General features: G+C 71.5%; 47 protein-coding genes and 5 tRNA genes (2 of these 52 cut by a window edge). 35 read left to right on the top strand and 17 right to left on the bottom strand.

Annotated features, from left to right (window positions below; translation table 11 throughout):
• The 4 genes in view from ACIGZJ_RS11140 to ACIGZJ_RS11125 are tightly spaced (at most 32 nt apart) and all read right to left on the bottom strand, a layout consistent with a single transcriptional unit that may run on beyond the window.
• Positions 1-299, bottom strand: partial view of a hypothetical protein gene (locus ACIGZJ_RS11140; protein WP_396456930.1) — the 5' end (the start) only. 379 nt of this gene lie to the left of the window's left edge; 299 of the gene's 678 nt are visible here — the first part of the coding sequence; its start codon is at positions 297-299; its stop codon lies off the left edge, out of view.
• Between the two features lie 32 nt (positions 300-331).
• Positions 332-2,161: a hypothetical protein gene (locus tag ACIGZJ_RS11135; RefSeq protein ID WP_396456929.1), complete on the bottom strand. Its 1,830-nt coding sequence runs from the start codon at positions 2,159-2,161 to the stop codon at positions 332-334.
• Between the two features lie 29 nt (positions 2,162-2,190).
• On the bottom strand, positions 2,191-4,452 hold the full coding sequence (locus tag ACIGZJ_RS11130; RefSeq protein ID WP_396456928.1) for a hypothetical protein: 2,262 nt from the start codon (positions 4,450-4,452) through the stop codon (positions 2,191-2,193).
• A complete protein-coding gene (locus ACIGZJ_RS11125) occupies positions 4,449-5,348 on the bottom strand; it encodes a hypothetical protein (protein WP_396456927.1) in 900 nt (299 codons plus the stop codon). The genes ACIGZJ_RS11130 and ACIGZJ_RS11125 overlap by 4 nt, the downstream gene beginning before the upstream one ends.
• Before the next feature lie 544 nt (positions 5,349-5,892).
• On the opposite strand from ACIGZJ_RS11125, the gene ACIGZJ_RS11120 reads away from it, so the two are divergent.
• Complete coding sequence (locus tag ACIGZJ_RS11120) at positions 5,893-6,294, top strand: YccF domain-containing protein (RefSeq protein WP_396456926.1); 402 nt, start codon at positions 5,893-5,895, stop codon at positions 6,292-6,294.
• Positions 6,295-6,348: 54 nt separating this feature from the next.
• Here the strand turns inward: ACIGZJ_RS11120 and ACIGZJ_RS11115 are convergent, their stop codons facing one another.
• The 8 genes from ACIGZJ_RS11115 to ACIGZJ_RS11080 form a co-directional block, all read right to left on the bottom strand.
• Entirely contained in the window at positions 6,349-8,454 is a 2,106-nt protein-coding gene (locus tag ACIGZJ_RS11115; RefSeq protein ID WP_396456925.1) for a DUF262 domain-containing protein, read from the bottom strand.
• A 214-nt stretch (positions 8,455-8,668) separates the two neighbouring features.
• Positions 8,669-9,259 carry a G/U mismatch-specific DNA glycosylase gene (mug, locus tag ACIGZJ_RS11110; protein ID WP_396456924.1) on the bottom strand — a complete coding sequence of 197 codons (591 nt, stop codon included), beginning with the start codon at positions 9,257-9,259 and terminating at the stop codon, positions 8,669-8,671.
• A 33-nt stretch (positions 9,260-9,292) separates the two neighbouring features.
• Positions 9,293-10,333: a phosphatase PAP2 family protein gene (locus ACIGZJ_RS11105; protein ID WP_396456923.1), complete on the bottom strand. Its 1,041-nt coding sequence runs from the start codon at positions 10,331-10,333 to the stop codon at positions 9,293-9,295.
• Positions 10,334-10,457: 124 nt separating this feature from the next.
• On the bottom strand, positions 10,458-11,576 hold the full coding sequence (locus tag ACIGZJ_RS11100; RefSeq protein ID WP_392937580.1) for a M24 family metallopeptidase: 1,119 nt from the start codon (positions 11,574-11,576) through the stop codon (positions 10,458-10,460).
• Positions 11,577-11,617: 41 nt separating this feature from the next.
• Complete coding sequence (locus tag ACIGZJ_RS11095; protein WP_396456922.1) at positions 11,618-12,970, bottom strand: dipeptidase; 1,353 nt, start codon at positions 12,968-12,970, stop codon at positions 11,618-11,620.
• Positions 12,971-13,030: 60 nt separating this feature from the next.
• Positions 13,031-13,465, bottom strand: a complete 435-nt coding sequence (locus ACIGZJ_RS11090) for a hypothetical protein (protein ID WP_396456921.1) — start codon at positions 13,463-13,465, stop codon at positions 13,031-13,033.
• Complete coding sequence (locus ACIGZJ_RS11085; protein WP_396456920.1) at positions 13,462-15,012, bottom strand: APC family permease; 1,551 nt, start codon at positions 15,010-15,012, stop codon at positions 13,462-13,464. Before ACIGZJ_RS11085 ends, ACIGZJ_RS11090 begins: the two co-directional genes overlap by 4 nt.
• Positions 15,013-15,302: 290 nt before the next feature.
• A complete protein-coding gene (locus ACIGZJ_RS11080; RefSeq protein ID WP_396456919.1) occupies positions 15,303-16,574 on the bottom strand; it encodes an MFS transporter in 1,272 nt (423 codons plus the stop codon).
• 140 nt (positions 16,575-16,714) lie between these two features.
• Here ACIGZJ_RS11080 and ACIGZJ_RS11075 point away from each other — a divergent pair, with 140 nt between their 5' ends.
• From ACIGZJ_RS11075 to ACIGZJ_RS11065, 3 genes are all read left to right on the top strand, one after another.
• A complete protein-coding gene (locus ACIGZJ_RS11075) occupies positions 16,715-17,503 on the top strand; it encodes a winged helix-turn-helix domain-containing protein (protein ID WP_396456918.1) in 789 nt (262 codons plus the stop codon).
• Positions 17,504-17,544: 41 nt separating this feature from the next.
• Positions 17,545-18,036 (top strand): hypothetical protein, encoded by a 492-nt coding sequence (locus ACIGZJ_RS11070; protein ID WP_396456917.1) that lies wholly within the window; start codon positions 17,545-17,547, stop codon positions 18,034-18,036.
• Between the two features lie 161 nt (positions 18,037-18,197).
• Positions 18,198-18,902 (top strand): hypothetical protein, encoded by a 705-nt coding sequence (locus ACIGZJ_RS11065; protein WP_396456916.1) that lies wholly within the window; start codon positions 18,198-18,200, stop codon positions 18,900-18,902.
• 144 nt (positions 18,903-19,046) lie between these two features.
• Here the strand turns inward: ACIGZJ_RS11065 and ACIGZJ_RS11060 are convergent, their stop codons facing one another.
• On the bottom strand, positions 19,047-19,535 hold the full coding sequence (locus ACIGZJ_RS11060) for a YajQ family cyclic di-GMP-binding protein (RefSeq protein WP_392937596.1): 489 nt from the start codon (positions 19,533-19,535) through the stop codon (positions 19,047-19,049).
• Positions 19,536-19,750: 215 nt separating this feature from the next.
• Here ACIGZJ_RS11060 and ACIGZJ_RS11055 point away from each other — a divergent pair.
• Positions 19,751-19,831, top strand: a tRNA-Tyr gene (locus ACIGZJ_RS11055).
• A 64-nt stretch (positions 19,832-19,895) separates the two neighbouring features.
• On the opposite strand, the gene ACIGZJ_RS11050 is transcribed toward ACIGZJ_RS11055, so the two are convergent.
• A complete protein-coding gene (locus ACIGZJ_RS11050; RefSeq protein WP_396456915.1) occupies positions 19,896-20,561 on the bottom strand; it encodes an HAD family hydrolase in 666 nt (221 codons plus the stop codon).
• A gap of 521 nt (positions 20,562-21,082) precedes the next feature.
• Between ACIGZJ_RS11050 and ACIGZJ_RS11045 the strand changes: the two genes are divergently transcribed.
• From ACIGZJ_RS11045 to ACIGZJ_RS11020, 6 genes are all read left to right on the top strand, one after another.
• On the top strand, positions 21,083-23,125 hold the full coding sequence (locus tag ACIGZJ_RS11045; protein ID WP_396456914.1) for an APC family permease: 2,043 nt from the start codon (positions 21,083-21,085) through the stop codon (positions 23,123-23,125).
• A 364-nt stretch (positions 23,126-23,489) separates the two neighbouring features.
• The gene (kdpF, locus tag ACIGZJ_RS11040; protein WP_097237446.1) at positions 23,490-23,579 is read left to right on the top strand and encodes a K(+)-transporting ATPase subunit F; all 90 of its coding nucleotides are present in this window, start codon (positions 23,490-23,492) and stop codon (positions 23,577-23,579) included.
• A 1-nt stretch (position 23,580) separates the two neighbouring features.
• On the top strand, positions 23,581-25,242 hold the full coding sequence (gene kdpA, locus ACIGZJ_RS11035; RefSeq protein WP_396456913.1) for a potassium-transporting ATPase subunit KdpA: 1,662 nt from the start codon (positions 23,581-23,583) through the stop codon (positions 25,240-25,242).
• On the top strand, positions 25,242-27,368 hold the full coding sequence (gene kdpB / locus ACIGZJ_RS11030; RefSeq protein WP_396456912.1) for a potassium-transporting ATPase subunit KdpB: 2,127 nt from the start codon (positions 25,242-25,244) through the stop codon (positions 27,366-27,368). The genes kdpA and kdpB overlap by 1 nt, the downstream gene beginning before the upstream one ends.
• A 17-nt stretch (positions 27,369-27,385) precedes the next feature.
• A complete protein-coding gene (gene kdpC / locus ACIGZJ_RS11025) occupies positions 27,386-28,021 on the top strand; it encodes a K(+)-transporting ATPase subunit C (RefSeq protein ID WP_396456911.1) in 636 nt (211 codons plus the stop codon).
• 129 nt (positions 28,022-28,150) lie between these two features.
• Positions 28,151-30,685 carry an ATP-binding protein gene (locus ACIGZJ_RS11020; RefSeq protein ID WP_396456910.1) on the top strand — a complete coding sequence of 845 codons (2,535 nt, stop codon included), beginning with the start codon at positions 28,151-28,153 and terminating at the stop codon, positions 30,683-30,685.
• A gap of 30 nt (positions 30,686-30,715) precedes the next feature.
• On the opposite strand, the gene ACIGZJ_RS11015 is transcribed toward ACIGZJ_RS11020, so the two are convergent.
• Positions 30,716-31,987: a hydrolase gene (locus ACIGZJ_RS11015; RefSeq protein ID WP_396456909.1), complete on the bottom strand. Its 1,272-nt coding sequence runs from the start codon at positions 31,985-31,987 to the stop codon at positions 30,716-30,718.
• Positions 31,988-32,286: 299 nt separating this feature from the next.
• Between ACIGZJ_RS11015 and ACIGZJ_RS11010 the strand changes: the two genes are divergently transcribed.
• The 6 genes from ACIGZJ_RS11010 (at position 32,287) to ACIGZJ_RS10985 (ending at position 34,844) form a co-directional block, all read left to right on the top strand.
• Positions 32,287-32,359, top strand: a tRNA-Thr gene (locus ACIGZJ_RS11010).
• A gap of 43 nt (positions 32,360-32,402) precedes the next feature.
• Positions 32,403-32,475 (top strand) — tRNA-Met (locus tag ACIGZJ_RS11005).
• A gap of 83 nt (positions 32,476-32,558) precedes the next feature.
• Positions 32,559-32,723 (top strand): 50S ribosomal protein L33, encoded by a 165-nt coding sequence (gene rpmG / locus ACIGZJ_RS11000; RefSeq protein WP_006604855.1) that lies wholly within the window; start codon positions 32,559-32,561, stop codon positions 32,721-32,723.
• A gap of 129 nt (positions 32,724-32,852) precedes the next feature.
• A complete protein-coding gene (locus ACIGZJ_RS10995; protein WP_396456908.1) occupies positions 32,853-33,311 on the top strand; it encodes a MaoC family dehydratase N-terminal domain-containing protein in 459 nt (152 codons plus the stop codon).
• Positions 33,312-33,315: 4 nt separating this feature from the next.
• Positions 33,316-33,738 carry a MaoC family dehydratase gene (locus ACIGZJ_RS10990; protein ID WP_396456907.1) on the top strand — a complete coding sequence of 141 codons (423 nt, stop codon included), beginning with the start codon at positions 33,316-33,318 and terminating at the stop codon, positions 33,736-33,738.
• 59 nt (positions 33,739-33,797) lie between these two features.
• On the top strand, positions 33,798-34,844 hold the full coding sequence (locus ACIGZJ_RS10985) for a UDP-N-acetylmuramate dehydrogenase (protein ID WP_396457111.1): 1,047 nt from the start codon (positions 33,798-33,800) through the stop codon (positions 34,842-34,844).
• Positions 34,845-34,857: 13 nt separating this feature from the next.
• Here the strand turns inward: ACIGZJ_RS10985 and ACIGZJ_RS10980 are convergent, their stop codons facing one another.
• Together ACIGZJ_RS10980 and ACIGZJ_RS10975 are read right to left on the bottom strand one after the other, a co-directional pair.
• Positions 34,858-35,898, bottom strand: coding sequence for an adenosine deaminase (locus ACIGZJ_RS10980; RefSeq protein WP_396456906.1), 1,041 nt, complete (start codon positions 35,896-35,898; stop codon positions 34,858-34,860).
• A gap of 111 nt (positions 35,899-36,009) precedes the next feature.
• On the bottom strand, positions 36,010-37,257 hold the full coding sequence (locus tag ACIGZJ_RS10975; RefSeq protein WP_396456905.1) for a pyridoxal phosphate-dependent aminotransferase: 1,248 nt from the start codon (positions 37,255-37,257) through the stop codon (positions 36,010-36,012).
• A gap of 226 nt (positions 37,258-37,483) precedes the next feature.
• Between ACIGZJ_RS10975 and ACIGZJ_RS10970 the strand changes: the two genes are divergently transcribed.
• The 18 genes from ACIGZJ_RS10970 to ACIGZJ_RS10885 form a co-directional block, all read left to right on the top strand.
• Positions 37,484-37,556 (top strand) — tRNA-Trp (locus ACIGZJ_RS10970).
• A gap of 149 nt (positions 37,557-37,705) precedes the next feature.
• Complete coding sequence (gene secE, locus ACIGZJ_RS10965; RefSeq protein ID WP_387949063.1) at positions 37,706-38,059, top strand: preprotein translocase subunit SecE; 354 nt, start codon at positions 37,706-37,708, stop codon at positions 38,057-38,059.
• 212 nt (positions 38,060-38,271) lie between these two features.
• Positions 38,272-39,174 (top strand): transcription termination/antitermination protein NusG, encoded by a 903-nt coding sequence (nusG, locus tag ACIGZJ_RS10960; protein WP_392941199.1) that lies wholly within the window; start codon positions 38,272-38,274, stop codon positions 39,172-39,174.
• 161 nt (positions 39,175-39,335) lie between these two features.
• Positions 39,336-39,770: a 50S ribosomal protein L11 gene (rplK, locus tag ACIGZJ_RS10955; protein WP_392941198.1), complete on the top strand. Its 435-nt coding sequence runs from the start codon at positions 39,336-39,338 to the stop codon at positions 39,768-39,770.
• Between the two features lie 90 nt (positions 39,771-39,860).
• On the top strand, positions 39,861-40,583 hold the full coding sequence (gene rplA, locus ACIGZJ_RS10950; RefSeq protein WP_392941197.1) for a 50S ribosomal protein L1: 723 nt from the start codon (positions 39,861-39,863) through the stop codon (positions 40,581-40,583).
• Between the two features lie 204 nt (positions 40,584-40,787).
• Positions 40,788-41,573, top strand: a complete 786-nt coding sequence (locus tag ACIGZJ_RS10945; RefSeq protein ID WP_396456904.1) for a hypothetical protein — start codon at positions 40,788-40,790, stop codon at positions 41,571-41,573.
• A 95-nt stretch (positions 41,574-41,668) separates the two neighbouring features.
• Positions 41,669-42,508, top strand: coding sequence for a hypothetical protein (locus tag ACIGZJ_RS10940; protein ID WP_396456903.1), 840 nt, complete (start codon positions 41,669-41,671; stop codon positions 42,506-42,508).
• Between the two features lie 133 nt (positions 42,509-42,641).
• Positions 42,642-43,502, top strand: coding sequence for a hypothetical protein (locus ACIGZJ_RS10935; protein WP_396456902.1), 861 nt, complete (start codon positions 42,642-42,644; stop codon positions 43,500-43,502).
• A 354-nt stretch (positions 43,503-43,856) separates the two neighbouring features.
• Positions 43,857-44,420 (top strand): 50S ribosomal protein L10, encoded by a 564-nt coding sequence (rplJ, locus tag ACIGZJ_RS10930; protein ID WP_387949070.1) that lies wholly within the window; start codon positions 43,857-43,859, stop codon positions 44,418-44,420.
• Between the two features lie 89 nt (positions 44,421-44,509).
• Entirely contained in the window at positions 44,510-44,893 is a 384-nt protein-coding gene (rplL, locus tag ACIGZJ_RS10925) for a 50S ribosomal protein L7/L12 (protein ID WP_387949071.1), read from the top strand.
• Between the two features lie 659 nt (positions 44,894-45,552).
• Positions 45,553-49,029 carry a DNA-directed RNA polymerase subunit beta gene (gene rpoB / locus ACIGZJ_RS10920; RefSeq protein ID WP_387949072.1) on the top strand — a complete coding sequence of 1,159 codons (3,477 nt, stop codon included), beginning with the start codon at positions 45,553-45,555 and terminating at the stop codon, positions 49,027-49,029.
• A gap of 101 nt (positions 49,030-49,130) precedes the next feature.
• Positions 49,131-53,024, top strand: a complete 3,894-nt coding sequence (locus tag ACIGZJ_RS10915) for a DNA-directed RNA polymerase subunit beta' (RefSeq protein ID WP_392941189.1) — start codon at positions 49,131-49,133, stop codon at positions 53,022-53,024.
• Positions 53,025-53,205: 181 nt separating this feature from the next.
• Positions 53,206-53,279: transfer RNA gene (locus ACIGZJ_RS10910), tRNA-Met, on the top strand.
• A gap of 194 nt (positions 53,280-53,473) precedes the next feature.
• Positions 53,474-54,142 carry a hypothetical protein gene (locus ACIGZJ_RS10905; RefSeq protein WP_396456901.1) on the top strand — a complete coding sequence of 223 codons (669 nt, stop codon included), beginning with the start codon at positions 53,474-53,476 and terminating at the stop codon, positions 54,140-54,142.
• 130 nt (positions 54,143-54,272) lie between these two features.
• A complete protein-coding gene (locus tag ACIGZJ_RS10900; RefSeq protein ID WP_396456900.1) occupies positions 54,273-55,421 on the top strand; it encodes a sensor histidine kinase in 1,149 nt (382 codons plus the stop codon).
• A complete protein-coding gene (locus ACIGZJ_RS10895; RefSeq protein WP_396456899.1) occupies positions 55,418-56,107 on the top strand; it encodes a response regulator in 690 nt (229 codons plus the stop codon). Before ACIGZJ_RS10900 ends, ACIGZJ_RS10895 begins: the two co-directional genes overlap by 4 nt.
• Before the next feature lie 151 nt (positions 56,108-56,258).
• The gene (locus tag ACIGZJ_RS10890; protein ID WP_396456898.1) at positions 56,259-56,867 is read left to right on the top strand and encodes a hypothetical protein; all 609 of its coding nucleotides are present in this window, start codon (positions 56,259-56,261) and stop codon (positions 56,865-56,867) included.
• Between the two features lie 108 nt (positions 56,868-56,975).
• Positions 56,976-57,671, top strand: partial view of an SIR2 family NAD-dependent protein deacylase gene (locus ACIGZJ_RS10885; protein ID WP_396456897.1) — the 5' portion only. Its footprint extends 45 nt past the window's final position; 696 of the gene's 741 nt are visible here — the first part of the coding sequence; its start codon is at positions 56,976-56,978; its stop codon lies beyond the right edge, outside the window.

Genomic DNA, 57,671 nt, shown 5'->3' with positions numbered 1-57,671 from the left:
TCGTTCGGGATCCGCGCGATGAGGTCCTCGAAGGCCTTGGCGTAGCTGGTCATGCCCCGGGTGCGCAGCCGGGGGAACTCGTTGGCGCCGCGCAGGTCGACCATGCCGACCCGCTCCACCACGTCGTCCGAGAAGCCCAGGACCGAGAAGCGGACCTTGGCCGCCGCCATCGGCTCTCCGAGCAGCGCCTGGTGCAGTGACCTCAGCCCGTCGTTGAGTTCGTCGATGTGGCTGCTCATCGAGCCCGACTCGTCGGCGAGTACGTAGATGGGGAGCAGGTGGCCCCGGTTGCCGTCCATGGTGTGGCGATCCCTTCTCGGTGTCCGTGCGCTCAGAGGGTGTCGGCCGCCGGACGGAAGCCGTCCGGGCCGACGACGTCGAACTCGGTGGATCCCGCGGCCAGCCGCCGTCCGTAGCCGACGACCGCGTCCCGCAGGAAGGCCGCGCAGCTGTGCGCCGCCGAGCCGGCGTCCGTGTTCGGTGCGGCCATGTGGCCGAACTCCGGCCTGGTGGCGATCCGTTGGACGGCGCGCGGGTCGGCGGCGGCCAGGCCGCAGGCCACGATGTGCGGGGCCGACGGGTGCCGGGACCGGTCCACGAGCTCGTCGTGGGCGTCCTGCCAGTCGGCGCCCTCGCCGGGCGTGCCGCCGCTGACGAAGAACACCATCGGCCGCAGTACGGCCGTCTGCTCCGCCTTCACCAGCGCCACGTCCTGCGGCAGCAGGGTGCGCAGGGTGCGGAAGGCCTCCCGGTAGGAGAGCCCCGGGCGGCGCATCAGGATCGGTGTCCGGGTGCCCGGGCCGACGGCCTCCAGCGGGAGGCGCAGCTCGGCCCCGGCGGCCATGCCGAGCACGCAGATCCGCAGCCGGGCGGCCACCTCGGGGCTTGCGGACAGGGCGTCGTGCAGGTTGCGCAGCCCGCGGTTGAGCTCGTCCAGGCCGCCCGAGTCGAGCGACTCGTCCAGGACGAGGTAGATCAGGGCCGCGCCGGGGAACGCGGCGGGGGCGTGCGGGGTCGCGGCGGAGTTCACCACGGTCGGCTCGTACAGGCCGGCCGTGGGGGCGCCGCCCGGTCGCGGCGGGGCGGGCGCGTAGGGGGCGGCCTCGTACGGGGTGGACCGCCCTGCGGGGTCGGTAGCGGGTGCGGTGCGGCCGGCCGGGCCCGCCGGGGTGGCGCCGAGCGCCAGCGGGGCGTCCCAGGACACCGCGGGCGGGTACGGCGCGACCGGTCCGACGCCGGTGGCCCGCTGGACCTGGCCGACCAGCCGGTGGCGCATGTCGTTGAGGTCGCCGGGAAGGACCAGCCCCTTGTCCGCCATCAGCTGGAACAGCGCCAGCGACCGGGCGTCCTGCAGGTCCTCCCGGGCCGACCGGGCCTCCTCCAGCTGCCGCATCATCTCGACCGCCCCGGCGGCGTCCTGCGGGTGGGTGACCAGGTACTGCCGGATGAGGTTCTCGCTGGTCATCAGCATCCCGTTGAGCGCCTCGGACTGCCGCCGGGTGGCGGCGATCTCGGCCTCCTGCTGGATGCGCCTCAGCTCGATCTCGCGGTGCGTCCCGCCCCGGCCGGACACGTGCCGGGCGGCACCGGTGCGCTCCTCGCGGGCGGCCTCCACCAGCCCCTCCAGGAACTCCCGGGACTTGGCGTCGGGCCGGACGTTCACCCGGCAGCCGTGCACCAGCAGGCCGGCGCCGACCGCCGTCGGCGGGCCGCAGAGCCGGTTCAGGTGCTGCTGGAGGCCGAAGGAGTCCTCGATGTCGAAGCCCTGGCCGGCGCCGTGGAACAGGTGGTTGATGTGGTCGTACACCACGGGCAGGGCGTCCGGGAGCCCGCCGCGCACCCAGTCCTTGGCGCCGTCCCACCCGTCGACCCGGAAGGCCAGGGTGACGACGACCTCGAAGGCGTGCACCTGGTCGCGGGAGACCAGCGGGCTGCGGCCGATGGTCACCGTCCGCTGGTGGTCCCGCATGTCCACCTCGAAGCGGGTGCGGTACTTGGAGAAGGCCTGCTGGGAGTAGGTCATCGGGCGACCCTCGAAACAGTCCACCTCACCGCGCGGGGTGACGTAGACGACCGCCACGTGCGGGCTGGCGCCCTTGGCGGGGCCCAGGGCGAGCGCGGACATCGGGGCCTTGCTGATGATCAGTGACACCGGTTCCATGGCCGGGGCGTCTCCTTGTGGGGGTCGGTTCAGGGGGCCAGGACGGCGCGCAGCAGGGCTGCCGACCGGCGCAGCGGTCGCAGCTCGTCGTAGGCGTCCCAGCGGGAGGCGTAGCGCAGCAGGATGTCCCGGTTGCGGGCGGTCCGCTGGGCGAGGTCGCGGAGCATGCGGAGCAGGTCGTCGAGCAGGTGCGGATCGGCCTCGGCCTGGCTTGCCCACATCCGCAGCACGCCGGCGGCCTCCGCGCCGAACAGCTCCCCGCCGATCACCTCGGACCAGAGGTGGGCGAGCTGTTCGCGCAGGTCGTCCTGCTGCGAGACGAGGTGCAGCAGCGTGGGCCGGCTGCGCGGGGCGGCGCCGGCCGCGGGCGGCGGGATCTCGGTGACCAGGGCGTCGGCGAGGATCAGGAAGGCGAGGTGGCCGGTGGCCCGGCTCTCGTGCCGCTGCATCATGCCGACCAGCGCGGTCAGCACCACGGGGGTGGTGCCCTCGACGTCCTCCTCGATCAGGTCGGCGAAGCTGTCCCCGATGGCGATGGCGACCCGGATGTCGTCCACCGTGCCCATCCGGGCCAGTGCCTCCACGGCGGTGGCGAGGTCGGCGCCGCCCAGGCAGAGCCCGTAGGCGCGGGCCGCCGCGGCCTGGGCCTGCCAGGTGCCGGAGAGGTACCAGCCGTCCACCATGGCCCGTACGCCGGCCCGCAGCGCAGGGTCCTCGACGCAGACCCGCAGGGCGTACGCGACGGCCTCGCGGCGCAGGGTGCCGGTGTCCTCGTCGCGGATCCACCCGGGGAAGACCCAGGTGCTCAGGTGGTCGAAGGCGCCGGTGGCGACCACGCCGAGCGCCGTCCCGGCGAAGCTGCGCACCTGCTCGGAGGCCGAGTCGACCAACTCGCCGAGCCAGTCGAGCAGTTCGGCCTGGATGTCGTACTCGGACCAGACGTGCCGGATGACCCGGGGGGCGTGGCCGCCGTCCCGGTACTCGGTGATGGTGCAGGGCAGCCAGCCGTACTGGCCGCGGGTCACCGTCGCCACCGTCCTGGCCCGCAGCTGTTCCAGCACCGCGCGGCGCGGATTCGCGAACGGGTCGCGGATGAGCGGGGGTTGGCCGCCGGGCGGGACGGTGACCAGCGTCCGGTCGGTGCGGAACCGGGCCAGCAGGGCGGCGCCGCCCGCCGCCACGTCCTCCTGGGGGAGGCCGTTGAGGACCGCCAACGCGACCGCCTGAGCGCGTAGTTCGGGCTTGGCCAGGCCGTCGAACCAGTCGTCGACGGACTGGCCGTCGCCCTGGTCCAGCAGGGTGCGGACCCGGTCCGGGTCCAGCACGCCCCCGGCGTGTTCGTCGGCGAGCACCTCGGCCAGCCGGGCGGCGGTCCGGCAGGACCCGTCCGCTCCCAGCAGTTCGGCCACCAGGTCTTTCAGGTCGCCGCTGTCGAGGGTGTCGTCGGCCGCGGACTCGCCGATCCGCCGGGCGAGATGGGCGCGGACCACGGCGTCGAGGACGGGCGGCCGGTCGAGCCGCTGGACGTACTCGCCGACGCCCCGGTTCAGCAGTACGTCCGTACCGACGGTCAGCACCAGATGCGCGCCGGAGCGCTCCAGTTCGTGCTCCAGCGACTCCAGCAGCGGGCCGCGCAGCTCGGCGGCGTCGGCCGGGCAGTTGAGCAGCAGCCCGGCGCCCTGGCCGAGTTGCTCGACCGCGGTGAGCCGGGTGAGCTGGGCGACCGAGTCCAGCAGGTACCAGGAGCGGGACTGCGCGGTGAGCAGCAGCCGGACGGCGGCCGCGGTCTTCCCGGCGCCGGCCGGGCCGCGCAGCACCACCGAGCGGCGGCGCCAGGCGTTGGTGCGGATCTCGTCCCAGCGGGGCGGCTCCTGGAAGGAGTGCCGGACGGCCTCGACGACGGCGGGGGACAACGAGCGCAGGGTGAGCCGGTGCTCCTCGCCGGCCATGATGACGATCTTGTCGCCGCCGACGGCGTCGCCCTCGACGCGCAGCCGCGCCTGTCGCAGCAGGTCCTTGCGCTTGCTGCTCTGGCCGGTCCGGGCGGTGGCCTCGGCGGCGCTCTCGCCCGCCCCGACGCTGTGGCTGGGGGCGGAGGGCGCCGCCGGATCGCCGGCCGGGGCTCCGTCGCCGCCGGGGCCCGGGGCGCCGCCCGGCTCGGGGGCCGGGGACGGGCCGTCGGACGGCGGTGCGGGCGGGGATCCGGCCCCGGCGGCGGGCGGTGGGGCCGGCGCGGGTGCGGGCGCCGCGGCCGGAGCGGGTGTCGGGGTCGGGGCGGGGGGAGTGCTCACGGCCGGACCGGACCGGTCGGGTGGATGGTGACGTGCTTGTCGCCCTCGACGTAGTCACCCTTGACCTTGATCTGCCGGGAGGCGGGCGCGGGGGTTGCGGTGGGTGCGGTGGGTGCGGTGGTCGTTGCTGGTGCGGTGGGTGCCGGTGGCGCCTCGGCGGGCGCGGCCGCGGGCGTCGCCGGCCGGTGCGGAACGGGCGGAGCCGGGTCCCCCGTCCCGGCTCCGCCGTCCGGCCCCCCGGCGAGACCGCCGCTCCCGGGTCCCCCGACCCCGGTCGGCAGCTCCCCCGACGCCGGGGGGAGTCCTGGAGGAGCCGGGTACCCGGGGACGGTCACCCATCCCCGGCGCGGCTCCCCGTGCTTGGTGACGAAGTCGGCCGGGAGGTACGCGGCCGCGTCGATGCCCGGGTACCGGCCGAGCACCACGGAGCGGTGGAGCTCCTCCGGGACCACCACCACCAGGTGCGCCCGCTCGGCCGCCGCGAGCGCCCGTTTGACCGGTCCGGCGTCCACCAGCCGGGCCAGGTCGTTGATCGCGGTGCCGGCCCAGCGCTCGTCGTGCTGGATCACCAGCCCCTGGTTCAGCCCGACCCGCAGCCGCATCCGGTGGTCGTCGCGGTACTTGGCGTGGTGCTCGGCCAGCGCGTCCTGCAGTCCGCGCAGCAGCTCGCGGAGCAGTACGGCCGGGCTGGTCGAGGCGGGGAGCAGGATCAGCATGCCGTCCCCGCGGTCCTGCACCTGGCAGGCGGACCGCTCCAGCCGGGCCCGCCCGAAGGCGAACCAGACCACCTCGTACAACTCCTCGTGGAGGGTGGCCTGCACGGTCTCGGGGCGCAGGCTGAAGTCCTCGATGTCCACGAGTGCGATCCAGTGGCTCTGCGGATCCGGTGACACCATGCGCGTTCCCTCCCGAACCTGGACGGGGCATGAGGGCAGCCCCGTCATCTCCTTGGATAGACCCTGCGGCTGTTCGCGTCTGCGTCACGTGGCGCACAACGGGATCGATCGTGATCCCGCCGGAGGTGTCCGCCAGGACCGGCAGGTCTTCCGGCGCCGCCCGGGTTGCGTCAGCGACGGTAGCGATCTGATCCACGAAGCACCACTGAAATGACAAGAACTGACGCTGCTTCACCTGACGATTCGCCACATTCGGGTCGGCGAAGGGTGCGTGTCGGCCGGGAGTGGTCGTGCGGTGGGTGGGGCTGGAGGGCGGCCTGCGGGCGCAGGTGCGGCCCTCGTCCGCCGCGCGCCCCGATGAGCCCCCTACCGGCTCCGCTGCCGGCCCCCGCCCGTGGAGGCGGCGGACCCCGGGCAGGTCCGGGCGGGGCCCGCCGGTCCGGGCGGGCCCCCAAAAATCCCGTAGCACCGTGTAGCCCCATGTAGGGCGCGCCCCGGGCGGGTATACCAGTCTGGAAGCACCACCCATGGGAGGCTGAGCAACATGAAGGTGATCGGATTCGTCCTCAACGTGCTCTGGCTGATCTTCTGCGGCATCTGGATGGCCATCGGGTACGCCATCGCGGGCATCATCTGCTGCATCCTGATCATCACCATTCCGTTCGGCATCGCCGCCTTTCGGATCGCCGGCTACGTGATCTGGCCCTTCGGGCGGACGACGGTCGAGAAGCCGGACGCCGGGGCGCCGTCCTGCGTCGGCAACGTGATCTGGCTGGTCTTCGCGGGCTGGTGGCTGGCGATCGGCCACCTGATCACGAGCATCCCGCTGTTCCTGTCGATCATCGGCATCCCGTTCGGCTGGGCGAACCTCAAGATGATCCCGATCTCGCTGATGCCCCTGGGCCGCGAGGTCGTCCCCACCGACGAGAAGTTCGGCGCCCGCTGAGGAGGCGATGACCCTGACCCCGCCCGACCTCGGCCGGGCGGCGGTCGGGCACGGTCACCAGAGCGTCTCGGCGGTGTACTCGGACCGCAGCTTGTCGAGCGGCACCGGACCCTGCGGGGTGACGACGGACCAGAACTCCCATCCGTTGGTGTGGATGCCGCTGGCCTTGGCGGCGCCCGACGGCGTGTCGTACGCCTCGCCGTCGACTTCGATGAGGCCGCGCTCATTGACGCTTGCCGTCACCGAGTGTCCGGCCCAGGATGGCTTGAGGATGGCCCCCGGCTCCAGCAGGCCGGCGTGGATCAGCTTGTGCAGGGGAAGCCGGGATCCCCCCTGGCGCATCGTCGGGTTGGCGAGGATGTCGGGGGCGGGGTAGCAGGGGTGGTAGTCGCTGCTGCCCAGCTGGACGAACGCGTCCCGGACCACGGCGGCCATGAGCTGCCTGCGGGCGCCGAGGAAGTCCTCGTACTCCATGGACTCCCAGCCCTCAGGTAGCGCGTGCCAGTACTGCTGCTGGGCCAGGCGCGCAGGGTCCAGCTGCCTGGCGGCGGTCTGCTGCGGCCAGTAGACGGCCGGCGCCTGGTCTGAGATGTCGATGTTCTTGTGCCACTCGACCAGGGTCATGTTGGCGATCTGGTTGATCTTCTGGCTCTCCCGGATCCCGAGAGTGCGCACCAGGTGGGCCTTCGGGAAGAGGTGGTGCCGCTCGATCCCCCGCTTGGTGGTGACCGCCGGGTCGAGGCGGCTGCGGACCTTGCCCCGGGAAAGCAGCGCGTCGGCGTCGAGGATGTTCAGAGCCGCGATGTAGGACAGCAGGGCCGGTGTCTTGGAGGCCGAGGCGTTCAGTTCGTTGGGAAGCGTGATAGTCCAGTAGTCCGAGGTCAGAGTATCGGAAATGATCTTGTCGAGGACGGCGATGAAGGCGTCGGGGTCGCCGTCGGGGATCTCGCGGAAGCGGCTCAGGTCCTGTTCCACCTGGCTCTCCAGTGACCCCGAGTAGCGCGCGGTCCCGTGTGCCATGAAGAACCAGCGGGCGATCGCCTCCCGGAGGCGGTCGAGCGGCACCTTGTAGTGAATCCTGCCGATGAGCCACATGGCGTAGCTGTACAGGATGGCGTTGTTGCTGGAGATCATCTTCGAGCCCCGGAAGCCCGCCCGCTCCAGGCACTGGAAGAACTCGTGCCAGTTCGTCAGATCCAGAACGCTCTGCTGGGCCTCCTGCAGCTTCGCGAACTGCTTGTCCCTGAGGGTCGCCGATGCCTTTCCGGTGTCCGGGTCGCGGCCGCTGAGCACGATGTAGACCTGCTTGAGCACGGCCCGGCGCAGGGCCAGCGCGGTCGTCACCCGCAGCAGGTCGGACGGCTGGGGCTCCAGGAACCAGTTGAACGGTGATGCGCCGGAGCGGGAGGGGAGCTGGCTGTCCCGGCAGAACTGCTCGAGCTCGCGGCGGCCTTCGTCCCAGGACACCGACATCAGCGTGAGGATGAAGTCGGACTGCTTCAGCTTCACGCCTTTGCTGTTGATGCGTACGAAGATCTCGGAAACCTCCTCAAGGCTGATGTCCGCCGAGAGCTCGACGATCTGGAAGCTGTACATGCTGAGCCCGTGGACATGGCAGATCGCGGACTCCAGGCGGTCGCGCTCGTCCTCGTCCAACTCGCGCTTCTCGGCGAGCCTTCCGAGGAATGCCCGGACAGTCCTCTTGAGTACGTTCGCGTCGGACTGCCAGAGCACGCTGATATCCGGCAGGTACTCCGCGTCCTTCTCGATCGGGGCGCCGGAGACGGCGAAGGTCTCGTCGGAAGGGCGGAAGGCCAGCCGCACCCGGCCGGTCGAGTAGTCCTCGTGTGTCACCTCTGCACCGGTCATGACTGCGAAGAGTGAGGTCAGACGCTGCTGGCCGTCGATGATGATCTGTCGGGGCACGCGTTCCTTGGACCCCGCGCCGATCTGTTTGGTGCCCGGTTCGGCATCGGTCCCCCAGAACAGCAGGTATCCGACCGGGAATCCCTTGTACATCGAGTCGAAGAGATCCCGGGCCCCGGTGGCGGACCAGACGTACGGTCGCTGCAAGTCCGGTAGGCCGATTTCGCCACGCTCGATGTCCTGCACCAGTCGGGAGACGGGGGAGGAAGTGGTGGAGTACAGCTGGGTGGCCATTCGGGACTGTCCTCACTTGCTTGCCAGGTAGGTCTATGGGCTGAAGCAAGTCTATCGACGGGATCTGACAACTGGTCAGGTCGGATGGTGCGAGGGCTTGTTGATCGGGGCGGCAGGTTGCGTACTCATCCGCTCTTGCCCGAGGGCCGGGCCTTCCTGCCTGCACAGGAAGTCGACGGGTCCGACTTCCTGTGCAGGACGGCCCGCGACGCGGCTACCCCGCCTCCGGGGCCTCCACGGCCTCGCGCAGCCGGCGGAACTCGTCGGCGAGGGTTGCCGGGGTGTAGTGGGCGTTCAGACCGCTCGGGTTGGGCAGGACCCAGACCTCGGTGGCGCCGAGGCCCTCCTCCTGCCGCCCGATCGAGGCGCCGCGCCGCCCGAAGGCCGTCCGGTAGGCGCCGATGCCCAGGACGGCCAGTACCTGCGGGCGCAGCCGCAGGACGCGTTCGGTGAGCGCGGCCCCGCCCGCCCGCAGCTCGTCGGCGGTGAGCTCGTCGGCCTTGGCGGTGGCGCGCGGGGCGACGTTGGTGATGCCGAGGCCGAGGTCGAGCAGTTCGCCCTGCTCGTCCGGGCGCAGTTGGCGCGGGGTGAAGCCGGAGCGGTGCAGCGCGGGCCAGAAGCGGTTGCCGGGGCGGGCGAAGTGGTGGCCGGTGGCGCCGGACCACAGACCGGGGTTGATGCCGCAGAACAGCACCCGCAGGCCGGGCGCGACGACATCGGGGATCGTGGTGTCACGGGCCGCGAGCAGCTGCTCGGCCGTGGGCTTCAGGGGAGACGGAGTGGGCACCGGCCCAGTCTGGGCCATCGCGCGCCGAAGGCGCCCACCGAACTCCGCAGGTCAGCCGCCGAGCGACACCCCGGAGGCCTCCCTGGCCCGCGCCTCCCGGGCCCGGACCTCCCGCGCCCGCAGCCGCCGGGCCCGCACCCGGCGGACCCCGTACACCGTGGCCGCCGCGTAGGCCCAGCCCGCGAACACGTCGACGATGAAGTGCTCGGCGCCGTACACCAGGGTGAACGCCATCGCGAGCGGGTAGGCGACCAGCAGGACCCGCAGCCACCGGCCGGCCGTCGGCCAGAAGAACAGGGTCAGCATCATCGGGTAGGCCGAGTGCAGCGAGGGCATCGCGGCGACGTCGTTGGCGAACCGGCTGCCGTTCTCGAACACCGAGCCGGCCCGGGGCAGTCCGCTCTCGGCCAGGACTTCGGAGACCACCCGGGTGAGCTGCGGCAGGTGGCCCTCCTGGGCGACCAGCCACGGCGGGTCGGCCGGGAAGAACACATAGGTCGCGAACCCGGCGTAGGTCAGCACCAGGTAACAGACGAGCAGTTGCCGGAACCGGTCGTGCCGCCGCCGCCAGAGCACCGCGAGGATCAGGAACACCGCGAAGAAGTGCGACATGTAGACGGTGACGGCCGCGTAGTCGTACCAGTGCGGCGAGCCCGGCGTGTACAGCGCGTGCTGCAGCCGGACCGTCCAGGTCTCGCCGAAGCCGAGCACCCGGTCGGCGACCAGCTGCGGGCGCCAGTGCGGGGCCCACGGGGTGTGCGCGCCGTAGCCGCGCAGCAGCGAGTACGTCCAGACGGCGGCCATCACCGGCACCCAGTCGCGCAGCACGAGCAGGAAGCGGCGCAGCCCGTGCCCGGCGTGCACGGCGGCCGCGAGCAGGGCGCCGATCAGCCAGCAGAACACCACGTCGTTGGCGTACGGCACGCCGTTGATGCGCACGTACTGCACCAGGGCGAGGAGGTAGAGCGGCCACGCCAGGAGCCGCAGCCGGCCCAGTGCGGTCGCGCGCGCACTGGGCAGGGGCCGGGACACCGGACGCAGCCGCCCGGCGCGCGGGGGTGGGGTCGGCGCCGGGCGGAGCAGCTTTGTCATGTCGGTCGAAGCTAGCAAGCCATTCTTGGAGAACTCTTCACGCGAACCGCCGGTCGTCCAGAAAAAACTCAGACAGCGGAATGCCCCGGCCGTGAGCAGCCGTTACGCCGGGCGGCCAGGCGCGTCACGAGACGATGCCCAACTCGTGCGGGGTGTTGTTGAACCGCCGCCCGCCGTGCTCGGTCACCGTGACGATGTCCTCGATCCGCACCCCGAACCGGCCCGGCAGGTAGACGCCCGGCTCGATCGAGAAGCACATGCCGGGCACGAGCGGCCGCTCCTCGCCCTCGACCAGGTACGGCGGTTCGTGCGTGGTGATGCCGATGCCGTGGCCGGTGCGGTGGATGAAGTACTCGCCGTACCCGGCCTCGGTGATCACCCGGCGGGCGATCCGGTCGATCTCCTGGCAGCTCACCCCGGGCCGGACGGCCTCGAAGGCGGTCTGCTGCGCCTGCCGGACGACGTCGTGCACCTTCTGCACCTCGGTCGGGACGTCGCCGCCGACGTGCACGGTACGGGTGGTGTCGGAGCCGTAGCCGTCCTTGAGGCCGCCGAAGTCCAGGACGACGGTGTCGCCGGGCTGGATCACCCGGTCGCCGGCCTCGTGGTGCGGGTTGGCGCCGTTGGGGCCGGAGCCGACCACGGTGAAGTCGACCTGGCTGTGCCCGTACTGGATGAGCAGCGCGCTGAGGTCGGCGGCGACGTCGGTCTCCCGGCGCCCGGCGAACTCGACCTCCAGGATGCCCCGGTAGGCGGCGTCGGCGGCCCCGCCGGCGGCGGCGAGGCGGTCCAGCTCGTCGGAGTCCTTGACGGCGCGCAGCATCGGCAGGGTGTCGGTGAGCGAGGTGTAGCCGGTGCCGGGGAGGGCGGCCTGCAGGCCGAGCAGGTGCATGGCCCAGGCGTTGTCCGAGACGCCGTACCGTCCAGCCGGGTCGATCAGCGGGACGGCGGTGGCGTACGGGTCCTCGCCGTCGGTCCAGTCGAGCAGCCGCACGGCGGGGGAGCCGGGGGCCTTCTCGGCATCGGGCCGCTCCAACTTGGGGACGATCAGGGCGGGTTCGCGGCCGGCGGTGAGGACGAGGGCGGTCAGCCGCTCGGTGATCGCGGTGGGCTGGTAGCCGCACAGGTAGACCAGGTCGGGCCCGGGGGCGACGACCAGGCCCGCCAGCCCGGCGGCGGTCGCGTCGGCGGTGGCCCGGGCCATCCGGGCGCTGTAGTCCTCGGTGGTGAACGGTCGTGGCATGGGGTTCCTCCTCGGATCTGTCCCTGGTAAACCGAACTCCATCACGTGCCCGCCGAGTTGGCGTAGTGTCGGAGGAACAGCGCCTCGACGTTGGCCATGTGCTCGATCTCGCCGGGGTCGACGCTCTCGTTGGGTGCGTGGATCAGGCAGCGCGGCTCCTCCACGCCCATCAGGATGATCTCCGCCTCGGGGTAGGTCTGCGCGAACACGTTGCACAGCGGGATCGAGCCGCCCTGGCCGAGGAAGGCCATCGGCTTGCCGTAGACCTCCTGCATGGCCTTGTCGAGAGCGCTGTAGGCGCGCCCGCCGGTGGCGGCGCGGAACGGCGAGCCGGTGCTCTCCGGCTGCACCTCCACCCGGACGCCCCACGGCGCGGCCGCCTTCAGGTGCGCGATCAGCGCCTCCTGGGCGGTGCGCGGGTCGGTGCCGGGCGGGATCCGCAGGCTGACCCGGGCTCGGGCGGTGGCCGGGATGGCGGCGGCCGAGCCGACCACCGGCGGGCAGTCGATGCCGAGCACGGTGACGGCCGGCCGGGCCCAGAGCCGGTCGGCGACGCTGCCGGAGCCGGTCAGCCCGACGCCGTCCAGCACCCCGGCGTCCTGCCGGAACTGCTGTTCGTCGTACCCGACGCCGCTCCAGGACCCGTCGCAGTCGAGCCCGTCGATCCGGGTGCCGCCGTCGGGGCCGCGCAGCGAGTCGAGCACCCGGATCAGCGCCGCCAGCGCGTCCGGGGCCGGGCCGCCGAACATGCCGGAGTGCATGTCGCCGTGCAGGGCGGAGGCGGTGACCACCACGTTGGCGAGCCCGCGCAGCGAGGTGGTGGCGGTGGGCCTGCCGACCGCGGCGTTGCCGGTGTCGCAGACCAGCAGCGCGTCGGCGTGCAACTCGCCCGCGTGCGGGGGCACATAGGCTTCGAGCCCGCCGGTGCCCTGCTCCTCCGAGCCCTCGGAGACGAACTTGAGGCCGACCGGGATGTCGTCGCCGAGCGCCCGCAGCGCGGTGAGGTGCATGACGATGTTGCCCTTGCAGTCGGCGGTGCCCCGCCCGTACCAGCGCCCGTCGCGCTCGGTGAGTTCGAACGGCGGGGAGGTCCAGGCGGCGTCGTCGAGCGGCGGCTGGACGTCGTAGTGGCAGTACAGCAGGACGGTCGGTGCGCCGGGCGGCGGCGGGCGGTGGCCGATCACGGCGTGGCTGCCGTCCGGGGTCTCCTCCAGGTGGACGTCGTGCAGTCCGGCGTCGGAGAAGGCGGCGGCGACCCACTCGGCGGCGTCGCGGCACTTCTCCGGCGGGTACTGGCGGGGGTCGGCGACGGAGGGGATGGCGACCAGCTCGGCCAGGTCGGCCTTGGCCCGGGGCATCAGGGCGGCGATCCGGCGGGCGAGTTCGTCGGTCATGGGCGGGCTCCCGAGGCGTTCGTGGTGGGGCGTTCGCAGTAGGAAGTGACTGGCTGGGCGTCAGTTTCGAATGGTGTCGCGGAGCTTGAGGTCGTCGATCTTCTCCTTGATGGCGGCGAGCTGGTCCGGGCAGTACACCGAGAGCACCAGCGACTCGGCGTACACGACCTCGCGGTCGGAGAGCACCGGCCGCTGCCCAGGTCCGCCCGCGCCGTTGGACATGCCGTACTTCCACTGCGCCTGGGTCAGCGCGTGCGCCGGGTTCTCGCAGACGGCGCCGCCGTCCTCGCCCAGGGTGTGCACGATCTGGCTCTGGCTGGGCACCGGATAGCCGGCCGCGGTGAGCGCGGCGGTCAGCTGCTTGGCCTTGTCGTTGGCCTGGTTGGTGGCGTGCAGCTGGGAGTACGTCAGCAGGCCGGTGATCAGCATCCCGATCAGCAGGACGATCGCGCCCAGGTAGATCCAGCGGTGGCGGGAGGCCATCATGGTGCTCATGCCGTACCTCCGTCGGCGTTGCGCCGCTCCTCGGCCTCCTGCTCGGCCAGTTCGGCCTGGGCCTCGGGGGAGCGCCAGGAGGGCTTGCTCAGCTTGAGGAAGAGGAGGGGGATCACCAGGCCGAGCAGCAGCAGGCCGCCGCCGACGATCGCCACGTAGGACCAGACGCTGCCGCTGCCGAACTGCGAGGACGGCACGAACCCGATCACCATCGCGGCCGCCGAGGACAGCAGGCCGGTCACGCACACCAGGACCAGCGCCGGGGCGCGGTAGCCGCGCGGGTGGTCCGGCTGGGTGCGGCGCAGCCGGATCGCGGCGGCGAACATCAGCAGGTAGACGATCAGATAGACCTGCGTGGTGATCACCGAGAAGATCCAGTAGGCGCTGGAGACGTTCGGGATCAGCGCGTAGGCGAGGGCGATGATGGTGGTCACCACGCCCTGGGTGACCAGCAGGTTCTGCTGGATGCCCTCCTTGTTGAGCCGCTGCAGGAACGGCGGCAGGTAGCCCTCCTGCCGGGAGATCATCAGCAGGCCCTTGGACGGCCCGGCCAGCCAGGTGAGCATGCCGCCGAGTGAGGCGGCCACCAGCGCCACCGCGATCACCGGGGTGAGCCAGCCGATGTGGAAGTACTGGAAGAAGGAGTCGAAGGCCTGCATCACGCCGGCCGTCAGGCTCAGTTCGGCGGACGGCACCACCCAGCTGATCGCCAGCGCGGGGAGGATGAAGATCAGCAGCACCATCCCGGAGGCGGTGAACATCGAGCGGGGGAACTCCTTGGCCGGGTTCTTCAGCGAGGAGACGTGGACCGCGTTCATCTCCATGCCGGAGTAGCTGAGGAAGTTGTTGACGATCAGCACCAGGCTGGCCAGACCGGTCCACTGCGGGAAGAGGTGCGAGGCGTTCATCGGCGCGGCGGAGGGGTTGCCCTGGCCGAGGAAGACGAGGCCGAGCACCACCAGCAGCGTGCCGGGGATCAGGGTGCCGATCACCAGGCCCCAGGAGGAGAGGCCGGCCACGGCCTTCGTCCCGCGCGAGGAGACCCAGACGCCGGACCAGTACAGCACCATGATCACGATGGCGGTGTAGGGGCCGTTGCTGGCCAGGCTCGGGTTGACCACGTAGGCGATGGTCGAGGCCACGTAGGCGAGCAGCGACGGGTAGTAGAAGATCGTCATCGCGAACTGGCACCAGACCGCGAGGAAGCCGAGCGGCTTCGACAGGCCCTCCGACACCCAGCGGTAGACGCCGCCCTCCCAGCCGGAGGCCAGCTCGGCGGAGACCAGGGCCGTCGGCAGCAGGAAGACGATGGCGGGGACGAGGTAGAGGAAGACGCAGGCCAGGCCGTAGACCGCCATGGTCGGCGCGGCGCGCAGGCTGGCCACCGAGGCGGTCGTCATCAGGGCGAGCGTCAGCCAGGACATGCGCGGCGCACTGGCCATCCGGGCCGCCACCGCCCCGCCCCCGGTGCCCGTCCCGGTGCCGGGCCGGTCATGGGCGGCCGGGCTTCCCCGGCCGCCCGGCGAGGGCGCGTCCATGGAACTCATGAGTCCTCCTCCGGGTACGGCCCGGGTCTGCGCGTCCGTGGGAGCCGTTCGTCCGCTGCGCCGGGAGGGCCCCGGTGGCGGGCCGTACCCGGCCAGTTCACCCGGTTGCCGGGCACGCCGCATGCCGCGTGCACCCGCACGGGTGATCGACTGTCAGGGGCGTGCGGAGGAGGTTTGGGCCCGGCCACCCGGTCGGGGTCGTCTGCCCGGCTCCCGCTGGCCGGTGTCGTCCGCCTGGCGATTTCCGCCCGGTGCCGCCTGCCCGGTGCCGCCTGCCCGGTGCCGCAGGCTCAGGCGGTCGGCGCCGGCCAGACCGCGCGGCGCAGGGTCCGGGAGGAGGTCGCGGGCAGCAGGGCGGCGGCGAGCAGGCCGGCGATCACCGACAGCGCGGTACCGGGGGAGAGGTGGTCGAGCAGCAGGCCGCTGCCGAGCATCCCGGCGGGCATGCCGACGGTCAGCAGCGTCATGGTTGCCGCGATCACCCTCCCGCGGAGCTCGTCCGCGGTCTGCCGGAACACCAGGACGTCGATCATCACCCGGAGCGCGGGCGTCCCCAGGCCCATGGTGAACAGCGCCGCGAAGACGGCGACCGGGCCGCCGGGCAGCAGCGGCACCAGCAGGACGGGCACGCCGAGCCAGGCCACCGCGAGCAGCAGCACGCCGGGGCCGAACCGCCGGTGCAGCCTGGTGACCAGCAGCGCCCCCGCCAGCGCGCCCACCGCCTCACCGGCCAGCGCCAGGCCGATCCCGCCGCTGGAGGTGCCGTGGCCGCGCAGCAGGACGATCACCGGCAGCAGCATCGCGGTACCCGTCAGATTGGTCACCAGGATCACGGCGAGGGCGGGGCGCAGCACCCGGTCGGCGGCCAGAAAGCGGAAACCGGCCAGGACGCCGCCCTGCGGGGTCCGCGAGGAGGCCTCCGGGCGGCCGGGGAACCGGACCAGCAGGGCGGAGGCGATCGAGAGTGCGGCGGTGACCACCGTGCCGAGGAACGGCACCGCCCGGCCCAGGCCGAACAGGTACCCCGCCAGCGGCGGCCCGATCAGCCCGGCCCCGCTCATCCGCGCCTCGTCCTGGGCGAGCGCCTGGGAGAGCTGCGCGGGCGGCACCACCGAGCGCACCGCGATCAGCCGGATCGGCCCGGTGTAGCCGATCGTCGCGCCGATGACGAGGGCGACCAACAGGGTGTGCGGCACGGTGAGCCGGTCCAGCGCCAGGGCGAGCGGGACGCTGGCGGCGGCGGCCAGCCGGACGGTGTCCGCGACGATCAGCACCCGCCGCCGGTCGTACCGGTCGGCGACCGAGCCGCCGTGGAGGCCGAACACCACCGAGGCGCAGATCTGCAGAGCCCCGAACGCCCCCGCGAGGGTGGACGACCCGGTCATGGCGAGCAGGAGCAGCGGGTACGCGGTGTCGGCGAGGTGCAGGCCGAGGGTCGAGGCGGCCTGGCCGGCCCAGAGCGTCTGGAACCGCAGGTTGCGCCGGAGCGGGACGAGCGGCGGCTCCCCGACCGCCGTGTCCGGATGCCCCTGCTGGTCGGCTTGCGCCGTGGTGGTGCCCATCCCTGCCCCCCTGTGGTGTTCGTGTCTGCGCGATGTTCGTGCCTGCGTCATCATTCACGCTGCCGTAAATGATTACTCTGCCGTGATTGGTTGCGCAAGGGTGATTGCGTCGGCGTCCGGGGATCTGGGAGGGTGGTCCCATGGTCGAGAGCACTGTCGAGGAGGGCGCCGAGGGGGGCGCCGCGGTCGCGGGGGGTTCCGGGGGCGCGGGGGCGGCTGCCGAGGAGGCCGGGCAGGCCGCCGACGGGCGGGTCGGGGAGCGCCAGGTCGGGGACGTCGAGACGCTGAAGGCGCTCGCCGACCCGCTCCGGCTGGGCATCCTCCGGGCGCTGATGGAGGTCGCGGGCGAGGGGCTGACCGCCAAGGAGATCGCGGCCTTCCTCGGCGAGTCGCAGACGAAGCTCTACCGCCACCTCAAGCAGCTGGAGAAGGCCGACCTGATCGTCGTGGCCGGCACCCGACTGGTCTCCGGGATCGTCGAGAGCCGCTACGCGGCCGCGCAGGAGTCGGTCCGACTCTCCCCGGAGCTCTTCGCGACCGGCTCCCCGACCCGCACCGAGGCGTACGGCGCCGTCCTCGCCGCAGTCGACCGGGTCCGCGACGACTTCCACGCCCAGGCGCGGTCCGGGCGGCTGGACTTCAGCGCCCCCAAGGACGGATCGGCCGGGCCGCCCAGTCTGTTCTCGCACATAGTGCTCCGGGTGGAGCCCGCCAGGCTGGTCCGACTGCGCGCACAACTCGCCGCTGTCATCGACGAGTTCATGGCCGACGGAAACAGCGATGCCGACGGTTCCGTCGACATCACCCTGCTCGGCCTGCTCTACGGCGTGCCGTCCGATCAGGCTGCTCGGGGCTCCGGTGCACCGTCGGATCCGGCTGCGTGGGGCTCCGGCATACCGTCCGGTTCCGCTCCGGGCACGGAATCGTAAATCCCGGGCGAACTGTCAGTGGCATAGGCCAGGATGACTGAATGCCATACGAACTTCAGGCGTTGATAGGCCCGGTGGAGCTGATCACGGTGGCGGCCGCCGAAGTCCCGGCCGCGCGCATCGCCCCGCTGGGCCAGGGGCTGGCGCTGCTGCCGGCCACCCCCGTCTTCCTGGCCGCCCTCCAACTGGGCGGCGAGGAGGGGGCGCACGGCGGCGAGGGCGGCTTCGAGTGGTTCCCGGGCGGCTTCGAGCGCCGGCTCGCCGCCTGGTCCAAGGCCGGTCCGATCGCCTGCGTCGAGGCCGACTACTTCGGCGGCACCGGCACCCAGCGCGCCGCGGTCTGGGCCGACGGCCGACTCGACCTCGGCCCGCTCACCAGCGCCGAGTCCGAGCCCTTCCCGCCCGAGGGCAGCCCGATCTCCCGCGTGCTGCGCCGGATCGGGGCCCGGGTGGAGGACGGCCACCTGGACGAGTTCGACGCGGTCGGCCTGCCCGCGCACCGCAGCACCAGCGGCTGGGCGGCGGCCGGCTGAGTGGTGGGCCGTCGGCCTCCGGCCCCGCTTCGCCCCGGCCGAGCCGCCCGGTTGACGGGTGGCGAACCGTTCGGCGTACGAGCGGTGGCTGGGCCAACTGGCGTGCCCCAACGTGTGAATCAGGCATTTCGCCTGTTTCGCATCGAAAGGAAGCACCACCCATGCGTTCCACCTGGATGGCCGCCGCGCTGACCGCAGCCGTTGTGCTGACCCCGGTCGCCACGGCGTCCGCCACCACCGCCGGCCCGGGTACTGCCACTGGCTCCGACGCCGCGGTCCCGCACCTCGTGGCCGTGCCCCGCGCCGACGTTCCTCTCCCGGTCGGGGCTCCGCCTGTCGGGGTTCCCCCCGTTGCCGCGCCGCCCGTTGCCGCGCCGCCCGTCGGGGTTCCCCCCGTCGCGACCCCGCCGACCGTCACCCCGCCCGCTGCTGCGGCGGCGGACCCGACCGCGACCCTCGGGGCGCTCGGCGGCCTCGGCGACATCCTCAAGCTGGTCGACGGCCTGCTGACCGCCGCGACCCCGCCGACCGGGGCGCCGGACCTCGGCGTCCTGCAACAGCTGCTCGCCACGCTCGAGTCCGCGGCGACGGCCCTGCTCGGCCAACTGCCCGCGGCCCCGGTGGCACCGCCCGTCCCCGTACCCGCGCCGCTGCCGGTGGATCAGCAGCCCCGCACGGCGGCGCCGCTGCCCGCCCTCCCCATCGAGGAGCAGCTCACCGCCCTCAAGGCGAAGGCCTCGGCCCTGGTCGACGCCGCCACCGCGGTCAAGCCCGACCCGGACGCTGTCCAGCAGGCCGTCACCGGCCTGGCCCCCGACGTCCTCGGCACCGCCACCGCCACGGTCACCCGCCTCACCGGCCTCTAGCAACCCGTCCGGCCCCACCGGCGCGCCCCGGCCCCGACCCACGGGCCCGGGGCGTGCCCCTGCCCGGACCGCCGTCCGACCCCGGACAACAGCAAGGCCCCGCGACGGCCGACCGTCGCGGGGCCTCCCCGGCCAGGGCTCCGCTCAGCGGTAGTTGACGAACTGGATCGCGAAGTCCAGGTCCTTGCCCTTGAGCAGGGTCTGCACGGTCTGCAGGTCGTCGCGGCTCTTCGAGGTGACGCGCAGCTCGTCACCCTGGACCTGGGCCTTCACGCCCTTCGGGCCCTCGTCGCGGATGATCTTCGCGACCTTCTTGGCATCGTCCTGGGTGATGCCCTCCTTCACGTCCGCGAAGATCTTGTACTCCTTGCCGGACAGCTGCGGGTCCTTGGCGTCCAGCGCCTTCAGCGACAGGCCGCGCTTGATGAACTTGCTCTGCAGCACGTCCAGCACGGCCTTCACCCGCTCCTCGCCGCTGGCCTTCATCTCGATCGTCTCGCCGGATCGGCTGATCTCGGCGCCGACGTTCTTGAAGTCGAAGCGGGTGGCGAGCTCACGGGAGGTCTGGTTGATCGCGTTGTCGACCTCCTGCCACTCGACCTTCGAGACGATGTCGAAACTGGAGTCGGCCATGGGTGTTGGTCTCCTTGATGCTCTGGCTTCACTGACACGGCCCGCCCCACCGGGCGTCCGCCGCCCCAGCCTATCCAGCACCACCCCGCCGCCGCCCCCGACAGCCACGCCGTACCCCTTGATCATCGTGTGACCAATCGAGTGGCGAACCACCCCCCGGCATCGGGTATTGTTTACGGAGTCGAACGGGGCAAGCCCCGTGAGACACCAATCCTGGCTGGTTGCCCGAGCGGCCAAAGGGAGCAGACTGTAAATCTGCCGCGTAAGCTACGCAGGTTCGAACCCTGCACCAGCCACTGGATTACCAGACCGGCCCCGAACAGCGGAAACGTTGTTCGGGGCCGGTTCTGTTTTGGGGCGTCAGGCGGGGGCGGAGAGCAGCAGGGTGGCGGCGGCGGGGGTGTCGGGGGCGGTGTAGGTCGGGGCGGGGTGCTGCGGGGGGAGCGGCGGCGCGGGGGTCGGGGTGATCCAGATGGAGCGCAGCCCGGTGGCGTGGGCGCCCTGGAGGTCGGTGGCGGGGTTGTTGCCGACCATCCAGTCGGCGGGGGTGAGGGTGCGGCCGAGGCGCTCGGCGGCGAGGTGGAAGATCTCGGGCGCCGGTTTGCGGGCGCCGGCCTCCTCGGAGACGCAGACGGTGTCGACGGCGGGGAGCAGGCCGGTGCGGGCGAGTTTGGCGCGCTGGATGTCGGTGGAGCCGTTGGTGACGACGCCGATGGTCCAGCCGGCCTCGCGCAGGGCGGCGAGGGCTGCGGGGACGCCGGGGATCAGGAGGGTGCGGGCGGCCTCCTGGGCGACGTGGGCGTCCCAGAGCGCGGCGCCGGAGTGGCGCAGCCCGTACCGGTCGGCGATCCGGGTGAAGCCGGCGGGGGAGCGGTCGGCGCGGAGGATCTCGAAGACGGCGGGGGCGTCCGCGGCGGGGATGCCGTGCTCGGCGCAGAAGGCTGCGGTCCAGGCGTCGGGGCCGCCGACGCGTTCGACCAGGGTGTGGTCGAGGTCGATGAGCAGGAGGGGGCTGGAGCGGGTCACATGCGGAGAGTAGTCGAGTGGATGCGCAGCGTGCGATCGGCTCGGCGGGCGTGTTATTGCGTATCGCTTGCAATTACATCCTCTAGGCAGCAAAGTGGCTGTCCAGGGGTGGGTCGGGCCGTTCAGCCTCACCGCCGAGTGGTCCCGGGTGTACCGAGGTGCGCGCCGGGAGTCCTCCGTCCGAGCTGATCGTCTTCCCAACCGGCGCCCGCCGGGACACCGGCCCGACCACCCCCGGCTACTCCGGACCACCCGCGACCACCCCCGGCCGCGGCTCCGCCCGGCCGATCGGCGAGGCGGATTGTCGCCCTGTGGGCGTAATGACCGATTTTCTCGGCATATCTTGACGATGTCTTAACGGGGGGGCTTAACGCCCTCGATATGCCCCGTGTGCACTTGGCGCACCGCGCTCATAGCGCCTCCGACCTGCGGGAACATTCATCCCAAAGGGCGCGCCGGACCTCTCCGTTACTCCGGGAGGGCCCATTGCCCTGCCGATCCGGGCCCTTACGCTCGCCCATGTGTTCAACGTGCCCCAGGCGCTCAAGCGCCTAGTGATCGGCAAGGCCATGCGCAGCGAGGAGCTGGGCGAGACGCTGCTCCCCAAGCGGCTGGCGCTGCCGATCTTCGCTTCCGACCCGCTCTCCTCGGTCGCCTACGCGACTCAGGAGATCCTGCTGGTGCTCACCGTCGGTGGCACCGCCTTCCTCTACCTGACCCCGTGGGTCGCGGCCGGTGTGGTCGCCCTGATGGCCGTCGTGGTGCTGTCGTACCGCCAGGTCGTGCACGCCTACCCGAGCGGCGGCGGATCCTACGAGGTGGTGTCCCGCAACCTCGGCGCCAACTCCGGTCTGGTGGTGGCCGCCTCGCTGATGGTCGACTACGTGATGACGGTCGCGGTGTCGGTCGCCTCGGGCGTGGACAACATCATCTCGGCGCTGCCCTCGCTCGCGGACTACCGGGTCGAGCTGGCGGTCGCCTTCGTGGTGCTGCTCGCGGCGATGAACCTGCGCGGCGTCCGGGAGTCCGGCAAGGCCTTCGCGGCGCCCACGTACCTGTTCATCGGCGGCATGCTGCTGATGATCGTCACCGGCCTGGTGAAGGCCGCGTTCGGGGACACCCCGGTGGCGGCCAGCGCCTCGTACGGGGTGCTGCCGGTGGACGGCAAGGACACCCTGGCCGGGCTCGGACTGCTGATGCTGGGCCTGCGGGCGTTCGCGTCCGGCTGTACGGCGCTGACGGGTGTGGAGGCGATATCCAACGGCGTGCCGGCCTTCCGGGCGCCCAAGTCGAAGAACGCCGCCACCACGATGGCCGTGATGGGCACCACGGCGGTGGTCATGTTCGTCGGCATCACCGCGCTGGCCCTGATGTCCAAGGTGCACATCACCGACGACGCCTGTCAGCTGACCGGGTTCGCCGGGGACTGCCACACCGCGCCGCAGCAGACCGTGATCGCCCAGCTGGCGGCCGCGATCTTCGGCGGCGACCAGAGCGTCCTCTTCTACTTCATCCAGGCCGTCACCGCGCTGGTGCTGATCCTGGCGGCCAACACCGCCTTCAACGGGTTCCCGCTGCTGGCCTCGATCCTGGCCGAGCACCGCTACCTGCCCCGGCAGATGCACACCCGCGGCGACCGGCTCGCCTTCTCCAACGGCATCATCGCCCTCGCGGTGGTGGCCGGCGGGCTGCTGTGGCTGTACGACGCGGACGTCACCAGCCTGATCCACCTCTACATCCTGGGCGTCTTCACCTCCTTCACGCTGTCGCAGATCGGCATGGTGAAGCACTGGAACGGCGTGCTGCGCGGTGCGACCGACCCGGCCGTGCGCGGCCCGGCCCAGCGCTCGCGGGTGATCAACGCGTTCGGCGCCGTCACCACGGCGCTGGTGCTGGTGATCGTGCTGCTGACCAAGTTCACCCAGGGCGCCTGGCTGGCCGTGGTCGCCGCGATCGTGCTCTGGGTGATGATGCGCGGCATCCGCCGGCACTACGACAGCGTCGCCGACGAGCTGGCGGTGGACGACCCGGACGCGGACTCGGTTCGGCCGTCCCAGGTGCACGGCATCGTGCTGGTCTCCAAGCTGCACAAGCCGACCCTGCGAGCGCTTGGCTACGCCCAGGCGTTCCGGCCGGACTCGCTGGAGGCGCTGACCGTCGCGGTGGAGCGCGAGGCCACCACCGAGCTGGAGCAGCAGTGGGGCGTGCTGGACATCCAGGTGCCGCTGAAGGTGCTGGACTCGCCGTACCGGGAGATCACCAAGCCGGTGGTGGCGTACGTCCGCGAGTACCGGCGGACCAGTCCGCGGGACGCCGTGGCGGTGTTCATCCCCGAGTACGTGGTCGGCCACTGGTGGGAACACCTGCTGCACAACCAGTCGGCGCTCTGGCTGAAGAGCCGGCTGCTGTTCACCCCCGGCGTGATGGTGATCAGCGTGCCCTGGCAGCTGTCCTCCTCCGGCCGGGCGGACCAGCCCGCCCGCCGGGCCCCGGGATCGGTCCGGCGCGGCGAGCCGACGGTGCGCTCGGAGCGCGAGAGGCTCCCGGCGCCCGAGAACGCCTGACGACCGGCCACCAGGGGCCCCGGACAGCACCCGCCGTCCGGGGCTCCCGCCGTTGCCGCGGCCGGCTCCCCATACGGGCCGGCCGGAGCCCCTCGCCCCACAGACCCGCCGCCGACCAGCCCGTATGGACCCCGTCAACAACCGAACGGGCGCCGTATGGAGGGCGTCAAGAACGACGGCAGGCACCCGAACAGGCGATTTGCTGGGCACGCCGGCCCGCCGCCGGTGCCGCGTCCGGTCCGTTCAGGAGCGCGTGGCCACCCCGAACCACTGTGGTGGAGCCCATGTCCGATCTCATCTACGTCGGTGTCACGGTCGTCGTGTTCGCCGTCATCGCCCTGATCGCGCGGGGGGTGGAGAAGCTGTGAGCGCGGAGAACATCGCCGGTCTCATTGTCGCTGTCGCGCTCGTCGGCTACCTCGTCGTGGCGCTGATCTACCCGGAGAAGTTCTGACATGGGCTCCACTCTCGCGGGCTGGTTGCAGGCCCTCGCCCTGGTGGGCGCGCTGGCCCTGTGCTACCGGCCGCTGGGCGACTACATCGCCCACCTCCTGACCTCCAAGAAGCACCTGAGAGCCGAGCGCGGCCTGTACAAGGTGATCGGCGTGGACGGCGACGCCGACCAGCGCTGGCCGGTGTACCTGCGCTCGGTGCTGGCGTTCTCGGCCGTCTCGGTCCTCTTCCTGTACGGCCTGATCCGGGTGCAGCAGTGGCTGCCGCTGGGCCTCGGCGTCGAGCAGATGCCGGGCCACCAGGCGTGGAACACCGCGATCTCGTTCGTGGCGAACACCAACTGGCAGTCCTACAGCGGCGAGTCCGCGATGGGCCACCTGGTGCAGATGGCGGGCCTGGCGGTGCAGAACTTCGTCTCCGCGGCGGTGGGCATCGCGATCGTGGCGGCGCTGATCCGCGGGTTCACCCGCAACCGCACGGACCGGGTGGGCAACTTCTGGGTGGATCTGACCCGGATCTCGCTGCGGCTGCTGCTGCCGGTCTCGGTCGTCTTCGCCCTGGTGCTGCTGGCCAACGGCGTCGTGCAGAACCTCCACGGCTTCCACGAGGTGGCCACGCTGGGCGGGGACACGCAGTCCGTCCCGGGCGGGCCGGTGGCCTCACAGGAGGTCATCAAGCTGCTGGGTACCAACGGCGGCGGCTTCTACAACGCCAACTCGGCGCACCCGTTCGAGAACCCGACCGGGTTCACCAACGTGCTGCAGGTCTTTCTGATCCTGCTGATCCCGTTCGCGCTGCCGCGCGCCTTCGGGAGGATGGTGGGTGACAACCGGCAGGGCTACGCGATCGTCGCGGTGATGGGCCTGTTCTGGGTGGCCTCGGTCGCGCTGATCACCTTCTTCGAGTCGCGGCACTCCGGCGCCGCGATGCAGGCGGCCGGCGGGGCGATGGAGGGCAAGGAGCAGCGGTTCGGCATCGCGGCCTCGGGTCTGTTCGCGGCGTCGACGACGCTGACGTCGACGGGTGCGGTGAACTCCTTCCACGACTCGTACTCGCCGTTCGGCGGCGGGCTGACGATGTTCAACATGATGCTGGGCGAGATCGCGCCCGGCGGTACCGGTTCGGGCCTGTACGGGATGCTGGTGCTGGCGATCGTCGCGGTGTTCGTGGCCGGGCTGATGGTCGGGCGCACCCCGGAGTACCTGGGCAAGAAGCTGGGCGGGCGGGAGATGAAGTTCGCCTCCCTGTACATCCTGACCACGCCGACGATCGTGCTGGTCGGCACGGGTGTGGCGATGGCGCTGCCCGGCGAGCGGGCCGGGATGCTCAACTCCGGTGCGCACGGCTTCTCCGAGGTGCTGTACGCGTTCACCTCCGCCTCGAACAACAACGGTTCGGCGTTCGCCGGTATCACCGTGAACACGGACTGGTACGACACGGCGCTGGGTCTGGCGATGGTGTTCGGCCGGTTCCTGCCGATGGTGTTCGTCCTGGCGCTGGCCGGCGCGCTCGCGCAGCAGCAGCCCGTCCCCGCCACCCCGGGCACCCTGCCCACCCACAAGCCGCTGTTCGTGGGCCTGCTGTCGGGCGTCGTCCTGATCGTCGTCGGCCTCACCTACTTCCCGGCCCTGGCCCTCGGGCCGATCGCGGAAGGTCTCTCCTGATGTCCCCCACCCTGACCGAGAAGGCCGGGAAGCCGGCCGCCCAGCAGCCGGAACCGGCCCAGGCCCCGCACCGGGCGTCCGGCGGCCTGCTGGACCCGAAGGTGCTCCTCGCCGCACTGCCGGACGCGGTGAAGAAGCTCGACCCCCGGGTGATGGTGAAGAACCCGGTGATGTTCGTGGTCGAGGTCGGCTCGGTGGTCACCACCGTCGCCGCGATCGCCGACCCGTCGGTGTTCGCCTGGTCGATCACCGTCTGGCTCTGGCTGACCACGGTCTTCGCCAACCTCGCCGAGGCCGTCGCCGAGGGCCGCGGCAAGGCGCAGGCGGACACCCTGCGCAAGACCAAGACCGACACCATGGCGCGCCGCCTCACCGACTGGCCGAAGAGCCGGGCCGAGGAGGAGGTCCCCGGCACCGCCCTGCGCCTGGGCGACCACGTCGTGGTCGAGGCCGGCCAGATCATCCCCGGCGACGGCGACGTCGTCGAGGGCGTCGCGTCCGTCGACGAGTCGGCGATCACCGGTGAGTCCGCGCCGGTGATCCGCGAGTCGGGCGGTGACCGCAGTGCGGTGACCGGCGGCACCAAGGTGCTGTCCGACCGGATCGTGGTGAAGATCGCCTCGGAGCCGGGCAAGTCGTTCATCGACCGGATGATCGCCCTGGTCGAGGGCGCCGCCCGGCAGAAGACGCCGAACGAGATCGCGCTCAACATCCTGCTGGCCTCGCTGACCATCGTCTTCCTGATCGCCGTCGTGACCCTGCAGCCGATGGCCACCTTCGCGGGCGCGCCGCAGTCGATGATCGTGCTGGTCGCCCTGATCGTGGCGCTCATCCCGACCACCATCGGCGCACTGCTCTCCGCGATCGGCATCGCCGGCATGGACCGCCTCGTCCAGCGCAACGTGCTGGCGATGTCCGGCCGCGCCGTCGAAGCGGCCGGCGACGTCAACACCCTGCTGCTCGACAAGACCGGCACCATCACCCTCGGCAACCGCCAGGCCGCCGAGTTCCAGCCCGCCGCCGGTGTCTCCACCGAGGAGCTCGCCGACGCCGCCCAGCTCTCCTCCCTCGCCGACGAGACGCCGGAAGGCCGCTCGATCGTCGTCCTCGCCAAGACCGGGTACGGCCTGCGGGCCCGCGCCCAGGGCGAGTTGGAGCACGCCACCTGGGTGCCGTTCACCGCGCAGACCCGGATGTCCGGCGTCGACCTGGAGGAGGCCGACGGCATCCACTCGGTGCGCAAGGGCGCAGCCGGATCCGTCACCAACTGGGTCACCGAAAACGGCGGCACGGTCGGCCGGGACATCGCCGAACTGGTCGACGGCATCTCCGCCGCCGGCGGCACCCCCCTGCTCGTCGCCTCCAAGACCGGTAGTGCGGCCCCCAAGGCCCTCGGCGTCATCCACCTCAAGGACGTGGTGAAGGAGGGCATGCGGGAGCGGTTCGACGAGCTGCGCCGGATGGGCATCAAGACCATCATGATCACGGGTGACAACCCGCTGACCGCCCGGGCGATCGCGCAGGAGGCCGGCGTGGACGACTTCCTCGCCGAGGCCACCCCCGAGGACAAGATGGCCCTGATCAAGAAGGAGCAGGAGGGCGGCAAGCTCGTCGCGATGACCGGCGACGGCACCAACGACGCCCCCGCCCTCGCCCAGGCCGACGTCGGCGTCGCCATGAACACCGGGACCATGGCGGCCAAGGAGGCCGGCAACATGGTCGACCTGGACTCCAACCCCACCAAGCTGATCGAGATCGTCGAGATCGGCAAGCAGCTCCTGATCACCCGCGGCGCCCTCACCACCTTCTCCATCGCCAACGACGTCGCCAAGTACTTCGCGATCATCCCGGCGATGTTCGCCGCGGTCTACCCGGGCCTGGACAGGCTCAACATCATGGGCCTGCACAGCCCCCAGTCCGCCATCACCTCGGCGATCGTCTTCAACGCCCTGGTCATCATCGGCCTCATCCCGCTCGCCCTGCGCGGCGTCAAGTACCGCCCCTCCGACGCCAGTTCACTGCTGCGCCGCAACATCGGGGTCTACGGCTTCGGCGGGCTGGTGGTCCCCTTCGTCGGGATCAAGCTGATCGACCTGGTCGTCCAGTTCATCCCCGGCCTGAGCTGAGAGAGGAGAAACGCATCATGTCCAAGCCCCTGCCCACCACCGTGCGCACGCACTTCACCGCGCTGCGGATGCTGCTGGTGATGACGGTGGTCCTCGGCCTCGCCTACCCGCTGCTGGTCACCGGCATCGGCCAGGCCGTCTTCAGCGACAAGGCCAACGGCTCGATCGTGAAGGCCGCCGACGGCAAGGAGATCGGCTCCAGCCTGCTGGGCCAGAACTACGACCTGCCCAAGCAGAACCCCGACGACGCCGACGAGGCGGCCAGGCCGGACCCGCAGTGGTTCCAGCCCCGGCCCTCGGCCAACGGCTACGGCGGAAAGGTCTCCGGCGCCTCCAACCTGGGCCCCAACAGCGAGAACCTCACCACAACGGTCGAGGACCGCCGCAAGGCCGTCGCCGAGTTCGACGGCGTCGACCCGGCGAGCGTGCCGGTGGACGCCGTCACCGCCTCCGGCTCCGGCCTCGACCCGCACATCTCCGTCGCCTACGCCAAGGAGCAGGTCGACCGGGTCGCCAAGACCCGCGGCACCGTCTCGTCCGAGCAGCTGAACAAGCTCGTCGAAAAGTACACCGAGAGCCGCTCACTCGGCTTCCTCGGCCAGGAGGGCGTCAACGTCGTCCTGCTCAACAAGGCGCTGAGCGAGCAGAAGTGACGCTAAATCAGTCATCTGAGTAACCGGACCGGCCCGGGCAGCGGGAACACACCCCGCCGCCCGGGTCGGTCGTCCATGTTTGCCCCGCAATCGACCTGCCTCACCTACTGAACGGAAAGAGCAGCGCCCATGGCCCGCGACCTCACCCCCGGCACCGGCCCCCGCCGTGGCCGGCTGAGGGTGTACCTCGGTTCCGCCCCCGGTGTCGGCAAGACCTACCGGATGCTGGACGAGGCCCACCGCAGACAGGAGCGCGGTGCGGACGTGGTGGTCGGTTACATCGAGTGCCACGGGCGGAGGTTCACCGAAGGGCTGGTGGACGGGCTCGAAATGCTGCCAAGAATCAGGCGGACCTATCGGGACGCCGAGTTCGAGGAGATGGACCTGGACGCCCTGATCGCCCGGCGTCCCTCGGTGGCACTGGTCGACGAGCTGGCGCACACCAACATCCCGGGTGGCCGCAACGCCAAGCGCTGGCAGGACATCGACGAGCTGCTCGACGCCGGGATCGACGTCATCACCACCGTCAACGTCCAGCACCTGGAATCGCTGAACGACGTCGTCCAGAAGATCACCGGCATTCCCCAGCGCGAGACGGTCCCGGACGACGTGGTCCGCCGGGCCGACCAGATCGAGCTCGTCGACATGGCCCCCCAGGCGCTGCGGCGCCGGATGGCCCACGGCAACGTCTACAAGGCGGAGAAGGTGGACGCGGCGCTCTCCAACTACTTCCGGGTCGGCAACCTGACCGCCCTGCGCGAGCTCGCCCTGCTCTGGGTGGCCGGCCGGGTCGACGAGGGCCTGCGCGACTACCGGGCCACCCACAACATCGACCGCGTCTGGGAGACCCGCGAACGCGTCGTGGTCGCCCTCACCGGCGGCCCCGAGGGCGAGACCCTCATCCGCCGCGCCGCCCGGATCGCCGACCGCACGGCAGGCGGCGACCTGCTCGCCGTCCACGTCACCCGCAGCGACGGCCTGGCCGGCGCCTCCTCCGGCGCCCTCGCCCAGCAGCGCCGACTCGTCGAGACCCTCGGCGGCGGCTACCACGTGGTCGTCGGCGACGACATCCCCACTGCGCTGCTCGCCTTCGCCCGCGCCCGCGACGCCACCCAGCTGGTCCTCGGCACCAGCCGGCGCGGCCGGATCACCCGCTTCCTCACCGGGCCCGGCATCGGCGAGACCACCGTGGACGCCTCCGAGGACATCGACGTCCACATGGTCACCCACGAGTTCACCGGCCGCGGCCGGCTGCCCTCGCTCGGCCGCCGCCACTCCAAGCGCCGCACCATCGCCGGCTACCTCTCCGGGCTGGTCGTCCCCTGGCTGCTGACCGCCGCGCTCTCCCAGGCCCACGGCACCGTCAACCTCACCACCGACGCGCTGATCTTCCAGCTCGGCGTGGTCGTCGTCGCCCTGCTGGGCGGCGCCACCTCGGCGCTGCTCGCCTCCGTCGTCGCCTCGATGCTGCTGAACTACTTCTTCATCCCGCCCGTCCACACCCTGACCATCGGCGAGACCAACAACATCGTCGCCCTGGTGGTCTTCGCCGCCGTCGCCCTCACCGTCTCGACCGTGGTCGACCACGCGAGCCGGCTCACCTCCCGCGCCGCCCGGGCCACCGCCGAGGCCGAAACCCTGAGCACCCTCGCCGGCAGCGTGCTGCGCGGCGCCGACGCCCTGCCCGCCCTGCTGGAGAAGTCCAGGACGGCCTTCGGCATGCACTCCGTCGTCCTGCTGGAACGCACCGGCGGCGCACTGCTGGCCCGCAGCGACGGCGAAGGCGCACCCGCCGGCCAGGGGGAGGCCACCGAAGTCCCGGTCGGCGCGGACGCCGTCCTGGTGCTGACCGGCCGCCGGCTGCCCGCCGCCGACCAGCGCGTCCTCACCGCCTTCGCCGCCCACGTCGCCGCCGCCAGGGAACGCGACCGCCTCGCCGTGGCCGCCGCCGAGGTCGAGCCGATCAAGGCCGCCGACCGGATGCGCACCGCCCTGCTCGCCGCCGTCAGCCACGACCTGCGCACCCCGCTCGCCGCCGCCCTCGCCTCGGTCGGCTCGCTGCGCAGCCCCGACGTCGAGTTCTCGCCCGAGGACCAGGCCGAACTCCTCGCCACCGCCGACGAGTCCCTGGTCAAACTCACCCGGCTGGTCGACAACCTGCTCGACATGAGCCGCCTCCAGGCCGGCGCCCTCACCCTGCACCTCGCCGAGACCCACCTCGACGAGATCCTGCCCCGCGCCCTGGACACGCTCGCCGACCCGTACGCGCCGGTCCAGCCGCTCGACCTGGACACCGCGCCCGCCGTCCTCGCCGACCCGCCGCTGCTCGAACGCGTCCTCGCCAACGTCATCACCAACGCCCTGCGGCACAACGCCCCCGGCGCCCCCGTCCTGGTCGCCGCCAGCCACCACCAGGACCGCGTCGAGATCCGCGTCATCGACCGCGGCCCCGGCATCGCCCCCGAGGACCGCGACCGCGTCTTCCTCCCCTTCCAGCGCCTCGGCGACACCGACAACACCACCGGCGTCGGCCTCGGCCTCGCCCTCTCCCGCGGCCTCGCCGAGGCCATGGGCGGCAGCCTGGAGGTCGAGGACACCCCCGGCGGCGGCACCACCATGCTCCTCACCCTGCCCGCCGCACAGCCGGGCGCGGAACCCGTATGAGCCGGCCGCCGCGCCGCCACCGCCCACGGCTCAGCCGCCGCCGGTGCTCCCCGACTGCCGCGGCAGCGCCAGCGCCACCGTGTCGGCGAACTCCCGTACCGCACTGGTCCGGCTGACGATCCGCCCGCTGTGCACCACCAGTCGGCTGTGCCCGCCCGAGAGCGCCCCCGCCAGGCTGTCCCCGCGCACCGCCAGCAGCTCCGCCGGGAACCCGGCGTCCACCCGGACCGGCGGCAGCCCCAGCACCGCCCGCGCCTGGTTCGCCACCGCGTCGTACGCCGCCTCCGGGTCCAGCACCCCGCCGGACGCCAGCAGGTACGCGGCCTCCAGCGGATCCGCCCGCCCGACCGGGTTGGCCCCGTCGCGCAGCGACCCGCTGCCCGCCGCCAGCGGCACCCGGGCCGTCGCCAGCTCGCGCAGCAGCCCCGGCCGCAGCCCCGCCGAGCGGCCCTCCAGGCCGGTGCAGCAGCCGTTCTGCGGCAGGCAGACCACCCGCACCCCGCTGCTGGCCAGCACACCCGAGCCGCCCGGCGCCAGCGCCCCGCACGGGCCCAGCGCCACCCGCGGCCGCAGCGGCGCCAGCGCGCTCGCCAGCCGGGCCAGCTGCGCCGAGTCGGCGGCCGTGGTGTGCAGGTCGACCGGGCAGTCCGCCTCCCGGGCGGCCTCCAGCAGCAGCTGCACGTACCCCGCCGGGTCGGGGTCCAGCTCCGGGCAGCCGCCCGCGGCGGTGGCCCCCAGCTTGAGCGCGTCGCGCAGCTGCGCCCGGCCGTCCGCGCCGGCCAGCCCGGTGAGCAGCCGGGGCATGGCGACCGCCTGCAGCTCGGCCAGCCCGCGCAGCGCCTGCCGGGCGGTCAGCACGGCCTCCAGCCGGCGCAGTCCGTGCACGTCGCCGATCCGTACGTGGGTGCGCTGGGCGGTGGCGCCGTAGCCGAGCGAGGTGAGGGCGGCCTCGGTGACCCGCCGGGTGAGGTCGGCGGCGGTCTCCGGGGGAGGGGCGGCCAGCGCGGCGGAGAAGGCGACGTCGTAGTGGGCGTGCGCCTCGGCGGGGGCCGGCAGCAGCAGGTAGCCGCCGAGGTCGATCCGGGCGCCGGTGGTGGTGGTGGGCGCGCCGGGCAGGGCGGGCATCGGGCCCAGGCTGCCGGCGGTGCCGACGGCCTGGATGCGGTCGCCGCTGATCCGGACGTCCACCACCCGGCCGTCGGCGAGCCGGGCGCCGGTGAGCAGCAGGACGGGGCCGTGGCCGAGCGGGTTGGCGGCCGGGCCCGGGCCGGGGTGCGGTCCGTCGGAGGGTGCGCTGTCCATCGCCCGGCTCCTTCTGCCCGTGGCCAGGTCGGCCGCTGGTCGGACCGGTCCCGGCCTGTCCGGATCCCGGTCCGGCCTGGTCCCGGCCTGTCACGATCGATGAGCGTCGAGCCTATGGCGCCCGGGCACGGGCTGCCGGGAGGCGGGCAATAGTCGTATCGGGTCGGGCCGTGCCCGGTGCGGGCCGGTCGAACGCCCGGCCTTGGATCGCTCGTCCGTGCGGCCCGCCGACCTGCGGTCTTCCCGGCGGGATACGGATTTCACCTCTGGGCGCGGAACGTGTAATCTCTTCCTCGTTCGCCCCTATAGCTCAGTCGGTAGAGCGTCTCCATGGTAAGGAGAAGGTCTGCGGTTCGATTCCGCATGGGGGCTCTGGTGAAAAGGAGTCAGCTTTGGCTGTGCTCCGGATCACTGTGGCGGTGTAGCTCAGTTGGTAGAGCAAGCGGCTCATAATCGCTGTGTCACCGGTTCAAGTCCGGTCACCGCTACCCCGCGTAGTCGGTCGGGAGATCGCACTCCCGGTCGGCTACTCTTGTTGTGTTCTTATTCATTGTCCAAGGAAGGCACTCCCGTGGCTGCCACCGATGTCCGCCCGAAGATCACGCTGGCCTGCGTGGAGTGCAAGGAGCGGAACTACATCACCAAGAAGAACCGGCGTAACGACCCGGACCGTCTTGAGATGAAGAAGCACTGCCCCCGCTGCAACTCGCACACCGCGCACCGCGAGACCCGCTGACCCCTTTCAGGTGTCACGGGCCTGTGTGAATACAGGTTCTCCGACTCCGGGCCGCATCCCTCTTGGGGTGCGGCCCGGAGTTTTTTGCTACCCATCGTTGGCACCACCGGACAGTTCGAGGAGTTGCCCGTGGCACTCGACCCCTCCTTCATCGGGCGGACGTACCCGCCCACCGAGCCGTACGAGGTCGGCCGGGAGAAGATCCGTGAGTTCGCCGTCGCCGTGGGCGACGCCAACCCGGCGTACAGCGACCCCGAGGCGGCCAAGGCGCTCGGCCACCCGGATGTGATCGCGCCGCCGACCTTCCCGTTCGTGCTCACCTACCGGGCCGCCGGCCAGGTCGTCGCCGACCCGCAGCTGGGCCTGGACTACACCCGGGTGGTGCACGGCGACCAGAAGTTCGTCTACACCCGCCCGGTGCGGGCCGGCGACCGGCTCTCGGTCGAGGTGACCATCGACAACATCAAGTCGCTCGCGGGCAACGACGTGCTCACCGTCCGCGGCGAGGTCGTGGACGAGAGCGGCGAGCACGTGGTGACGTCGGTCATGACCCTGGTGGCCCGGGCCGCCGACGAGGCGGGGGAGTAACACGATGGCGATCAGCTATGACGAGGTCGCGGTCGGCACCGAGCTGCCGGCGCAGTCCTTCCCGGTGACGCGCGCCACGCTGGTGCAGTACGCGGGCGCCTCCGGCGACTTCAACCCGATCCACTGGAACGAGCGGTTCGCCCTGGAGGTGGGCCTGCCGGACGTCATCGCGCACGGCATGTTCACCATGGCCGAGGCGATCCGGGTGGTCACCGACTGGGTCGGCGACCCGGCCGCGGTGGTCGAGTACGGCGTGCGCTTCACCCGCCCGGTGCCGGTGCCCAACGACGGCGTCGGCTCCGTGATCGAGGTCTCCGCCAAGGTCGCCAAGCTGCTGGACGACCGCCGGGTGCAGGTCGACCTGCTGGCGACCTACGGCGGCCAGAAGGTGCTGGGCATGTCCCGCGCCGTCGTCCGGCTGACCTAGGCCCCCCGGGGGAAGGGGTTTCCTTCGCGCAACCCTTTCCCCCGTACGCTGGGGGCGTGCTGGTAGAACTCGACGCCCCCCTCGCCCCGCTGACCACCCTCAGGCTCGGCGGCCCGGCCCGGCGGCTGGTGACCGCGACCACCGACGACGAGGTGGTCGCCACCGTCCGCGAGGCCGATGCGGCCGGCGAGCCGCTGCTGGTCCTCGGCGGCGGCTCCAACCTGGTGATCGGCGACGCCGGCTACCCCGGCACGGTGCTGCGGATCGCCACCACCGGCTTCACCCTGGACGGCACGGTGCTGGAGCTGGCCGCCGGCGAGGTCTGGGCCGACGCGGTGGCCGGGACGGTGCTGGAGCACGGCCTGGCCGGCATCGAGTTCCTGGCCGGCATCCCCGGCTCGGCCGGCGCCACGCCCGTCCAGAACGTGGGCGCGTACGGCCAGGAGGTGGCGCAGTCCATCACCGAGGTGGTCGCCTACGACCGCCGGGCCGGCGAGGTGGTCACCCTCTCCAACGCCGCGTGCGAGTTCTCCTACCGGCACAGCCGCTTCAAGGCCGACCCGGACCGCTACGTCGTCCTCCGGGTCCGTTTCGGCCTCCAGGACAACGGCGGGCTCTCCACCCCGGTCGCCTACGCCGAGACGGCCCGCCACCTGGGCGTCGAGCAGGGCGAGGCGGTCGACCTGCGCGAGGCCCATGCGGCGGTGCTGCGGCTGCGCTCGGGCAAGGGCATGGTGCTCGACCCGGCGGACCACGACACCTGGTCGGCGGGCTCCTTCTTCACCAACCCGGTGCTGACCGGCGAGCAGTACGCCGCCTTCCTGGCCCTGGCGGCCGAGCGCGAGCTCACCGCCCCGGCCTACCCCGCGCCGGACGGCCGCACCAAGACCTCGGCGGCCTGGCTGATCGACAAGGCCGGCTTCGGTAAGGGCTACGGCAGCGGCCCGGCCACCCTCTCCACCAAGCACACGCTGGCCCTGACCAACCGCGGCGCGGCCACCGCCGAGGATCTGCTGGCTCTCGCCCGGGAGATCCGCGACGGCGTCCGGGCGGCCTTCGGCGTCGAGCTGGTCAACGAACCGGTGATGGTCGGCGTCAAGCTCTAGGCCGGACGGGCCCTCACGGCCTAGGGTCGTCCACCAGCCAGGCGTCGATGTCCGCCAGCAGCTCCTTGCGCACGCTGTCCGGGGCGCGCGAGCCGCGCACCGACTGGCGGGCCAGCTCGGCGAGCTCCGCGTCGTCGAAGCCGAGCACGTCCCGGGCCAGGTCGTACTGGTCGGCCAGCCGGGTGCCGAACAGCAGCGGGTCGTCGGCGCCCAGCGCCATCGGCACCCCGGCGTCGAACAGCCGGCGCAGCGGGACGTCCTCGGGACGCTCGTAGACCCCCAGCGAGACGTTGGAGGACGGGCAGACCTCGCAGGTGACCTGGCGGTCCGCCAGCCGCTGCATCAGCCGGGGGTCCTCGGCGGCCCGGACGCCGTGGCCGATCCGGCCGGCCCCCAGGTCGTCCAGGCAGTCCCGGACGGACTCCGGCCCGGCCAGCTCGCCGCCGTGCGGGGCGGCCAGCAGCCCGCCGCTGCGGGCGATGTCGAAGGCCCGGTCGAAGTCCCGGGCGAGGCCGCGCCGCTCGTCGTTGGAGAGGCCGAAGCCGACCACGCCGCGGTCGGCGTACCGGACCGCCAGACGGGCCAGCGTGCGGGCGTCCATCGGGGATTTCATCCGGTTGGCCGCGACCAGCACCCGGATTCCCACGCCGGTGGCCTCGGAGGCCTGCTCCACGGCGTCCAGGATCAGCTCCAGCGCGGGGATCAGACCGCCGAGCCGGGGCGCGTACGAGGTCGGGTCGACCTGGATCTCCAGCCAGCGCGAGCCGTCCCGCCGCTCGTCCTCGGCGGTCTCCAGCACCAGTCGGCGGATGTCCTGCTCGTCGCGCAGCACCGAGCGGGCGGTGTCGTACAGCCGCTGGAAGCGGAACCAGCCGCGCTCGTCGGTCGCCCGCAGGCTGGGCGGCTCGGTGGAGCTGAGCGCCTCGGGCAGCCGTACGCGGTGCTTGTCGGCCAGTTCCAGCAGGGTGGTCGGGCGCATCGACCCGGTGAAGTGCAGATGGAGGTGGGCCTTGGGGAGGTCCCTGACGTCTCGTGGCTGTGACAGGCGTTCCATTCGCCGATACTGCCGCATCCGGCCCCGGTACGGGAACCGCCCCCTCCACGTCCCTCGAAGGGGTGAAGGGGGCGGTGTTCGTCACCGGGTGACGAGGACGGGGACCCGAGGTCAGTCGCGGGCCTCGCCGAGCAGCTTCTGCATCCGGCCGACGCCCTCGGCCAGGTCGGCGTCGCCCAGCGCGTAGGAGAGCCGCAGGTAGCCCGGGGTGCCGAAGGCCTCGCCGGGGACGACCGCGACCTCGGCCTCGTCCAGGATCAGGGCGGCCAGCTCGCCGGAGGTCTGCGGGCGCCTGCCGCGGATCTCCTTGCCCAGCAGGGCCTTGACGGACGGGTAGACGTAGAAGGCGCCCTCGGGCTCGGGGCACAGGACGCCCTCGATCTCGTTGAGCATCCGCACGATCGTCCTGCGGCGCCGGTCGAAGGCGGTGCGCATCTCGTGCACGGCGGACAGGTCGCCGCTGACCGCGGCGATCGCGGCGCGCTGGGCGACGTTGGAGACGTTCGAGGTGGCGTGCGACTGCAGGTTGGTCGCGGCCTTGATGACGTCCTTGGGGCCGATCACCCAGCCCACCCGCCAGCCGGTCATCGCGTAGGTCTTGGCGACACCGTTGACCACGATGGTCTTGTCCGCGAGGCCGGGCAGCAGGGCCGGCAGCGAGGTGAAGGTCGCGTCGCCGTAGACCAGGTGCTCGTAGATCTCGTCGGTGAGCACCCAGAGGCCGTGCTCCAGCGCCCACTCGCCGATCGCCCGGGCCTCGGCCTCGGTGTAGACCGCGCCGGTCGGGTTGGACGGCGAGACGAACAGCACCACCTTGGTGTTCTCGGTGCGGGCGGCCTCCAGCTGCTCGACCGAGACCTTGTAGCCGGTGGTCTCGTCGGACACGACCTCCACCGGCACACCGCCGGCCAGCTGGACCGACTCCGGGTAGGTGGTCCAGTACGGCGCCGGGATGATGACCTCGTCGCCCGGGTCGAGGATCGCCGCGAACGCCTCGTAGATCGCCTGCTTGCCGCCGTTGGTCACCAGCACCTGCGAGGCGTCCACCTCGTAGCCGGAGTCGCGCAGCGTCTTGGCGACGATCGCGGCCTTCAGCTCGGGCAGGCCGCCGGCCGGGGTGTAGCGGTGGTTCTTCGGGTCGCGGCAGGCCTCGACGGCCGCCTCGACGATGTAGTCCGGAGTGGGGAAGTCCGGCTCGCCGGCGCCGAAGCCGATGACCGGTCGGCCGGCCGCCTTGAGGGCCTTGGCCTTGGCATCGACCGCGAGGGTCGCCGACTCGGCGATGGCGCCGATCCGGGCGGAGACGCGGCGGTCGGCGGGGCGGGCGGAACTGTCGGGCTGCGGGGTGGAAGCGCTCATGCCTGCATCGTCGCAGAACCGGGACGGACCGGGCATGGCGGTTTCACCATATGTTCGCGCCGGTCCACATGGCGGCCCCGAAAGAAAGAGGTTCGACCAAACACCCCTGGACCACGTACACTCACTGCTCGAAGGCCACCGAGAAGCTAAAACTTCCACTGCCTGTACATACAGCGGTGGGGGATGCGGTAGGTTGGTGGTCGCTACTGGAGCCGCAAGGCACCGTAGGGCAATAGCTCAATTGGTAGAGCACCGGTCTCCAAAACCGGCGGTTGGGGGTTCAAGTCCCTCTTGCCCTGCTGCTTGATCCGTATTCAGCCCGTTCGCTCCACAGAGCGAGCGGGCTTGATGCGGAGAGGGCACCGATCAGCACCGCTTTCGCCGGCCGCTCGTACCCTCTCGGGTACGCAGGTGACGCTCGGCAGGACCCGGATTCAGGTGAGGACGAGTGACGGAGACCACGGGCTCCACCGCAACGCCTGAGAGCGGCAACCCCGAGGGGGCCGACGGCGCTGCCGAGACGACGCCCGCCGAGGGCGAGTCGCAGTCGCGTCGCGACCGCAAGCGGGCCAACCGGTCCGGCGACAAGAAGTCCGGCAAGCGGGCCAAGATGGGCGCGTTCGCCCGGCTCGCGCTGTTCTACCGCCAGATCATCGCCGAGCTGCGCAAGGTCGTCTGGCCCTCCCGCAACGAGCTGGTCAACTACACGACCGTCGTCGTCGTGTTCGTCGTGGTCGTGATGGCCTTCGTCGCCGGCCTCGACTACGGGTTCTCCAAGCTGAGCCTCTGGATCTTCGGCTGACCGAACCGCACCACCTGTGAAACAGCTTCCCGACCCGGGCCGATTCTTCGGCCCGGGTCGAGCTGTCGGCGCCGAACGTACGAGGCCGCTACCGTTGACTCGGTACTGTTGAAGTCTCCGAGTCGTTTCCTGACGCGCCCGCGAGAGCGGGGCTGTGCCGGAGCGGCCCGGAGCGCGCCACCTTCACCATCTCCAGGAAAGAAGCAGCCACCGTGTCTGAGTCCCCCCTGTACGACGCCGACGAGACCGTCCGCGAGGCGGATGTCGCCGCCGAGCTGGACGCGGCCGAGCTGGCTGACGAAGCCGAGTCGGCCGAGCAGATCGTGGACGCCGCGGACAGCGAAGAGGACGAGGTCGAGGCGTACGACGAGGCCGAGGCCGGCGAGCCGGCCGAGGAGGCCGCGCTGCACGTGGAGTCCGACGAGGAGCTCGCCGTCGAGGAGGCCGCCGCGGAGGAGGCCGCCGACGAGGAGACCGCCGAGGAGGCCGAGGCCGAGGAGGCCGTCGAGGTCGACCCGGTCGCCAAGTTCCGCGAGGACCTCCGGTTCATGCCGGGCGAGTGGTACGTGATCCACACCTACGCCGGCTACGAGAACCGGGTGAAGCAGAACCTGGAGCAGCGCGCCGTCTCGCTGAACGTCGAGGAGTACATCTTCCAGGCCGAGGTGCCGCAGGAGGAGGTCGTCCAGATCAAGAACGGCGACCGCAAGACCATCCGCCAGAACAAGCTCCCCGGCTACGTCCTGGTGCGCATGGACCTCACCCCGGAGTCCTGGGGCGTCGTGCGCAACACTCCCGGTGTCACCGGCTTCGTCGGCAACGCCTACGACCCGTACCCGCTGACCCTGGACGAGGTCGTCAAGATGCTCGCCCCCGACGTGGAGCGCCAGGCGGCCAAGGAGGCGGGCAAGCCCTCCCCGGTCAAGCCCAGCGAGATCCAGGTCCTCGACTTCGAGGTCGGCGACTCGGTCACCGTCACCGACGGCCCGTTCGCCACCCTGCAGGCGACCATCAACGAGATCAACCCGGACTCGAAGAAGGTCAAGGGCCTGGTCGAGATCTTCGGCCGGGAGACCCCGGTCGAGCTCTCCTTCGACCAGATCCAGAAGAACTAGTACGGAGCTTCGGATTCGGGGCGGGGCCACGGCCCCGCCCCGAATCCGTTTTGGTCCAGCGGCGCATCCGCGTTAGCCTGGTCCGATGTGTGTGCGGCGGCCGGGTGTCGCCCTGACCGCGCACGCACCAGCAATCACCTCTCGGAAGGACCCGGAGAGAAATGCCTCCCAAGAAGAAGAAGGTCACGGGGCTTATCAAGCTCCAGATCAACGCCGGTGCGGCCAACCCGGCGCCGCCGGTCGGCCCCGCGCTGGGCCAGCACGGCGTCAACATCATGGAGTTCTGCAAGGCCTACAACGCTGCGACCGAGTCGCAGCGCGGCATGATCGTGCCGGTGGAGATCACGGTCTACGACGACCGCTCCTTCACCTTCATCACGAAGACGCCGCCGGCCGCGCGCCTCATCCTGAAGGCTGCCGGTGTCGACAAGGGCTCCGCCGAGCCGCACAAGACCAAGGTCGCGAAGCTCACCAGCGCCCAGGTCCGTGACATCGCCACGGTGAAGATGCCCGACCTGAACGCCAACGACCTGGACGCGGCGGAGAAGATCATCGCCGGCACCGCCCGGTCGATGGGCATCACCGTCGAGGGCTGATCCACCCGTCGGTAGAACCCTTCTCGTCCCTGTGGTAGGGCCAGCGCGGCCCGTGCATACCACAACTCCATTCACCATTCAGGAGCAGCAGTGAAGCGCAGCAAGGCTCTGAAGGCCGCGGACGCTCAGGTCGACCGCGACCGCCTCTACGCCCCCCTCGAGGCCATCCGCCTCGCCAAGGCGACCAGCACCAGCAAGTTCGACGGCACCGTCGAGGTCGCCATGCGTCTGGGCGTCGACCCGCGCAAGGCCGACCAGATGGTCCGCAGCACCGTGATCCTCCCGCACGGCACCGGTAAGACCGCCCGGGTCCTGGTCTTCGCGACCGGCGACCGTGCCGAGGCCGCGCGTGCTGCCGGCGCCGACATCGTCGGCTCCGACGAGCTCATCGACGAGGTCGCCAAGGGCCGCCTCGACTTCGACGCCGTCGTCGCCACCCCGGACCTCATGGGCAAGGTCGGCCGCCTCGGCCGCGTGCTCGGTCCCCGTGGCCTGATGCCGAACCCGAAGACCGGCACCGTGACCCCGGACGTGGCCAAGGCCGTGAACGAGATCAAGGGCGGCAAGATCGAGTTCCGCGTCGACAAGCACTCGAACCTGCACTTCATCATCGGTAAGGTCTCCTTCACCGACGAGCAGCTGGTCGAGAACTACGCCGCCGCGCTGGACGAGGTGCTCCGCGCCAAGCCGTCCGCCGCCAAGGGCCGCTACATCAAGAAGACCGCGGTCTCCACCACCATCGGCCCCGGTGTCCTGGTGGACCCGAACCGCACCCGCAACCTCCTGGTCGAGGAGGACCCGGCCGCCGTCTGAGCCCTTCGCTCCGACCGGTAGCCGCGTCCTGGGCGCAGCAGCAGTCCGTACGACGGGCCCGTACCCCCTCCGGGGGGTGCGGGCCCGTCGCCGTTTCCGGATCGAGACCGGGCGGGGGAGGAACTGTTGTACGGCTCGTCGTACGCTCGCCCGGTCCGATCATCCGTTCGGAACATGCCCGCAGCCCGACCGCCGGAGTGTGCCGTGCCGTCCGCCTCTCGCCCCGCCGTCTCGGGGGCGGCCCTGCTCCTGCTCGCCGGCGCCCTCACCGCGTGCAGCCTGCTGGCCGTCTCGGGGGACCGCACCCCGGAGGGCGCCCCCGCGACCGTCCGGCCGCCCAGGCAGGTGCTGCTGTCGGCCTCCCAGAACCTCGACGACATCGGCGGCGCGCGCGTCCAGGTGGTCGAGGAGGGCCCGGCCGGACGGCGCTCCGCCACCGGGAGCCTGGTCTGGGGGGCCCGGGACGCGGCCGAGCTGACCGTCAGCGACGAGCGGGGCACCGGCCGGCTGCGGGCCGCGGACGGCACGCTCGACCTCGCCTACGACGGTGCACCGCCGAAGCGGGCGGAGCGGGCCGAGGCCGAGTCGCTGGACCCGCGCGGCGGCGGCGCAGCGTACGCCGGCGGCTGGCTGAGCGGGCTGGTCTCCAACCCGGGCGGCCAGGTGCACGCGATGGCGCTGGCGGGGCGGCTCAACTCGCTCGGCGGCGAGGAGCTGGCGGGGACCACGGTGGCGCACTACCGGGCCAGCGCGCCGGTCGCCGAGTTCTTCGAGGCCGACCAGGGCCTCACCCCCGAGCGGCTCTCCGTCGTGCTGGCCTACTACCGGGAGCGCGGGGTCACCGCGATCGGCTACGACTTCTGGGTCGCGCCGGGGGACCGGCTGCTGCGACTGCGCGCCACGGCCCAGGGCACCGGCGGAACCGTGGTCACCACGACGGACGTCTCCGAGCCCGAGGCGGTGGCGGAGACGCCGGCCGCGGCGGGGTGACCGGACCGGGGGAAACCGGTGCCGGGCCGCCGGGGCCATCCGTTAGAGTCCGCCGGGGATTGTCCGGGGTTCAGATCACAACGGGGGGATTTCTCATGGGCGCTGTGCGTCTGGTCTCGGTGGCCGTCACGGCCGCCGTCCTGATGGCCGGTCTGTCGGCCTGTAGCAGCAGTGGCGGCAAGGCCGACCCGAAGGCCGCCGGGGACGCGGTCGGGGGGAAGGTGCTCGATCTGGACCCGAAGGCGGCCCTGGCCGCCTCGGCCCTGGTGATGCAGAAGGCCGGCAACGGCAGCGTCCGGATCGTCGCGCAGCAGGACACCGCGGCGGGGACGTCCGAGTGGCAGCACGCGAAGACCTCCTCCGACCTGACCGGCCAGGCCAAGGGCGGCACCAAGGCGCGGATCATCGGGGACGAGGTCTTCCTCGGCGGCGGCCCGGAGGTGACGGCCGCGCTGGGCGGCAGGCACTGGGCCAGGGGCGAGGCCAAGGACCCGCTGGTGGGCCCGATGGCGGGGATGTTCCTGACCATGGCCCAGATGATCAACCCGGTCCTCCAGCTGACGGCGGCCGCCCAGGCCGGCAAGCCCGAGAAGGTCGGCTCGGAGGCGGTCGCAGGGGTGCAGACCACGCACTACCGGGTCGTCGAGGAGACCGCCAAGCTGGCCGAGGGGCTGGCCGCGCTCGGGGCCGACCAGCGCGCGAGCGTCCAGAAGGCCCTGGAGGCGTACGGCAAGACGCTGACCGTCGACCTCTGGATCAACGCCAAGCAGGAGCTCGTCCAGCTCAAGGAGTACGGCGACAAGGCCGGGGAGCAGGCGGGCGTCAGCGTCACCTACTCGGGCCTCGGCGCCGCGCCGAAGATCGAGACCCCCGCCGCGGGCGACATCGCCGGTGCGGCGGACTTCACCAAGATCATTCTCAACGGTAAGGGCTGAGCCCGACGCGGTCGGGTCCGGCGACATCGCCGGGCCGGCCGAGGGGGGCGCCACCGGCCGACCCCGGTCCGGGTGGCATGGTGGCTCGGAGCAGGGTCGCCGTCGGTGGCGGCCGGGAGAAGGGGAGCGGGACATGGCGGTGCGGCAGCGGCTGGCGGCCACGGTGGCCACCGTGCTGCTGGCGAGCGGCCTGACGGCCTGCGGCGGGGGCGGCTCCGAGCCGCCGGCGCCGTCCGGCACACCGTCCCCGACCAGTGCCTCCCCGACCGGCCCGGCCAAGCCCACCGACCGGTCGCCGCACGGGGTCCTGCTCTCCTCCCAGATCGCCATGCAGACCGCCCGCCGGGCCAAGGTGAGCTACCGGCTGGGCGCGGACGCCGGCGGCGGGCCGCTGTTCTGGCTGCCCAAGACGGCCCTCCAGGTCCACCGCTCCACCCCGGCCGAGGCCGAGCAGCTGATCGTCGTGGACACCGTGGCCTACCAGGGCGGCGACGCCGCCACCGCGGCCCGGCAGGGCGGCCGGCACTGGGAGCGGTTCTCCGGCGCGCCCGGCCAGGACGGCCACCGGGAGATCCCGTACGCCGGCCTGATCGACCTGCTCAACCCGACGGCGGCGCTGGCCGCCGCCACCGCCGACGGGGTGGACGCGCAGTACGTCGGCGAGGAGAGGGTCGACGACTCGGCGGTCGAGCACTACCGGGTCACCACCACCGCCGAGCGGTACGCGGCCGCCCAGTCCCAGCTGAGCCAGGCCCGCCGGGACGGACTGCGCACCGCGCTCGCCCCCGGCGGTTCGGTCTCGCTGACCCTGGACCTCTGGCTGAACGACCGGGACCAGCTGGTCAAGCTGCAGCGCACCGGGACGGGGGACAGCGGCCGCCAGGACGACTCGGTGGTCTACTCCGAGTTCGCCGGAAGCCTCTCGGTGCAGGCGCCGGCCGAGGCCGACACCGTGGACGCGGGCACCCGCAGCACCTCCCCGCTGGCCCGCTGAGCCCCCCTGCGGGCCGCCCGCCCCGGGCGATTTGCCCAGGACGGCCCGCTCCGGCTACTGTTACCGAAGCCAAAGACCGCTGGTTGTCGCCGTGCGCCCGCAAGGGTGTCGGGGACCGAAGGATCTGCGACTCGTCGCAGGCAGCCCGCGCAGGAGTGTTTGGAGCTTGGACTTCCGGGTCCGCGTTTGTTCGCGGACCTGTCGAGGTCGTACTGAGCCCCGTGCGCCTGCGCACCGGGGCTCATCTGCTTTTCCGCAGGAGCTTTCCTTCCGAACGGCCGACCGGTCCGAGGCGCAGATGGTCGACTTTTGCGGTCGGCCCGATTTCGACATCACGGAAGGAGGCGTACGCCTATGGCAAGGCCCGACAAGGCTGCCGCCGTCGCCGAGATCACGGACAAGTTCCGTGCCTCGAACGCGGCCGTGCTGACCGAGTACCGCGGTCTGACGGTGAAGCAGGTTAAGACCCTGCGTCGCTCGCTGGGTGACAACGCCCAGTACGCCGTGGTGAAGAACACGCTGACCAAGATTGCGGCCAACGAGGCCGGGATCACGGAGCTCGACGACCTGTTCGCGGGTCCGACGGCTGTCGCCTTCGTCACCGGTGACCCGGTGGAGTCGGCGAAGGCTCTGCGTGACTTCGCCAAGGAGAACCCCGCTCTGATCATCAAGGGCGGTGTCCTTGATGGCAAGGCGCTGTCCGCCGATGACATCAAGAAGCTCGCGGACCTCGAGTCCCGCGAGGTGCTGCTCGCCAAGCTGGCCGGCGCCATGAAGGGCAAGCAGTCCCAGGCTGCCGCGCTCTTCCAGGCCCTGCCCTCGAAGCTCGTCCGCACCGTGGACGCGCTTCGCGACAAGGTCGAGCAGGGCGGTGCCGGTACGCCGGCTCCCGCCGCCGAGGACGCTGCCGCCGAGTAATTCGGCCAGGCTCACGCCTCGCTGCGGGCCCGTGCCCGCCCAACCCGTACATACGGCACCACCTGCCGATTTAGTGGAAGGACGCCATCATGGCGAAGCTGTCCCAGGACGAGCTGCTCGCGCAGTTCGAGGAGCTCACCCTCATCGAGCTCGCTGCCTTCGTGAAGGCCTTCGAGGAGAAGTTCGACGTCACCGCGGCCGCCCCGGTCGCCGTGGCCGGCATCGCCGGCCCGGGCGCCGTTGCCGAGGCCGTTGAGGAGCAGGACGAGTTCGACGTCATCCTCGACGGTGCCGGCGACAAGAAGATCCAGGTCATCAAGGAGGTGCGCACCCTGACCTCCCTCGGCCTGAAGGAGGCCAAGGACCTCGTTGACACCGCTGGTGCCAAGGTCCTGGAGAAGGTTGCCAAGGACGTTGCCGAGAAGGCCAAGGCCGCCCTCGAGGGTGCCGGCGCCAAGGTCACCGTCAAGTGACTTTCCCCCGGCCCTAGTGGCCGGGAGGCATTCCCTGACCCCCCTGAGGGGGTCTGAGGCCGGGCCGATCACCCTTGCGGGTGGTCGGCCCGGTCTTTTCGCGTACCCGGCCCCAGAGGGCCGCGCAGACCCGCCACCACCGGTGTGGCCGAGAGGGCACTCGGCACTGTCGGTGCGGGCGGGTATGGTGATCGCTGTCATCGAGAGTGGCCCCCACCACGGCTTCTGTAACGCCCGGGGCCTCTCGGTCGATAGACAGGTCGAGGCCCGCGCCGGAGGCGGGCCCTTGACGAACCAGGCGAGGCGCGCGATTCTCAAGGCGCGAGTCCGCCCGGTTGGTTTGCTTCTGGATGCATAACCAGTGGCTCCGGCGGGAAGTGACTCCACGTGAGTTGTGGGGGCCCGGCATCGTCCGGGCGAGTGCAGTACCCGGTGGGCGTACGCGTCCGCCGGCTACCGGGAGGAGTCTCCGATTCGGCTTCCGAATCAGAGCTGGACAGCAGTGTGCCGTTTGGCTACACTGTCCCTTTGCGCTGCCTGTTAGCTGCTCCGTGACTCGTCGCCCGGAGCGTGCACTGCCCTGACCTGGGAGTTCTCCCTCGGCAAGGCCCGGCCGGTACGCGCGTAGTGAGCTCCGAGCCCTCGGAAGGACCCCCCTCTTGGCCGCGCCGCGCAACGCCTCGAACAATTCCGCCGCATCCACCGCCCCGCTCCGCGTCTCGTTCGCGAAGATCAAGGAGCCCCTTGAGGTCCCGAACCTCCTGGCCCTGCAGACCGAGAGCTTTGACTGGCTGCTCGGCAACGCGGCCTGGAAGTCCCGGGTCGAGGCGGCCCTGGAGAGTGGTCAGGACGTCCCCACGAAGTCCGGTCTGGAGGAGATCTTCGAGGAGATCTCCCCGATCGAGGACTTCAGCGGGTCGATGTCGCTGACCTTCCGCGACCACCGTTTCGAGCCGCCGAAGAACTCCATTGACGAGTGCAAGGACCGCGACTTCACGTTCGCGGCCCCGCTCTTCGTCACGGCCGAGTTCACCAACAACGAGACCGGTGAGATCAAGTCTCAGACGGTCTTCATGGGCGACTTCCCGCTCATGACCCACAAGGGCACGTTCGTGATCAACGGCACCGAGCGTGTCGTCGTGTCGCAGCTCGTCCGCTCCCCGGGTGTGTACTTCGACTCCACCCTGGACAAGGTGTCCGACAAGGACATCTACTCCTGCAAGGTCATCCCCTCGCGTGGTGCCTGGCTGGAGATGGAGATCGACAAGCGCGACATGGTCGGCGTCCGCATCGACCGCAAGCGCAAGCAGTCCGTCACCGTGCTGCTCAAGGCTCTCGGCTGGACCAACGAGATGATTCTCGAGGAGTTCGGCGAGTACGAGTCGATGCGCGCGACCCTGGAGAAGGACCACACCCAGGGCCAGGACGACGCGCTGCTCGACATCTACCGCAAGCTGCGCCCCGGCGAGCCGCCGACCCGTGAGGCCGCGCAGACCCTGCTCGAGAACCTCTACTTCAACCCGAAGCGCTACGACCTCGCGAAGGTCGGCCGCTACAAGGTCAACCGCAAGCTGGGCAACGCCGAGTCGCTGGACTCCGGCGTGCTCACCGAGCCCGACATCATCGGTGCGATCAAGTACCTGGTGAAGCTGCACGCGGGTGAGACCGAGTGGCAGGACGGCGCCGGCCGCGACATCGTGGTCGAGGTCGACGACATCGACCACTTCGGCAACCGTCGCCTGCGCAACGTCGGCGAGCTCATCCAGAACCAGGTCCGTACGGGTCTCGCCCGTATGGAGCGCGTCGTGCGCGAGCGCATGACGACCCAGGACGTCGAGGCGATCACGCCGCAGACCCTGATCAACATCCGGCCGGTCGTCGCCTCCATCAAGGAGTTCTTCGGCACCAGCCAGCTGTCGCAGTTCATGGACCAGACGAACCCGCTGTCGGGCCTGACCCACAAGCGCCGTCTGTCCGCACTCGGTCCCGGCGGTCTCTCCCGTGAGCGCGCCGGCTTCGAGGTCCGTGACGTGCACCCCTCGCACTACGGCCGCATGTGTCCGATCGAGACCCCGGAAGGCCCGAACATCGGTCTGATCGGGTCGCTGGCCTCGTACGGCCGGGTCAACGCCTTCGGCTTCATCGAGACCCCGTACCGCAAGGTCGTCGACGGTGCCGTGACCGAGCAGGTCGACTACCTCACCGCCGACGAGGAGGACCGCTACGTCATCGCGCAGGCCAACGCCCCGCTGACGCCGGAGCTGACCTTCGCCGAGCCGCGTGTCCTGGTCCGCCGCCGTGGCGGCGAGATCGACTACATCCCGGGCACCGAGATCGACTACATGGACGTCTCGCCGCGCCAGATGGTGTCGGTCGCGACCGCCATGATCCCGTTCCTCGAGCACGACGACGCCAACCGCGCGCTCATGGGCTCGAACATGATGCGCCAGGCGGTGCCGCTGCTGAAGAGCGAGGCCCCGCTGGTCGGCACCGGCATGGAGTACCGCTGCGCGGTCGACGCCGCCGACGTGATCACCGCCGAGAAGTCGGGCGTGGTCCAGGAGGTCTCGGCCGACTACGTCACCGTGGCCAACGACGACGGCACCTACACCACGTACCGGGCCGCCAAGTTCACCCGCTCCAACCAGGGCACCGCCTTCAACCAGAAGGTGCTCGTGGACGAGGGCTCCCGGGTCGAGGTCAACCAGGTGCTGGCCGACGGCCCCTGCACCGACTCCGGCGAGATGGCCCTCGGCAAGAACCTGCTCGTGGCGTTCATGTCGTGGGAGGGTCACAACTACGAGGACGCGATCATCCTGTCGCAGCGCCTCGTGCAGGACGACGTCCTCTCCTCGATCCACATCGAGGAGCACGAGGTCGACGCCCGTGACACCAAGCTCGGCCCCGAGGAGATCACCCGGGACATCCCGAACGTCTCCGAGGAGGTCCTCGCCGACCTCGACGAGCGCGGCATCATCCGGATCGGCGCCGACGTCGTCACCGGCGACATCCTGGTCGGCAAGGTCACGCCCAAGGGCGAGACCGAGCTCACCCCGGAGGAGCGCCTGCTCCGCGCGATCTTCGGTGAGAAGGCCCGTGAGGTCCGCGACACCTCGCTGAAGGTGCCGCACGGTGAGTCCGGCAAGGTCATCGGCGTCCGCGTCTTCGACCGCGAAGAGGGCGACGAGCTGCCCCCGGGCGTGAACCAGCTGGTCCGCGTCTACGTGGCCCAGAAGCGCAAGATCACCAACGGTGACAAGCTCGCCGGCCGCCACGGCAACAAGGGCGTCATCTCGAAGATCCTGCCGGTCGAGGACATGCCGTTCCTGGAGGACGGCACCCCGGTCGACATCATCCTCAACCCGCTGGGTGTCCCGTCCCGAATGAACCCCGGGCAGGTCCTGGAGATTCACCTCGGGTGGCTCGCCAAGCAGGGCTGGGACGTATCCGGCCTCGCCGACGAGTGGGCCCAGCGCCTGCAGGCGATCGGCGCCGACACCGTCCAGGGCGGCACCAACCTCGCCACCCCGGTCTTCGACGGCGCCCGCGAGGACGAGATCACCGGCCTGCTGGACAACACCACCCTCACCCGTGACGGTGAGCGCCTGGTGAACTCCACCGGCAAGGCCCGCCTGTTCGACGGCCGCTCCGGTGAGCCGTTCCCGATGCCGGTCTCGGTCGGCTACATGTACATCCTCAAGCTGCACCACCTGGTCGACGACAAGCTGCACGCCCGTTCGACCGGTCCGTACTCGATGATCACCCAGCAGCCGCTCGGTGGTAAGGCGCAGTTCGGTGGTCAGCGCTTCGGTGAGATGGAGGTGTGGGCCCTCGAGGCGTACGGCGCGGCCTACGCGCTGCAGGAGCTCCTCACCATCAAGTCCGACGACGTGCTCGGCCGCGTGAAGGTCTACGAGGCCATCGTCAAGGGCGAGAACATCCCCGAGCCCGGCATTCCCGAGTCCTTCAAGGTTCTCATCAAGGAAATGCAGTCGCTCTGCCTCAACGTGGAGGTGCTGTCCTCGGACGGCCAGTCCATCGAGATGCGGGACTCCGACGAGGACGTGTTCCGCGCCGCCGAGGAGCTCGGCATCGACCTGTCCCGGCGCGAGCCGAGCAGCGTCGAAGAGGTCTGACGGAGGTTGGGCCGGCTGCCCGCTGAGCAGCCGGCCCGCCCCCAGGCCCCCCTCAGACCACATGAACGACTCTCGACTTACGAAAGAGGGCTTGACGACCAGTGCTTGACGTCAACTTCTTCGACGAGCTCCGCATCGGCCTGGCCACCGCCGACGACATCCGCCAGTGGTCGCACGGCGAGGTCAAGAAGCCGGAGACCATCAACTACCGCACCCTGAAGCCGGAAAAGGACGGGCTCTTCTGCGAGAAGATCTTCGGCCCGACCCGGGACTGGGAGTGCTACTGCGGTAAGTACAAGCGCGTCCGCTTCAAGGGCATCATCTGTGAGCGCTGCGGCGTCGAGGTGACCCGCGCCAAGGTGCGCCGTGAGCGGATGGGCCACATCGAGCTGGCCGCCCCGGTCACCCACATCTGGTACTTCAAGGGTGTCCCGTCCCGCCTGGGCTACCTGCTCGACCTGGCGCCGAAGGACCTCGAGAAGGTCATCTACTTCGCCGCCTACATGATCACCTGGGTGGACGACGAGCGCCGCCAGCGCGACCTCCCGTCCCTGGAGGCGCACGTCTCGGTCGAGCGCCAGCAGATCGAGAACCGCCGCGACTCCGACCTCGAAGGCCGCGCCAAGAAGGCCGAGACCGACCTGGCCGAGCTGGAGGCCGAGGGCGCCAAGGCCGACGTGCGCCGCAAGGTGCGCGAGGGTGCCGAGCGCGAGATGAAGCAGCTGCGCGACCGCGCGCAGCGCGAGCTCGACCGCCTCGACGAGGTGTGGGCCCGCTTCAAGAACCTCAAGGTCCAGGACCTCGAGGGCGACGAGCTGCTCTACCGCGAGCTGCGCGACCGCTTCGGCACCTACTTCTCCGGCTCGATGGGCGCGGCGGCCCTCAAGGACCGCCTCGAGACCTTCGACCTGGCGGAGGAGTCCGAGCGCCTGCGCGAGATCATCCGCACCGGCAAGGGCCAGAAGAAGACCCGTGCGCTCAAGCGCCTCAAGGTCGTCTCCGCGTTCCTGCAGACCACCAACAAGCCCAACGGCATGGTGCTGGACTGCGTCCCGGTCATCCCGCCGGACCTGCGTCCGATGGTGCAGCTGGACGGTGGCCGCTTCGCGACCTCCGACCTGAACGACCTGTACCGCCGCGTGATCAACCGCAACAACCGCCTGAAGCGCCTTCTCGACCTCGGTGCCCCCGAGATCATCGTGAACAACGAGAAGCGCATGCTCCAGGAGGCCGTCGACGCGCTGTTCGACAACGGCCGTCGCGGCCGTCCGGTCACCGGCCCGGGCAACCGGCCCCTGAAGTCCCTCAGCGACATGCTGAAGGGCAAGCAGGGTCGTTTCCGTCAGAACCTCCTCGGCAAGCGAGTCGACTACTCGGCCCGTTCGGTCATCGTCGTCGGCCCGCAGCTCAAGCTGCACCAGTGCGGTCTGCCGAAGGCCATGGCGCTGGAGCTCTTCAAGCCGTTCGTGATGAAGCGCCTGGTGGACCTGAACCACGCGCAGAACATCAAGTCGGCCAAGCGCATGGTCGAGCGCGCCCGCCCGGTCGTGTGGGACGTCCTCGAAGAGGTCATCGCCGAGCACCCGGTCCTGCTGAACCGTGCGCCCACCCTGCACCGCCTCGGCATCCAGGCCTTCGAGCCGCAGCTGGTCGAGGGCAAGGCCATCCAGATCCACCCGCTCGTCTGCACCGCGTTCAACGCGGACTTCGACGGTGACCAGATGGCCGTCCACCTGCCGCTCTCCGCGGAGGCGCAGGCCGAGGCCCGCATCCTGATGCTGTCCTCGAACAACATCCTGAAGCCGGCCGACGGTCGCCCCGTCACCATGCCGACCCAGGACATGGTGCTCGGTCTGTTCTTCCTGACCTCGGACCGGGAGAACGTCAAGGGCGCCGGCCGCTCCTTCTCCTCGACCGCCGAGGCCGTCATGGCCTTCGACGCCAAGGAGCTGGACGTCCAGGCCGTCATCGACGTCCGCCTGCCGATCGGCACCGTCCCGCCCCGCGGCTGGACCCCGCCGGTCGACGAGGACGGCCAGTCGGCATGGTTCGAGGGCGAGTCCTTCCGCCTGCGCACCACCCTGGGCCGCGCGCTCTTCAACGAGCTGCTGCCCGAGGACTACCCGTTCGTCGACTACGAGGTGGGCAAGAAGCAGCTCTCCGCGATCGTCAACGACCTGGCGGAGCGCTACCCCAAGGTCGTCGTCGCGGCGACCCTGGACAACCTGAAGGCGGCCGGTTTCCACTGGGCCACCCGCTCGGGTGTCACCGTCTCGATCTCGGACGTCGTCGTCCCGCCGCAGAAGGCCCAGATCCTCGAGGGCTACGAAGCGCAGGCCGAGAAGATCCAGAAGCAGTACGAGCGCGGTCTGATCACCAACGACGAGCGCAAGCAGGAGCTCATCGGCATCTGGACCCGGGCGACCAACGAGGTCGCCGAGGCGATGAACGCCAACTTCGAGAAGACGAACCCCATCTTCATGATGGTGGACTCCGGCGCTCGAGGAAACATGATGCAGATGCGTCAGATCGCCGGTATGCGTGGTCTGGTGTCGAACGCGAAGAACGAGACGATCGCCCGTCCCATCAAGGCGTCGTTCCGTGAGGGCCTCACCGTTCTCGAGTACTTCATCTCGACCCACGGTGCCCGTAAGGGTCTGGCCGACACCGCTCTGCGTACCGCCGACTCCGGCTACCTCACCCGTCGTCTGGTCGACGTCTCGCAGGACGTCATCATTCGCGAGGAGGACTGCGGCACCGAGCGCGGCCTGAAGCTCGCCATCGGCACCGTGGGTGCGGACGGCGTGCTGCGCAAGACGGACGACGTCGAGACCAGCGTCTACGCCCGCATGCTCGCCGAGGACATCACGGTGGACGGCAAGCTCCTTGCCACCGCCAACACCGACCTCGGTGACGTGCTGATCGACGAGCTGATCCGCCACGGCATCAGCGAGGTCAAGACCCGCTCGATCCTGACCTGTGAGTCGGCCGTCGGCACCTGTGCCTTCTGCTACGGCCGTTCGCTGGCCACCGGCAAGCTGGTCGACATCGGTGAGGCGGTCGGCATCATCGCCGCCCAGTCCATCGGTGAGCCCGGTACCCAGCTGACCATGCGTACCTTCCACACCGGTGGTGTGGCCGGTGACGACATCACCCAGGGTCTGCCGCGTGTCGTCGAGCTCTTCGAGGCCCGTACCCCCAAGGGTGTGGCCCCGATCTCGGAGGCGCAGGGCCGGGTCCGCATCGAGGACACCGAGAAGACCCGCAAGCTGGTCGTCACGCCGGACGACGGCACCGACGAGATCGCCTACCCGGTCTCGAAGCGTGTGAAGCTGCTCGTCAGCGAGGGCGAGGCGGTCGAGGTCGGCCAGAAGCTGACCATGGGTGCCACCAACCCGCACGACGTGCTGCGGATCATGGGCCAGCGTGCCGTCCAGATCCACCTGGTCGCCGAGGTCCAGAAGGTCTACAACTCGCAGGGTGTGTCGATCCACGACAAGCACATCGAGATCATCATCCGGCAGATGCTCCGCCGCGTGACGATCATCGAGTCGGGCGACGCCGAGCTGCTCCCGGGCGAGCTCGTCGAGCGCGGCCGCTTCGAGACCGAGAACCGTCGCGTGGTCTCCGAGGGCGGTCACCCCGCCTCCGGCCGTCCGCAGCTGATGGGTATCACCAAGGCCTCGCTGGCCACCGAGTCCTGGCTGTCGGCCGCCTCCTTCCAGGAGACGACCCGGGTCCTCACCGACGCGGCGATCCACGCCAAGTCGGACCCGCTGCTGGGCCTCAAGGAGAACGTCATCCTCGGTAAGCTCATCCCGGCCGGTACGGGTCTGCCCCGCTACCGCAACATCCGGGTGGAGCCGACCGAGGAGGCCAAGGCCGCGATGTACTCGGCCGTCGGCTACGACGACTACGACCTGTCGCCCTTCGGCGCCGGCTCCGGCCAGGCGGTCCCGCTGGACGACTACGACTACGGCCCGTACACCGGCTGAGATCAAGGTCACTGATCGCAGGGCGGTCACCCCTCAGGGGGTGGCCGCCCTGCGGCGTTCCCGGCCGGTCTGCTTTTCTGCCTGCCAGCGGGTGTTTTGCCTGGATTTATGCGGGTCTTCGGGGGTGGAGGGGAATCGATTAGGTTCCCTGGTCATCTTCGCGTAGAGTCGTGTTTACCGACGCGGGGTGGAGCAGCTCGGTAGCTCGCTGGGCTCATAACCCAGAGGTCGCAGGTTCAAATCCTGTCCCCGCTACAAAGAGAAGGGCCCGGAGGCATCAAGCCTCCGGGCCCTTCGCTGTTGTCCGGTCGCCTCCGCCGACCGCCTCCGCCGGGCGCCTCCGCCGCACGGGGGAGGCGGGGAGACCGCCCGGGCGGGGGAGGCGGGGGCGGGCCGCGGCGGGGGAGTCTCTTGGCGTCGAGGACGGATGACGTGAAGGGGAGCCGGAGATGAAGCGGGCGCTGGGGGCGATGGCGATCACCGTGGCGGTACTGGGGGGCATGTCGGGCTGCCTGTTGGACGACGAGGAGCGCCGGGACGTCGGGTACGGGGTGGCCGAGCCGGTGCGGGTGCTGGTGGTCGAGGGGCACACGGGCGGGATCACCGTCCGCGGCGGTGGGGACGCGGTGCGGGTCACCGAGCACCAGAACTACCGGGGCGCCGCGCCGCGGAGCAGCCACGTGGTGCAGGACGGCACGCTGACGCTGACCTACGACTGCGACGACTGCGGGGTCGGCTACGAGGTGGACGTGCCGGCCGGGACGCGGGTGCGGGTCGGTTCGGAGACCGGCGGGGTGCGGCTGAGCGGGCTGGCCGGCGAGGTGGAGGCGAAGGTCGGCACCGGCGGGGTGGAGGCGAGCGGGCTGACCTCGCGGGTGGTGCGGCTGACCACCGGGACGGGCGGGATCGAGGCCTCGTTCGCGGCCGGCCCGGACACCGTGGAGGCGCGGGCGGAGACCGGCGGGGTCACGGTGCGGGTGCCCGCGGGGCAGGCGTACGCGGTGGACGCCACCGCGGGTACGGGCGGGGTGTCGGTGGAGGTGCCCCGCGAGCCCGGTGCGGCGCGCAGCATCACGGCGCGTACCGGGACCGGGGGAGTGACGGTCCGCGGTGCCTGAGCGGGCCGTACCGGTGGCACTGCCGGTAGGGCATGATCTTCTCCGCGGGGGCGGTCTCCCCGGGTTCGGGGGGATGGTGGACGAGGACCGGTTCACGCGCGGGCGGGCCTTGCGGGCCCGGTTCGCCGGGGTGAGTCCGTACGTCCTGGACGGCCTGTTGGCGCTGGGCTCCGCGGCGGTCTCGCTCTGGTCGGTGTACCACGACGACGGCCACTGGGGCTGGTGGGTGTACCTGCTGGCGCTCGGGACGGCGGCGCCGCTGCCCTGGCGGCGGCGGGCCCCGGTGACGGTGCTGGCGCTCAGCGGCGGGGTGTCGGCGGCGCTGTCGGTGGTGGCGCACCCGGCGATGCCGCAACTGCCGCTGTACGCGGTGATCACCGTCTACACGGTGGCCGACCGGGCGCGGGACACCCAGCGCTGGGCCGTGCTGGCCGTGGTGGTGGCCGCCAACGTGGTGGGCACCCGCTCGCCGAACGGCATGCTGTTCTCCCTGCTGACCTCGGTCGGCGCGTTCGTCTTCGGCTCGCTGGTGCGCGAGCTGAGGCGGCTGGCGCAGGTGGAGACCGAGCGGGCCCGGGAGGCCGGGCAGCGGGCCGCCAGCGACGCGGCGCGCGCGGTGTCGCAGGAACGGGCCCGGATCGCCCGGGAGATGCACGACATCCTGGCGCACGCCGTCTCGCTGATGGTGATCCAGGCGGAGGCCGGGCCGCTGGTGGTGCACCGCGACCCGGAGCGGGCGATCAAGGCCTTCGACACCATCGCCGACTCGGGCCGCGATGCCATGGTGCAGCTGCGGCGGGTGCTCGGGGTGCTGAAGGAGGAGGGCGCGGCGCCGGAGCTGGCGCCGCAGCCGCGGCTGGCGGAGCTCGCGGGCCTGGTCGGGCGGGTGCGCCAGGCGGGCCTGCGGGTGGAGCTCGAACTGGCCGGGGAGGGCGCCGGGTGGCCGGCCGACGTGGAGGCGGCGGCCTTCCGGATCGTCCAGGAGGCGCTGACCAACACCGTCAAGCACTCCGGCGCGGACCGGGCGGCGGTGCGGGTGGTCCGGGCGGGGGAGGTGCTGGAGGTGGTGGTGTCCGACAACGGGCACGGGGTGCGCCGACGGGCGGACCGCGCGGTGAGCGACTGGTCCGGCGGGCGGGGGCTGGTCGGCATCCGGGAGCGGGCCGCCGCGTGCGGGGGCCGGGCCGAGGCCGGGCCCGGGCCGGAGGGCAGGGGTTTCCTGGTGAGTGCCCGGCTGCCGTTGGGCGCGGCCGGGCTGGCGGAGGAGGTGGGCGGATGACGCCGATACGGGTGGTCGTGGCGGACGACCAGGAGCTGGTGCGGGCCGGGTTCGGGATGATCCTGGACGCGCAGCCGGACATCGAGGTGGTCGCGGAGGCCTGCGACGGGGTCGAGGCGGTCGAGGCGGTCCGGGTGCACGGCCCGGACGTGCTGCTGCTGGACGTCCGGATGCCCGTGATGGACGGGCTGGAGGCGGCCCGCCGGGTGTGCGCGGAGTACCCGGCCACCAAGGTGATCATGCTGACCACCTTCGACATCGACGACTACGTCTTCGACGCGCTGTACGCGGGGGCCAGCGGGTTCCTGCTGAAGGACGTCCGGCGGGACGACCTGGCGCACGGCGTGCGGATGGTGGCGTCCGGGGAGGCGCTGCTGGCGCCCTCGGTGACGCGCCGGCTGATCGGCGAGTTCGCCGCGCGGCGGCCGGGCGGTGCGGGGCAGGGCGCCCAGTCGGTGCGGGCGCCGTCCCGGTTGCTGGAGCAGCTGACGGCGCGGGAGCAGGAGACGCTGCGGCTGCTGGCGCGCGGGCTGTCCAACGCGGAGATCGCCGCAGAGCTGGTGGTCAGCGAGCACACGGTGAAGACGCACGTCAGCAATGTGCTGGCCAAGCTCGGGCTGCGGGACCGGGTGCACGCGGTGGTGTTCGCGTACGAGGCGGGCGCGGTGGTGGCGGGGGAGGGCTGAGGGGGCCGCGGCTGCGGGCCGGGGCTGGGGGCTGGGGCTCCCCCGCGTGGGGGAGGGCGGTACTTCGCCGGTGCGGGCGATCCCCGATGAGGGGTGCGGTGGACAGGATCCGTGGTGTCGCAACGACCCCGCAGAGCAGGAGAGAGAGCACATGAGCGCCTCGCAGACCAGCCGCCTCACCACGTACGCCGTCGTCGGCGCCCCCGCCCTGATGGCGCTGTACGGCGGCATCCGACTGCTGGACGGCTCCCGGGAACCCGGCGCCGGGTGGATGGTCGGCCACAGCCTGATGCTGGTGGGGCTGCTGCTGTTCGTCCCGATCGTCGCCGCGCTGCGGGGGCTGCTCACACCGGGCGGCGCGGGCGGCCGGATCGCGGCCACGGCCGCCGCGGGGGCGGCCTTCGCGGGCCTCGCGGCCTCGGTGGTGCAGATCGGGATCGACCTGTACGTCGGGGCGGTGGCCGTCGACAAGGCCGACCAGCACCGGCTGTTCGACATCGTCCAGAGCAAGCCGGGCGTGCTGCCGGCCTTCTACTCGGTGGGCCCGCTGCTGTTCTACGTCGGCCTGCTGGCGCTGCTGGTGGCCGCCTCGGTCGGTGCGGCGCGCCCGCTGCGCTGGTGGAGCCCGGCGCTGGTGCTGCTCGGCACCGCCCTCACGGCGGCCGACCTGGCCCTGATCGCGCCGGCCGCCGTGCTCTACCTGGTGGCGCTGGCCCCGCTGGCGGGGGCACGCGGCGCCGGGCGGCTCGCGGCGGCCTGAGCCGCGCCGCGGGGCGCCACGGACCGACCGCCCGCCGGGCCGGAGCGGCCCGTGGCGCCCCGGATTTTCGGTGGCGGCCCGGGCCGCCGGGGCCGTACCGTCCGGGGCATGAACGCCAAGCGCCCGCTGATCGCCGTGCTCACCGGCGCCGGGATCTCCACCGACTCCGGCATCCCCGACTACCGTGGCCCGAAGGGCCTTTGGCAGCGGGATCCGCAGGCCCAGCAGCTGGTCACGATCGGCCCGTACCTGGCCGACCCGGACGTCCGCCGGCGGGCCTGGCTGCTGCGCCGGGACGCGGGCGCGCTGGCCGCGGAGCCGAACGCGGGCCACCTGGCGCTGGTGGAGCTGGAGCGCTCCGGCCTGCCGGTACGGGTGCTCACCCAGAACGTGGACGGACTGCACCAGCGGGCCGGTCTGCCCGACCGCAAGGTGCTCGAACTGCACGGCACCGCACGGGAGGTGCAGTGTGTCGGCTGCGGGGTGCGCAGCGGGATGGCGCAGGCGCTGGAGCGGGTGGCGGAGGGCGAGCCGGACCCGGCCTGCCGGGAGTGCGGGGGCGTGCTGAAGCCCTGCACGGTGATGTTCGGGGAGGCCCTCGACCCGGTGGTGCTGGAGCGGGCCGACGCCATCGCGAAGGCCTGCGACCTGTTCGTCGCGGTCGGCACCAGCCTGCAGGTCTACCCGGTGGCCGCGCTGCCGCAGATCGCGCGGGAGTCCGGGGCCCGGCTGGTCGTGGTGAACGGCGAGCCGACGCCGTTCGACGAGGTGGCGGACGAGGTGATCCGGGAGCCGATCTCCACG

This window comes from Kitasatospora sp. NPDC052868 (assembly GCF_044547105.1).
Classification (GTDB): Bacteria; Actinomycetota; Actinomycetes; order Streptomycetales; family Streptomycetaceae; genus Kitasatospora.
Note: the sequence above shows the minus strand (reverse complement) of the source record. Positions and strands in the feature narration are given on the sequence as shown.

Bases quoted from the DNA above. Each gene is read 5' to 3' on its own strand.
- rplK (WP_392941198.1), top strand. From the start codon at position 39,336: ATGCCTCCCAAGAAGAAGAAGGTCACGGGGCTTATCAAGCTCCAGATC.
- ACIGZJ_RS11135 (WP_396456929.1), bottom strand. From the start codon at position 2,161: ATGGAACCGGTGTCACTGATCATCAGCAAGGCCCCGATGTCCGCGCTC.
- ACIGZJ_RS10905 (WP_396456901.1), top strand. From the start codon at position 53,474: ATGAAGCGGGCGCTGGGGGCGATGGCGATCACCGTGGCGGTACTGGGG.
- ACIGZJ_RS10895 (WP_396456899.1), top strand. From the start codon at position 55,418: ATGACGCCGATACGGGTGGTCGTGGCGGACGACCAGGAGCTGGTGCGG.
- ACIGZJ_RS10940 (WP_396456903.1), top strand. From the start codon at position 41,669: ATGGGCGCTGTGCGTCTGGTCTCGGTGGCCGTCACGGCCGCCGTCCTG.
- ACIGZJ_RS11060 (WP_392937596.1), bottom strand. From the start codon at position 19,535: ATGGCCGACTCCAGTTTCGACATCGTCTCGAAGGTCGAGTGGCAGGAG.
- ACIGZJ_RS11090 (WP_396456921.1), bottom strand. From the start codon at position 13,465: ATGAGCACCATGATGGCCTCCCGCCACCGCTGGATCTACCTGGGCGCG.
- ACIGZJ_RS11065 (WP_396456916.1), top strand. From the start codon at position 18,198: ATGCGTTCCACCTGGATGGCCGCCGCGCTGACCGCAGCCGTTGTGCTG.
- ACIGZJ_RS11080 (WP_396456919.1), bottom strand. From the start codon at position 16,574: ATGGGCACCACCACGGCGCAAGCCGACCAGCAGGGGCATCCGGACACG.
- ACIGZJ_RS11100 (WP_392937580.1), bottom strand. From the start codon at position 11,576: ATGCCACGACCGTTCACCACCGAGGACTACAGCGCCCGGATGGCCCGG.
- ACIGZJ_RS11075 (WP_396456918.1), top strand. From the start codon at position 16,715: ATGGTCGAGAGCACTGTCGAGGAGGGCGCCGAGGGGGGCGCCGCGGTC.
- ACIGZJ_RS11120 (WP_396456926.1), top strand. From the start codon at position 5,893: ATGAAGGTGATCGGATTCGTCCTCAACGTGCTCTGGCTGATCTTCTGC.
- kdpA (WP_396456913.1), top strand. From the start codon at position 23,581: ATGGGCTCCACTCTCGCGGGCTGGTTGCAGGCCCTCGCCCTGGTGGGC.
- ACIGZJ_RS11105 (WP_396456923.1), bottom strand. From the start codon at position 10,333: ATGACAAAGCTGCTCCGCCCGGCGCCGACCCCACCCCCGCGCGCCGGG.
- ACIGZJ_RS11115 (WP_396456925.1), bottom strand. From the start codon at position 8,454: ATGGCCACCCAGCTGTACTCCACCACTTCCTCCCCCGTCTCCCGACTG.
- kdpB (WP_396456912.1), top strand. From the start codon at position 25,242: ATGTCCCCCACCCTGACCGAGAAGGCCGGGAAGCCGGCCGCCCAGCAG.
- ACIGZJ_RS11095 (WP_396456922.1), bottom strand. From the start codon at position 12,970: ATGACCGACGAACTCGCCCGCCGGATCGCCGCCCTGATGCCCCGGGCC.
- ACIGZJ_RS11015 (WP_396456909.1), bottom strand. From the start codon at position 31,987: ATGGACAGCGCACCCTCCGACGGACCGCACCCCGGCCCGGGCCCGGCC.
- mug (WP_396456924.1), bottom strand. From the start codon at position 9,259: ATGGCCCAGACTGGGCCGGTGCCCACTCCGTCTCCCCTGAAGCCCACG.
- ACIGZJ_RS10980 (WP_396456906.1), bottom strand. From the start codon at position 35,898: ATGGAACGCCTGTCACAGCCACGAGACGTCAGGGACCTCCCCAAGGCC.
- ACIGZJ_RS11125 (WP_396456927.1), bottom strand. From the start codon at position 5,348: ATGGTGTCACCGGATCCGCAGAGCCACTGGATCGCACTCGTGGACATC.
- rplJ (WP_387949070.1), top strand. From the start codon at position 43,857: ATGGCAAGGCCCGACAAGGCTGCCGCCGTCGCCGAGATCACGGACAAG.
- rplL (WP_387949071.1), top strand. From the start codon at position 44,510: ATGGCGAAGCTGTCCCAGGACGAGCTGCTCGCGCAGTTCGAGGAGCTC.
- kdpC (WP_396456911.1), top strand. From the start codon at position 27,386: ATGTCCAAGCCCCTGCCCACCACCGTGCGCACGCACTTCACCGCGCTG.
- ACIGZJ_RS10990 (WP_396456907.1), top strand. From the start codon at position 33,316: ATGGCGATCAGCTATGACGAGGTCGCGGTCGGCACCGAGCTGCCGGCG.
- ACIGZJ_RS10890 (WP_396456898.1), top strand. From the start codon at position 56,259: ATGAGCGCCTCGCAGACCAGCCGCCTCACCACGTACGCCGTCGTCGGC.
- ACIGZJ_RS10975 (WP_396456905.1), bottom strand. From the start codon at position 37,257: ATGAGCGCTTCCACCCCGCAGCCCGACAGTTCCGCCCGCCCCGCCGAC.
- ACIGZJ_RS11020 (WP_396456910.1), top strand. From the start codon at position 28,151: ATGGCCCGCGACCTCACCCCCGGCACCGGCCCCCGCCGTGGCCGGCTG.
- ACIGZJ_RS11070 (WP_396456917.1), top strand. From the start codon at position 17,545: ATGCCATACGAACTTCAGGCGTTGATAGGCCCGGTGGAGCTGATCACG.
- ACIGZJ_RS10935 (WP_396456902.1), top strand. From the start codon at position 42,642: ATGGCGGTGCGGCAGCGGCTGGCGGCCACGGTGGCCACCGTGCTGCTG.
- ACIGZJ_RS11085 (WP_396456920.1), bottom strand. From the start codon at position 15,012: ATGAGTTCCATGGACGCGCCCTCGCCGGGCGGCCGGGGAAGCCCGGCC.